This window comes from Rheinheimera tilapiae (genome assembly GCF_042432165.1).
Taxonomy (GTDB): Bacteria; Pseudomonadota; Gammaproteobacteria; order Enterobacterales; family Alteromonadaceae; genus Pararheinheimera; species Pararheinheimera tilapiae.
On the sequence record NZ_JBHLXP010000003.1, the window covers coordinates 477,638 to 535,308 of the forward strand.

The 57,671-nt window shown below is 51.2% G+C and carries 45 protein-coding genes (1 of these 45 cut by a window edge); 15 read left to right on the plus strand and 30 right to left on the minus strand.

What is annotated here, in order from left to right; all coding sequences use genetic code 11:
- On the minus strand, nucleotides 1-975 hold a 975-nt coding region (locus tag ACFFJP_RS13035), incomplete at its 3' end, for an aminoglycoside phosphotransferase family protein (protein WP_377244650.1).
- A gap of 138 nt (nucleotides 976-1,113) precedes the next feature.
- Here ACFFJP_RS13035 and lptD point away from each other — a divergent pair.
- From lptD to ACFFJP_RS13070, 7 genes are all read left to right on the plus strand, one after another.
- Nucleotides 1,114-3,393 carry an LPS assembly protein LptD gene (gene lptD / locus ACFFJP_RS13040; protein ID WP_377244653.1) on the plus strand — a complete coding sequence of 760 codons (2,280 nt, stop codon included), beginning with the start codon at nucleotides 1,114-1,116 and terminating at the stop codon, nucleotides 3,391-3,393.
- A gap of 11 nt (nucleotides 3,394-3,404) precedes the next feature.
- On the plus strand, nucleotides 3,405-4,694 hold the full coding sequence (surA, locus tag ACFFJP_RS13045) for a peptidylprolyl isomerase SurA (RefSeq protein WP_377244656.1): 1,290 nt from the start codon (nucleotides 3,405-3,407) through the stop codon (nucleotides 4,692-4,694).
- Complete coding sequence (gene pdxA / locus ACFFJP_RS13050) at nucleotides 4,694-5,689, plus strand: 4-hydroxythreonine-4-phosphate dehydrogenase PdxA (RefSeq protein ID WP_377244659.1); 996 nt, start codon at nucleotides 4,694-4,696, stop codon at nucleotides 5,687-5,689. The genes surA and pdxA overlap by 1 nt, the downstream gene beginning before the upstream one ends.
- Nucleotides 5,682-6,527: a 16S rRNA (adenine(1518)-N(6)/adenine(1519)-N(6))-dimethyltransferase RsmA gene (gene rsmA / locus ACFFJP_RS13055; protein ID WP_377244662.1), complete on the plus strand. Its 846-nt coding sequence runs from the start codon at nucleotides 5,682-5,684 to the stop codon at nucleotides 6,525-6,527. The genes pdxA and rsmA overlap by 8 nt, the downstream gene beginning before the upstream one ends.
- Nucleotides 6,524-6,895: a Co2+/Mg2+ efflux facilitator ApaG/CorD gene (gene apaG / locus ACFFJP_RS13060; protein ID WP_377244665.1), complete on the plus strand. Its 372-nt coding sequence runs from the start codon at nucleotides 6,524-6,526 to the stop codon at nucleotides 6,893-6,895. Before rsmA ends, apaG begins: the two co-directional genes overlap by 4 nt.
- The gene (locus ACFFJP_RS13065; RefSeq protein ID WP_377244668.1) at nucleotides 6,895-7,707 is read left to right on the plus strand and encodes a symmetrical bis(5'-nucleosyl)-tetraphosphatase; all 813 of its coding nucleotides are present in this window, start codon (nucleotides 6,895-6,897) and stop codon (nucleotides 7,705-7,707) included. Before apaG ends, ACFFJP_RS13065 begins: the two co-directional genes overlap by 1 nt.
- Before the next feature lie 85 nt (nucleotides 7,708-7,792).
- On the plus strand, nucleotides 7,793-9,805 hold the full coding sequence (locus tag ACFFJP_RS13070; RefSeq protein WP_377244671.1) for a methyl-accepting chemotaxis protein: 2,013 nt from the start codon (nucleotides 7,793-7,795) through the stop codon (nucleotides 9,803-9,805).
- Between the two features lie 142 nt (nucleotides 9,806-9,947).
- Here ACFFJP_RS13070 and ACFFJP_RS13075 read toward each other — a convergent pair whose 3' ends face one another.
- The 5 genes from ACFFJP_RS13075 to rplU form a co-directional block, all read right to left on the minus strand.
- Entirely contained in the window at nucleotides 9,948-10,325 is a 378-nt protein-coding gene (locus ACFFJP_RS13075; RefSeq protein ID WP_377244674.1) for a DUF3718 domain-containing protein, read from the minus strand.
- Between the two features lie 77 nt (nucleotides 10,326-10,402).
- On the minus strand, nucleotides 10,403-10,894 hold the full coding sequence (gene folA, locus ACFFJP_RS13080) for a type 3 dihydrofolate reductase (RefSeq protein WP_377244677.1): 492 nt from the start codon (nucleotides 10,892-10,894) through the stop codon (nucleotides 10,403-10,405).
- A 9-nt stretch (nucleotides 10,895-10,903) separates the two neighbouring features.
- A complete protein-coding gene (gene cgtA / locus ACFFJP_RS13085; RefSeq protein WP_377244680.1) occupies nucleotides 10,904-12,061 on the minus strand; it encodes an Obg family GTPase CgtA in 1,158 nt (385 codons plus the stop codon).
- Nucleotides 12,062-12,219: 158 nt separating this feature from the next.
- A complete protein-coding gene (rpmA, locus tag ACFFJP_RS13090) occupies nucleotides 12,220-12,477 on the minus strand; it encodes a 50S ribosomal protein L27 (protein ID WP_031566953.1) in 258 nt (85 codons plus the stop codon).
- 18 nt (nucleotides 12,478-12,495) lie between these two features.
- Nucleotides 12,496-12,804, minus strand: a complete 309-nt coding sequence (rplU, locus tag ACFFJP_RS13095; protein WP_031566951.1) for a 50S ribosomal protein L21 — start codon at nucleotides 12,802-12,804, stop codon at nucleotides 12,496-12,498.
- A gap of 210 nt (nucleotides 12,805-13,014) precedes the next feature.
- Here rplU and ispB point away from each other — a divergent pair, with 210 nt between their 5' ends.
- A complete protein-coding gene (gene ispB, locus ACFFJP_RS13100) occupies nucleotides 13,015-13,986 on the plus strand; it encodes an octaprenyl diphosphate synthase (RefSeq protein ID WP_377244684.1) in 972 nt (323 codons plus the stop codon).
- A 67-nt stretch (nucleotides 13,987-14,053) separates the two neighbouring features.
- On the opposite strand, the gene mdh is transcribed toward ispB, so the two are convergent.
- Nucleotides 14,054-14,992 (minus strand): malate dehydrogenase, encoded by a 939-nt coding sequence (gene mdh, locus ACFFJP_RS13105; protein WP_377244687.1) that lies wholly within the window; start codon nucleotides 14,990-14,992, stop codon nucleotides 14,054-14,056.
- 259 nt (nucleotides 14,993-15,251) lie between these two features.
- Between mdh and argR the strand changes: the two genes are divergently transcribed.
- Nucleotides 15,252-15,719, plus strand: coding sequence for a transcriptional regulator ArgR (gene argR / locus ACFFJP_RS13110; RefSeq protein ID WP_208932069.1), 468 nt, complete (start codon nucleotides 15,252-15,254; stop codon nucleotides 15,717-15,719).
- 29 nt (nucleotides 15,720-15,748) lie between these two features.
- On the opposite strand, the gene ACFFJP_RS13115 is transcribed toward argR, so the two are convergent.
- The 7 genes from ACFFJP_RS13115 to ACFFJP_RS13145 form a co-directional block, all read right to left on the minus strand.
- On the minus strand, nucleotides 15,749-16,675 hold the full coding sequence (locus ACFFJP_RS13115; RefSeq protein ID WP_377244690.1) for a Dyp-type peroxidase: 927 nt from the start codon (nucleotides 16,673-16,675) through the stop codon (nucleotides 15,749-15,751).
- A gap of 1,354 nt (nucleotides 16,676-18,029) precedes the next feature.
- On the minus strand, nucleotides 18,030-19,301 hold the full coding sequence (amtB, locus tag ACFFJP_RS13120) for an ammonium transporter AmtB (protein ID WP_377244693.1): 1,272 nt from the start codon (nucleotides 19,299-19,301) through the stop codon (nucleotides 18,030-18,032).
- A 12-nt stretch (nucleotides 19,302-19,313) separates the two neighbouring features.
- The gene (glnK, locus tag ACFFJP_RS13125) at nucleotides 19,314-19,652 is read right to left on the minus strand and encodes a P-II family nitrogen regulator (RefSeq protein ID WP_031566939.1); all 339 of its coding nucleotides are present in this window, start codon (nucleotides 19,650-19,652) and stop codon (nucleotides 19,314-19,316) included.
- A gap of 195 nt (nucleotides 19,653-19,847) precedes the next feature.
- A complete protein-coding gene (locus ACFFJP_RS13130) occupies nucleotides 19,848-20,216 on the minus strand; it encodes a YacL family protein (RefSeq protein WP_377244696.1) in 369 nt (122 codons plus the stop codon).
- A gap of 88 nt (nucleotides 20,217-20,304) precedes the next feature.
- The gene (acnB, locus tag ACFFJP_RS13135; protein ID WP_377245719.1) at nucleotides 20,305-22,902 is read right to left on the minus strand and encodes a bifunctional aconitate hydratase 2/2-methylisocitrate dehydratase; all 2,598 of its coding nucleotides are present in this window, start codon (nucleotides 22,900-22,902) and stop codon (nucleotides 20,305-20,307) included.
- 286 nt (nucleotides 22,903-23,188) lie between these two features.
- On the minus strand, nucleotides 23,189-25,261 hold the full coding sequence (locus tag ACFFJP_RS13140; protein ID WP_377244699.1) for a M13 family metallopeptidase: 2,073 nt from the start codon (nucleotides 25,259-25,261) through the stop codon (nucleotides 23,189-23,191).
- Between the two features lie 233 nt (nucleotides 25,262-25,494).
- Complete coding sequence (locus ACFFJP_RS13145; protein WP_377244702.1) at nucleotides 25,495-26,157, minus strand: TetR/AcrR family transcriptional regulator; 663 nt, start codon at nucleotides 26,155-26,157, stop codon at nucleotides 25,495-25,497.
- Nucleotides 26,158-26,281: 124 nt separating this feature from the next.
- On the opposite strand from ACFFJP_RS13145, the gene coaD reads away from it, so the two are divergent.
- Nucleotides 26,282-26,764: a pantetheine-phosphate adenylyltransferase gene (coaD, locus tag ACFFJP_RS13150; RefSeq protein ID WP_377244705.1), complete on the plus strand. Its 483-nt coding sequence runs from the start codon at nucleotides 26,282-26,284 to the stop codon at nucleotides 26,762-26,764.
- Nucleotides 26,761-28,176 (plus strand): capsule assembly Wzi family protein, encoded by a 1,416-nt coding sequence (locus tag ACFFJP_RS13155; RefSeq protein WP_377244708.1) that lies wholly within the window; start codon nucleotides 26,761-26,763, stop codon nucleotides 28,174-28,176. The genes coaD and ACFFJP_RS13155 overlap by 4 nt, the downstream gene beginning before the upstream one ends.
- 189 nt (nucleotides 28,177-28,365) lie before the next feature.
- Here the strand turns inward: ACFFJP_RS13155 and ACFFJP_RS13160 are convergent, their stop codons facing one another.
- The 5 genes from ACFFJP_RS13160 to nagK all read right to left on the minus strand — a co-directional run bounded on the left by ACFFJP_RS13160 (nucleotide 28,366) and on the right by nagK (nucleotide 34,111).
- The gene (locus tag ACFFJP_RS13160; RefSeq protein WP_377244711.1) at nucleotides 28,366-29,451 is read right to left on the minus strand and encodes an acyltransferase family protein; all 1,086 of its coding nucleotides are present in this window, start codon (nucleotides 29,449-29,451) and stop codon (nucleotides 28,366-28,368) included.
- Between the two features lie 69 nt (nucleotides 29,452-29,520).
- Complete coding sequence (locus tag ACFFJP_RS13165) at nucleotides 29,521-30,843, minus strand: sugar MFS transporter (protein ID WP_377244714.1); 1,323 nt, start codon at nucleotides 30,841-30,843, stop codon at nucleotides 29,521-29,523.
- A gap of 88 nt (nucleotides 30,844-30,931) precedes the next feature.
- Complete coding sequence (gene nagA / locus ACFFJP_RS13170; RefSeq protein ID WP_377244717.1) at nucleotides 30,932-32,062, minus strand: N-acetylglucosamine-6-phosphate deacetylase; 1,131 nt, start codon at nucleotides 32,060-32,062, stop codon at nucleotides 30,932-30,934.
- A 110-nt stretch (nucleotides 32,063-32,172) separates the two neighbouring features.
- Nucleotides 32,173-33,171, minus strand: coding sequence for a glucosamine-6-phosphate deaminase NagB-II (gene nagB-II, locus ACFFJP_RS13175; RefSeq protein WP_377244720.1), 999 nt, complete (start codon nucleotides 33,169-33,171; stop codon nucleotides 32,173-32,175).
- Between the two features lie 13 nt (nucleotides 33,172-33,184).
- Nucleotides 33,185-34,111, minus strand: a complete 927-nt coding sequence (gene nagK / locus ACFFJP_RS13180; protein WP_377244723.1) for an N-acetylglucosamine kinase — start codon at nucleotides 34,109-34,111, stop codon at nucleotides 33,185-33,187.
- 312 nt (nucleotides 34,112-34,423) lie between these two features.
- Here nagK and ACFFJP_RS13185 point away from each other — a divergent pair, with 312 nt between their 5' ends.
- Nucleotides 34,424-37,030 (plus strand): beta-N-acetylhexosaminidase, encoded by a 2,607-nt coding sequence (locus ACFFJP_RS13185; RefSeq protein ID WP_377244726.1) that lies wholly within the window; start codon nucleotides 34,424-34,426, stop codon nucleotides 37,028-37,030.
- 70 nt (nucleotides 37,031-37,100) lie between these two features.
- On the opposite strand, the gene ACFFJP_RS13190 is transcribed toward ACFFJP_RS13185, so the two are convergent.
- The 5 genes from ACFFJP_RS13190 to ACFFJP_RS13210 all read right to left on the minus strand — a co-directional run bounded on the left by ACFFJP_RS13190 (nucleotide 37,101) and on the right by ACFFJP_RS13210 (nucleotide 45,241).
- Nucleotides 37,101-38,093: a Gfo/Idh/MocA family protein gene (locus ACFFJP_RS13190; RefSeq protein ID WP_377244729.1), complete on the minus strand. Its 993-nt coding sequence runs from the start codon at nucleotides 38,091-38,093 to the stop codon at nucleotides 37,101-37,103.
- A gap of 559 nt (nucleotides 38,094-38,652) precedes the next feature.
- The gene (locus ACFFJP_RS13195; RefSeq protein WP_377244732.1) at nucleotides 38,653-40,164 is read right to left on the minus strand and encodes a tryptophan halogenase family protein; all 1,512 of its coding nucleotides are present in this window, start codon (nucleotides 40,162-40,164) and stop codon (nucleotides 38,653-38,655) included.
- Nucleotides 40,165-40,178: 14 nt separating this feature from the next.
- The gene (locus tag ACFFJP_RS13200) at nucleotides 40,179-41,729 is read right to left on the minus strand and encodes a tryptophan halogenase family protein (protein ID WP_377244735.1); all 1,551 of its coding nucleotides are present in this window, start codon (nucleotides 41,727-41,729) and stop codon (nucleotides 40,179-40,181) included.
- Between the two features lie 11 nt (nucleotides 41,730-41,740).
- Nucleotides 41,741-42,445, minus strand: coding sequence for a SapC family protein (locus ACFFJP_RS13205; RefSeq protein ID WP_377244738.1), 705 nt, complete (start codon nucleotides 42,443-42,445; stop codon nucleotides 41,741-41,743).
- 192 nt (nucleotides 42,446-42,637) lie between these two features.
- A complete protein-coding gene (locus ACFFJP_RS13210; protein WP_377244741.1) occupies nucleotides 42,638-45,241 on the minus strand; it encodes a TonB-dependent receptor in 2,604 nt (867 codons plus the stop codon).
- Nucleotides 45,242-45,697: 456 nt separating this feature from the next.
- Here ACFFJP_RS13210 and ACFFJP_RS13215 point away from each other — a divergent pair, with 456 nt between their 5' ends.
- Nucleotides 45,698-46,726, plus strand: a complete 1,029-nt coding sequence (locus ACFFJP_RS13215; RefSeq protein ID WP_377244744.1) for a LacI family DNA-binding transcriptional regulator — start codon at nucleotides 45,698-45,700, stop codon at nucleotides 46,724-46,726.
- Nucleotides 46,727-46,784: 58 nt separating this feature from the next.
- Here the strand turns inward: ACFFJP_RS13215 and ACFFJP_RS13220 are convergent, their stop codons facing one another.
- Complete coding sequence (locus tag ACFFJP_RS13220; RefSeq protein WP_377244747.1) at nucleotides 46,785-48,035, minus strand: DUF819 family protein; 1,251 nt, start codon at nucleotides 48,033-48,035, stop codon at nucleotides 46,785-46,787.
- A 427-nt stretch (nucleotides 48,036-48,462) separates the two neighbouring features.
- On the opposite strand from ACFFJP_RS13220, the gene ACFFJP_RS13225 reads away from it, so the two are divergent.
- Nucleotides 48,463-49,215 (plus strand): 3-hydroxybutyrate dehydrogenase, encoded by a 753-nt coding sequence (locus ACFFJP_RS13225; protein WP_377244750.1) that lies wholly within the window; start codon nucleotides 48,463-48,465, stop codon nucleotides 49,213-49,215.
- 77 nt (nucleotides 49,216-49,292) lie between these two features.
- Complete coding sequence (locus ACFFJP_RS13230) at nucleotides 49,293-52,823, plus strand: hybrid sensor histidine kinase/response regulator (RefSeq protein WP_377244753.1); 3,531 nt, start codon at nucleotides 49,293-49,295, stop codon at nucleotides 52,821-52,823.
- Nucleotides 52,824-52,842: 19 nt separating this feature from the next.
- Here the strand turns inward: ACFFJP_RS13230 and ACFFJP_RS13235 are convergent, their stop codons facing one another.
- From ACFFJP_RS13235 to ACFFJP_RS13255, 5 genes are all read right to left on the minus strand, one after another.
- Nucleotides 52,843-54,312, minus strand: a complete 1,470-nt coding sequence (locus tag ACFFJP_RS13235; protein ID WP_377244756.1) for a GGDEF domain-containing protein — start codon at nucleotides 54,310-54,312, stop codon at nucleotides 52,843-52,845.
- Nucleotides 54,313-55,539, minus strand: coding sequence for a WD40 repeat domain-containing protein (locus ACFFJP_RS13240; protein WP_377244759.1), 1,227 nt, complete (start codon nucleotides 55,537-55,539; stop codon nucleotides 54,313-54,315).
- Between the two features lie 95 nt (nucleotides 55,540-55,634).
- Nucleotides 55,635-56,213, minus strand: a complete 579-nt coding sequence (locus ACFFJP_RS13245) for a DUF3617 family protein (RefSeq protein ID WP_377244762.1) — start codon at nucleotides 56,211-56,213, stop codon at nucleotides 55,635-55,637.
- Between the two features lie 40 nt (nucleotides 56,214-56,253).
- Entirely contained in the window at nucleotides 56,254-56,901 is a 648-nt protein-coding gene (locus tag ACFFJP_RS13250; RefSeq protein ID WP_377244765.1) for a response regulator, read from the minus strand.
- 152 nt (nucleotides 56,902-57,053) lie between these two features.
- On the minus strand, nucleotides 57,054-57,671 hold part of the coding region annotated (locus ACFFJP_RS13255) for a TonB-dependent receptor (protein ID WP_377244768.1) (this coding region is incomplete at its 5' end). 440 nt of the annotated region lie beyond the right edge of the window; 618 of 1,058 annotated nt are visible.

Here is a 57,671-nt window from a genome sequence, read left to right on the forward strand (position 1 = left end):
TACGACGGCATCAAACCACTGGCTAAATTCGGTTAGTTCCGGATAAATGGCAGCAATATCGCGCACATAACTCACTACTCGTGGTAAGTCTGCCAGATAACCGGCTTTGCCATCACGGTGGTAGAGACGGGCAAAAATACCGCAAACTTTTAGATGGCGTTGCAAGCCGGTCCAGTCAAACGCCCGGCGGAATTGTGCTAGTGAGTAGTCTGCACTCACCCGGTTTTGCTGCTGCAGCAGCAGATAAAACTCATCACGCAGTGACGCCACCAGTGCATCCGGCCAGCGCAGATAACAGTCGCGCAATAACGACACTGCGTCGTAGCTGACGGGCCCGACAACGGCGTCCTGAAAATCAATCACCGCCAGCGATTGGTCGGGCTGGATCATCAGATTACGGCTATGAAAATCACGGTGCATGCCTGCTTGCGGTTGCGCCAGTACTTCATCAGCGATTTGGCTAAAAGTATTGTTCAGCATCTGGCTGGTTGTTGCATCCGGTGAGATTTGTAAATGCACCGGTAAAAACCAGTCGAGGAAAATTTGCAGTTCCCGCAACACAAAGGCGCGGTCAAATTGTGGTAATGGGCCTTGCGAGGTGGCCGTGACTGTCTGCATCAGCGGTAGTAACCGTAGTGCTTGCCGATACCAATCAGCAGCATTTTGCGCATTCAGGCTGAACTGCAATAGTTCGTCGCCCAAATCCTGCAATAACACCAGGCCGGCAGCGGGGTCCGAGGTCAATACCGCCGGCACTTGCAGACCGGCAGCAGCCAATGCATTCGCCACTGCGATGAAACGCTGACTATCTTCCAACGCCGGTGGCGCATCCATTAAAACCCAGCGTGCTGTATCATTTTGTACGCGGAAATAACGGCGGAAACTGGCGTCACCACTGATCGCGTGAAACTGTATGGGGCTGTCAGCCTGATACTGCTGTAAAAAATTCTGAATTTGTGACAACCTTTCCGCCACCTGAGCACTCCAAACCGAGCAAAAGCCGCACTATAACGGATTAGCCGAGCGGCGAAAATTGATTTATCATACAGGCCCTCTTTTTGCACACAGGTCATCAGTGGCCTGATGGAACAGAGCAACTTTTTGGAACGCCGGATGAAATACCAAGCCTTGTACCTGCTGATGTTCGGACTCCCGGGTCTGGCGTTTGCTGCTGAGCCGGTCAGGCAATGTTATCCCACGCTGACGTTGCCCGAGCGGCTGGCGCAGCTCGATAAAAATGATAACAACCTGCGGATCTTTTCCGGCAAAGTCAGATTGAACGATAACCAGAGTGCTGTATTCAGCGACGGTGTCGAGCTGACGCACCGCGATACCTTATTAAGTGCCCCTAGTGCGACTTTCTCTAAAGCTGAGCAACATATGTTCGCTGACGGCGGGATTAGCTATTACAGCCCGCAACTTAAAGTCAGTAGCAGTTCGTTCAGTGCGCGTGTCAACGACAACAATGCCACTATGACCGATGCGGACTACCGCTTTATCAGCCAGGCTGGCCGCGGCTATGCAAAGGAAATGCAGGCGTCCAGCGAACAGGTCAAGTTAAAGGAAGCCAGCTTTACTACCTGCCCTGATGGCGACAATGGCTGGGCACTGGAAGCAGAAGATATCCAGCTCAATGCCGATGATGGTTGGGGCGAAGCCTGGAATTCGGTGGTGAAAATTAAAGGCGTGCCGGTGTTGTATTTGCCATATATGACCTTCCCGGTCAGCAATCAGCGCAAATCTGGCCTGTTAATTCCAAAGTTTGGCAGCTCACAAAAACTCGGCGTGGATTTACAGCTGCCGTATTATCTGAATCTGGCCGACAACTACGACGCCACGATCACGCCACGTTATATGAGCGAACGCGGCACTCAGCTGAAAACCGAGTTTAGGTATCTGACCGCACAGGACAGCGGAAAACTACAGCTGGAATTTCTGCCGGAAGATCAGGATAAACCCGCCGGTTTTGGCAGTCGTTACCTGAGCCACGTCGAACATCGTTCTGATTTTGCTGATAACTGGCGTGCGCAGGTCGATTTTACTGATGTCAGCGATGATGGTTATTTAAGTGAACTTGGCTCCGATTTTAATAATCAGAGCGATACGCAGCTAAATCGTCAAGCAAGCCTGAGTTATTTTGGTGCGGACGTGCGTTCAGATATCCGGTTACAAGGCTTTGAAATTCTGGGTAATTATGCTGACACCTACTCCTATGCGGCGCTGCCGCAATGGGATTTGCAATCAGCACGCCCGCTTCAACTGCCCGCCGGTGTTGAATTCAGCTGGCACAGTCAGTATTCCCATTTTGCCAATGACAATGCGCCGATTAAACAAGCCGACCGGCTGCATCTGGAACCCACATTACGGTTACCTTATGTAACACCAGCTTATGAACTGCAGTTCGAGACTGGCCTGATGTCGACGTTTTATCAACAAAAACGCCGTACCGATCTGACCACTTTACCGCCCGAACTGGCACTGGTGGCTGAAGATACCGAACGGCATCTGCCGAAAGTACAGCTGAACGGTAAGCTGAATTTCGAGCGTGACGCACGCTGGTTTGGTCAGTCGTCGTTACAGACGCTGGAGCCGCAGATCCAGTATTTGTATATTCCATACCGTGATCAGAGCCAAATCTGGCAATACGATACGGCACGGCTGCAGGATGACTACTACGGTTTGTTCCGGCAAAATCGTTTTTCCGGGCTGGATCGGATCAACGATGCGAACCAGCTGACGCTGGGTGCGACAACGCGGATCTATGACGAATTTGATACTGAGCGTTTCCGTTTCAGTTTGGGCCAAATCCTGTTTCTAGCGACGCCGGATGGGAAAAATCTCGACAACAATCAACCGATCGCTGCAACAGAATCCATCTTTGCCGCTGAATCTGTGCTGCATTTTCAGCAACGCTGGTTTTTAAACAACGGCGTACAGTATGATTCGAAAACCAAGCGGGTGATTAAAAGTAATGTGTCGCTGGACTATCGTGCAGATGATAAAAACCTGCTGCAGTTGAACCATCGCTACAGCCGCTATGTCTCAGGCAACGAGATTGAGCAGTTGGGTGCCTTAGGTACCATGCCGCTGAATAATCAATGGCAGCTGGTTGGCAGTTACTATCGCGATTTGCACAATGACCGGATGATTGAAGCCAACGTCGGATTGCAGTATGAATCCTGCTGCTGGGCGGTCCGGCTGATCGCCCGCCGACAAATTGAGACCAATCTGGATTTGCCGATCAACAATATCAACTCCCCGTTCAAACTCGACAGCGGCATTGCGTTGCAGTTTGTGTTAAAAGGGTTTGGTGATAGTGCCGGTTTTAACGTGACGGACATGCTGTCCACTGGGGTCTTTGGTTATCGCCGTCCCTATTTATTAAATAATTAGACTGGAAAATTATGAAGTTAACACAGCTGATTGCCGCGACTCTGACCACTTGTGTCATGTTGAATTGCCAGGCCGCCGAAACCAAAGTCGATGCCGTAGCCGCGATCGTCAACAATAGTGTCGTTCTGGAAACTGAAGTACGCGACATGGTCGCCCGCGTGAAAAAGAACGCAGCCAAACAAGGTCAGACTTTGCCATCTGATTCTGCTTTACAGGTGCAAGCCCTGGAACGCTTAATCATGAACAGCCTGCAGCTGCAGGTGGCAAAACGGATGGGTCTGCAAATCACCGATGCGCAACTTGATCAGACCATCGAAAACATCGCCCGGGAGCAAAAAGTCTCTGTCGAGCAATTCCGTGCCCAGGTCGTGCGGGAAGAAGGCAGCTATGAGCTGTTTCGTGAGCGCTTGCGCGAAGAAATCACTACAGGTGAAGTGCTGCGTGCCAACGTGCAGCGTCGCATTTATGTCAGCCCGCAAGAGATTGATACGCTGACCAAAATGATGGAACAACAAGGCGCCAGTAACGAACAATACAACATCGGCCATATTTTACTGGCGTTGCCAGGTCAGCCAAGCGAAGAGCAGATCAAAGATGCTGAAAGCAAAGCGACCAAAGTGATGGAATTGTTGCGCGGCGGCAGCGACTTCAAAAAAATCGCCATTGCCTCTTCGTCTGCTGAAACCGCACTGGAAGGCGGTGATATGGGCTGGATGAATATCAATGAAATGCCAACCTTGTTCGCGGACCAGGTGCGCGGCAAAAAGAAAAAGGACCTGATCGGACCGCTGCGTTCAGGGGCCGGTTTCCACATTCTGACCATCTTTGACATCAAAGGCGCTAACGTCGTTGAATTCGAAGAAATTTCTTCGCGCCATGTCTTAATCAAGCCATCCATCATTGTCAGTGAAGAGAAAGCCAAAAATATGCTGGCGAAATTTGCAGTTGATTTTAAAGCCGGTAAAGCGGATTTCGCCAAGTTTGCCAAAGAAAATTCAGAAGATCCGGGCTCACGTTTAAAAGGCGGCGAGCTGGGTTGGGCCGATCCGAACGTGTTTGTTCCTGAGTTCCGCGATACTTTAAAATCGTTGAAAAAAGATCAGCTCAGCGAACCATTCCGCACCGAACACGGTTGGCACATCGTGCAGTTGATGGACCGCCGCACTGTAGATGCCACGGCCGAGAAAAAACGTGAACAGGTTACGCGGATGATTTATAACCGCCGCTTCAACGAGGAATCCAGCAACTTCCTGCGTGAGATCCGCGACGAAGCCTTTATCGAAGTATTGGCAGATAAATAATGACGTTACGGATTGGCGTCACACCGGGCGAACCCGCCGGCATTGGTCCGGATCTGATCATTCAGCTGGCACAGCAGGACTGGCCGGCTGAGCTGGTGGTCTGCGCTGATCCGTCGTTGTTGCTGGACAGGGCAAAACTACTCGGCCTGCCACTGCAGCTAATGCCCTATCAGGCTGACTTGCCGCCACAGCCACAACGCGCCGGCACTCTGACCATCGCGCCTTTTACTCTGGCGCAGCCGGTGGAACCCGGCGTGCTGAATGAAAATAACGGTCGCTACGTGGTTGATACACTGACCTTCGCCGGCCAGCAATCGATGCAAAAGCAGTTTGACGCCATTGTTACAGGCCCGGTACACAAAGGCATTATCAATAAATCCGGTATTCCTTTTAGCGGTCATACCGAGTTTTTTGCCCTGCAATCGAATACGCCCTATGTGGTGATGATGTTGGCCACCGAGGGCTTGCGTGTAGCGTTAGTCACAACACACATTCCACTGGCTTATGTCGCGAAAGCCATCACCCGGGAACGTTTGCTGCAAGTTACTCGGATCCTGCACCAGGATTTACAGCAGAAATTTGCCATCGCCAATCCACGCATTTATGTCTGCGGACTTAATCCACACGCTGGCGAAGATGGCCATCTCGGCCGGGAAGAAATCGACGTGATCCGGCCTGCATTGGATGAACTGCGGGCTGAAGGCATGGACTTGATAGGTCCGTTGCCGGCCGACACCTTATTCCAAAGTAAATATCTCGACAACGCCGACGCAGTTCTGGCGATGTATCATGACCAGGGCTTGCCGGTGCTGAAACATAAAGGTTTCGGCCGTTCGGTGAATATCAGCCTTGGGCTACCTCTGATCCGGACCTCGGTCGATCACGGCACTGCATTGGACCTGGCCGGCAAAGGTCTGGCAGATCCTGGCAGTTTTCAGCATGCGCTGGACCAAGCCATTTTTTTAGCGACTCAATCAAAAGCACAACATGACTGATAAAGTACACATGGGGCATCAGGCCCGTAAAAGATTTGGCCAGAACTTCCTGCACGATCCGGCTGTGATTGAACGCATTGTTAAAGCGATAGCGCCAAAACCGGGTGAGCATCTGGTAGAGATCGGTCCTGGTCTTGGTGCATTAACCGAACCAGTGGCTGAACGTTGTGGCCATTTGACCGTTGTCGAACTGGACCGTGATTTGGCACAGCGCCTGCGTGAACATCCGACTCTGGCTGATAAACTGACAATTTATCAAACGGATGCAATGAAGTTTGATTTCAGTCAGCTGATGCCGCAAAGCGGCAAGCTAAAAGTCTTTGGCAACCTGCCATATAACATTTCGACTCCCCTGCTGTTTCACCTGTTTGATTTTGCCGACTGCATCGAGAACATGCATTTCATGCTACAAAAAGAAGTAGTTGAACGGATGACTGCCGGACACGGCAGTAAAACCTACGGCCGGCTCAGTGTGATGACCCAGTTTTTCTGCCAGGCCATTCCGGTGGTGGAAGTAGGTCCAGGCGCTTTTAAACCAGCGCCCAAAGTCGACTCTGCGGTAGTCAGGCTCATTCCAAAACCAGTAGCAGAACGTGCTGACGTGCCGGTCGCAGTGTTAAACCGGGTTTGTCTGGAAGCCTTTAATCAAAGACGCAAAACACTGCGAAACTGTTTCAGCAACTTTGCCACCGCTGCCGACATTGAAGCGCTGGGCATCAATCCGGGTCTGCGGCCAGAACAGTTGTCGGTCGGTGAATTTATCCGTGTCGCCCAGTGGCTGGCGCAACAACCTGATGCAATGGGTGTTGCGGTCAGCACCGATGGAGATGTGCTGTGATTTACCAAATCCCGATCAACGTCGAGACGTTTTACATCGCGGGCCAGTCCGATGCTGCGGCGGAACGATTTGTTTTCGCCTATACCATCACTATCCGCAATGAATCTGGCTCAGCGGTCAAATTACTGCGCCGCTACTGGTCAATTACCGATGCCAATGGCAAACATACTGAAGTCCGTGGCGACGGCGTAGTCGGTGAGCAACCGGAACTGGCACCTGGGTCCAGCTACACCTACACCAGTGGCGCCGTGTTGGAAACGCCAGTCGGCACTATGCAGGGCCATTACGAGATGCAGACGACGGATGGTAACGAATTCGAAGCGCCGATCCCGCTGTTCCGGCTTGCAGTCCCTAACGTGCTGAATTAATGGCTCGTTATGTCATTGGTGATGTGCAAGGCTGCTTTGATCAGCTGCAGCAGCTGCTGAGCTTAATCGACTTTGACCCGACGCACGACCAGCTTTGGTTCTGCGGCGATTTGATTGCCCGCGGCCCGAAATCTCTGGAAACCTTACGCTTCGTGAAAGATCTCGGTGCTGCTGCTATCACAGTACTTGGCAATCACGACCTGAACTTTCTGGCGAGTTTATATGGTTATGGCCGGGTAGGTCCGGCAGACCAACTCGAAGCGTTACTCCAAGCCCCCGATCTGAGCGAACTTGCACACTGGTTACAGCAACAACCGCTTATTCATTATGATGAGACAGATCAATTGTTGCTGGTCCATGCCGGCCTTGCACCTGAGTGGAGCATTGATACGGCGCTCAAAGCCTGTCATGCCGTCGAGCAACAGCTGCGCACTGATCCGGTCAGTCTTTATGCGCAGATGTATGGCAACAGTCCGGATCTATGGTCAGATGCCCATTCAACCTTTGAAAAATACCGGTTTACCATCAATAGTTGCAGCCGGATGCGTTACTGTTTTGCCGATGGCCGGCTCGAACTGCGGCAGAAAGGCGAATTATCAGATAATCCGCTGTTGACCCCTTGGTTTGATTTCTGGTCTGATAGAGAACATCCAATGATCTTTTTTGGTCATTGGGCTGCGTTACAGGGGTACTCCCCTGTTTCGGGAATTCACGCGCTGGACACAGGCTGTGTCTGGGGGCAGGCTCTCACATGCTATTGTATTGAATCTCAACAGCGTTTTAGTGTTGCCGGCTACGAAAAAAGACTATAATAATTGGGTTTTATTCATACCGATCCCGAACAATTGCATGGATGCTGTTGAAGGAGATTGTTGACCAACCCGTTGGGAGTTCCATATGAAGTTAACCGTTGCATTGCGCATCATCGGCGGCTTTGGTGTGATATCAGTGTTGTTACTGATCATCGGCCTTACCTCCTACTCCAGCCTGAACAATATCAGTGATTCCACAAGCCAGGTAAATACCATTTCGATCCCTGCGCTGGAGAACAGTGCCACGCTGCAAAGTGAATTTGTCAAAATGAGCAAAATCACCTTACAAGCGTTTTATACCGATGAAGTGAAGAAGATAACGGCTTTTGAAACAGCATTTGCTGTAGAAAAAGATGCGTATGATTCCGCTGCAAAAAATCTGCAGTCTGTGGTTGGTAATGAACCCGTGCTCGCCGCGAGCTTCAAAGACGTCACAGGCCAATACGATGAATTTATTCCAACCAGCAATAATCTGTTTGCTCAGCTGAAAAAATCTCTGTCACTGCGCGATTCAATTAACAGTAAACTGGGTGACTTAGAAAGCAATGCTGACGATTCTGCTTCGTTAATCCTTGATTTCAGTGACGTACGGGATGTCAGCCGCCGTTTCCCTAAAGCCGCTGAAGCAGCTTCAGTCCTCGAAACCAGCATGAACTCGATGGTCAGTACTGTGGTGGATTTGACCCGGACTAACGCCGCCAACACCTCCGAAACACTCAGCAATGAAATCAAAAACCGGATGACCGATATCGTGGCAAAGATGGAAATCATCAAAGCCGAAGCCGGTGGTGCGGTCGATATGGTGGCTGATTTAGACGAAAAAATCACCGCTATCAATGAATTACTTACGGCAGACGACGGAATTCTGGCTTTAAAATCTAATAAGTTGGCGGCCGAAGCCTCAGCGACAAAGTTATTGGCAACTGCTGAACAACAAACTACAGATGCCAGCGCAGCACTGAGCAAACTGCTGACGAAAGCGCGTGAAGCTGCAGGCGAAATCCAACAAGAAGCAGCATCAAGTGTTAGCAGCGCTGTTGTCACTATCTTCGTCGTCATGGCATTCTCATTCGCAGCAGCAGCAGTGATTGCCCTGTGGACCCGCAGCAGCATTACAACACCGTTGAGTAAAGTGAATGATATTCTCGGCGTGGTCGCTTCAGGTGATTTGACCAAGCAGCTGGACGATTCTGCTCAGGATGAATTCGGTGAGTTAGCCCGCAACTGTAATAAAGTAATTGGTAACCTGCGCCAACTGATCCAGGGCATCATTTCCCGTTCTACCCAGTTAGCAGCAGCATCCGAACAAACATCTGCGATAACAGTGCAATCTACCGCCGCCATCCGTGAGCAGAAATCTCAGGTTACGCAGGCTGCCACTGCAACCACTGAAATGAGCAGCACTTCGCAAGGTGTACTGCAAAGTTCAAACGATGCACTGGCTGAAATCAAACACGCTGATGCAGAAGCGGAACGTGTGAAAGGTATTTCGTCCAACAACAAGCAAACGATCCTGCAGTTGTCGCAGGAAGTTGAACAGGCATCTAAAGTCATCAATAAACTGCATCAGGACAGCGCTTCGATTGGAAGCATCCTGGATGTTATCCGTGGTATCGCCGAACAAACCAACTTACTCGCTCTGAACGCCGCTATCGAAGCAGCCCGCGCCGGTGAACAAGGCCGTGGTTTTGCGGTAGTTGCTGACGAAGTGCGTTCTCTGGCCAGCAAAACTCAAAGCTCGACGCAGGAAATTCAAGCGATGATTCAGGTGCTGCAAAGTGGTGCTCATGCAGCAGTTGAAGCAATGAACAAAGGCAAACGTCAGGCAGAAAACTGTGTAGCGCAGACTGAAGTCGCAGATCAGGCATTAGATTCAATCACCCATGCTGTGCATATGGCACATGACATGAGTGAGCAAATCTCTCATGCTGCGAAAGAACAGAATCAGGTTTCACATGAGATCAGCAAACTGCTGGAATCAATCGTCAATATCGCCGAGGAAACAGCTTCTGGTGCTGAGCAAACCTCAGACTCCAGTCATGAAGTTGCACGTCTGGCTGAAGAACTGCGGTTGTCGGTTGATCAATTTAAGGTCTGATTGAACATCGATATGAAAAAAGGAGCTTCGGCTCCTTTTTTGTTGTACAAAAATCAAGAACAACTGAACTAAAGATATAACTCGAGCAGCTGCAGACGTAAAAAAGCCGTGGGATCCACGGCTTTTTCCTGAATTTTTATGGCTACTCGCCACCGCCTGCCCGAGCTTTCAGCACCGCGATCAACGCTGAGCCAGCATGATTAGATTCTGCCCAAGCGATATCACCTGATGCCGTAATTTGCGCGGCAGGTAACTGTTTGACAATAAACTCACCAGCACCAGCTGCGTTACTTTTTACGGCGAATCGAATCAGTGATAAACCGTCACAAAGCACACCATCATAAATATTGCGTAGCCGTAATCGGTTATCAGACAACAACTTACGAAAGCGATTCTTATCATCTGCTTTGACATAATCACACATCGAAGCAGCCAGCTGCTCCTGAGCCTGAGCGGCTGGTGCAACGACCATTAAACCTGCAGCCAACGACAGACATAACGTGGCGTTTATTAATTTCATAGGCAACCTCTGAGGCAGAATTAGCAAAACAAAATTAATAGTAGCAACATGTTAGGTGATGCGCAACGCTGGAAATTTCAGCGTTCACGTTCAAGTTGTAAGAAGCGGTAATCTACCGAATTCTTATCATCCGCCTGAAACATTTGCTCCGAACTTATCCGCCACCGGCCAAAGGCATGGTAGTCAGGAAAATAAGCATCACCCGCTACTTCAAGCGCAAACTCGGACAAGTAGAGGCGGTCAGCCATCGGTAAAGTTTGGCGGTACAACTCAGCACCGCCGATCACCATCACCTCGGGTTCTGCTGAAAGCAGCGCTAAAGCATCATCAAGACTATTTACCCAATCAGCCGCAAAGCCATCGGGCTTGACCTGACGACTGATCACGACATTGCGCCGGCCGGGCAATAATCGACCGATGGAATCGAATGTCTTACGGCCCATCACCACCGGCTTGCCCAGAGTCACTTGCTTAAAATGCGCTAGATCAGCGGGCATATGCCAAGGCATCTGGTTGTTCAAACCAATCACCCGGTCATTTGCCATCGCAGCAATCAGACTTAACAACATGCATCATCCTTAACGGCGATAAATTACTTCGACTTCGTAGTCATCATCATCAAAATCATCATCGTCATCCAAGTCGTCCGCCAGATTCATCGCGTCCGCATGATAGTCGTCCCATTTAAACTGCACAGGGTCGAGCAACTGCTCTTTTGGCGCTTCTTTTGGCAACTGATCGAGGTAAGCCTGAATATCCTGACACAGAGCTTCTGTATGCGTTCTGGACGCTGCAGATACCTGATATACCGGACCATCCCAGTCTATCGCAGAAATGACTTTTTGTTTTATTTCTTCGAGCTCGTCTTCCAGCACCAGATCAATTTTGTTAAAAACCAGCCAACGTGGTTTATTTGCCAGTTTGTCACTGTATTTGCCCAACTCGTGGATGATAACCTGAGCATTTTCTGCAGGATCTGAACCGTCTGCTGGCAACACATCAATCATATGAAGTAACAGGCCACAGCGCTCAAGATGTTTCAGAAACTGGATGCCTAAACCGGCGCCTTCTGCAGCGCCTTCAATCAGTCCCGGGATATCAGCGATCACGAATGACTTGCTGCTTTCAGTTCTGACCACGCCAAGATTTGGTACTAATGTCGTAAACGGATAATCCGCAACTTTCGGTTTTGCGGAAGAAACTGCCCGAATAAACGTTGATTTACCGGCGTTTGGCAGTCCTAACATGCCGACGTCTGCGAGTAGTAATAATTCCAGACGCAGATTTCGAACTTCACCTGGAGTTCCGTTGGTTTTTTTCCGTGGTGTGCGGTTAGTACTGCTGGCAAAACGAGCGTTGCCCAGACCATGCCAGCCGCCTTTAGCAACCATCAGTTTTAAACCGTTTCTGGTCAAATCACCCAAGACTTCGTTCGTGTCAACATCAACTGCACGCGTGCCAACGGGCACTCGTAATACTGAATCTTCACCGCGCTTACCAGTACAGTTCGTACTCATGCCATTCTGGCCACGCTGCGCGATATGTAGTTTTTCAAATTGGTAATCAACCAACGTATTGAGGTTACTGTCCGCAATCAGATAGACGTCGCCGCCGTCTCCGCCATCACCACCATTTGGTCCACCCTTGGATACAAACTTTTCGCGGCGGAAACTGATGATCCCATTACCACCATCGCCGGCTTCGACCCGGATCAGAGCCTCATCAACAAATTTCATTTCGACCTATCCTGCTAAATACATTGCGAACATTATAAACCTATGATTCTTGAACTGCGAAAACAAAGGCCTGTTGTTTCAAAACTATGCGTTATCTTTTTACTGATAAGCAAAAAAAAACCCCGCTCTGTGCGGGGTTTCTTCGGAGATTTCAGCTGTTATTCGCTAACGATGCTAACGAATTTACGGCTGTGCTCGCCTTTCACTTCAAACTGAACTTTACCGTCAGTTAAAGCAAACAGCGTGTGATCTTTACCGATACCCACGTTGGTGCCAGCATGGAACTTAGTACCACGTTGACGCACGATGATGTTACCAGCCAGAACTGATTCACCGCCAAAACGCTTAACACCTAAGCGTTTCGCTTCTGAATCACGACCGTTGCGTGTACTACCTACACCTTTTTTACTTGCCATGAGTCGTTACTCCTGAAATTAAGCGCTGATGCCAGTAATTTTCACTTCAGTAAACCACTGACGATGGCCAGCTTGTTTACGGTAGTGCTTACGACGGCGGAATTTGACGATTTTAACTTTATCGCCACGGTCATGTGCGACCACTTCCGCAGTAACTTTACTGCCTTCTACGACTGGAGTACCGATTTTTACATCGTCGCCGTTTACGATCATCAGGGCAGCAAACTCAACCTTTGCACCCATCTCTAAGTCCAGTTTTTCTAGACGAAGGGTTTGACCTTCAGTCACACGGTGCTGTTTACCACCACTTTGGAAAACCGCGTACATAGTTAGAACTCCGTACAGATCACGCCAACCGCAGAGGGGGCGTGTTAATTAGATTCACAGGGCGCGAATTGTACGCAATTTCCCCTACCCTCGCAAGCACAAATATTAAAAAGATCATCAACCAACAAAAAGGATCGAGATTTAGTTTTGCCACTTTCGTTGTTGTTGTAGAATCCAGTCATTCTGGTTTCCTGAATTAACTGACCCCGCATGACGCTCGATGAAATCCGCTTACTGAGCCAGCACGACATGACTGCCGTGAACGAACATATTTTTTCTCAGTTGAATTCTGACGTTGCGCTGATCAATCAGCTCGGCATTTATATTGTTAACAGCGGAGGTAAGCGTTTACGCCCGCTACTTGCAGTCCTTGCGGCACGCGCACTCGGTTATCAGGGGGTGCAGCATGTAACGCTAGCGACCATTATAGAGTTTATCCACACAGCTACTTTGCTGCATGATGACGTCGTCGATGAATCGATGCTCCGTCGTGGCAAAGAAACTGCAAACGCAGTTTTTGGTAATCAGGCCAGCGTCCTGGTGGGCGACTTTTTGTACACACGGGCTTTCCAACTGATGGTGTCGCTGGAGCGCATGCGCGTCATGCAGATCCTCGCAGATGCAACCAACGTGATTGCTGAAGGTGAAGTACTGCAATTGATGAACGTAAATGACCCTGACACAACCGAACAGAGTTATATGCAAGTCATTTATTGCAAAACAGCACGTCTGTTTGAGGCCGCAACCGAACTGGCAGCAATACTAGCTGACAAAGACGCTACAACGACTGAAGCAATGCGTCTTTATGGCCTACACCTCGGTACTGCATTTCAATTAATTGATGATGTTCTGGACTACCAGGCAGATGTGCATGAACTCGGCAAAAATATCGGCGACGATCTGGCTGAAGGCAAACCGACCTTACCATTGATCCATGCCCTGAAACACGGTAATCAAACGCAACAGGCATTAATTCGTGAAGCGATTGTTGAAGGGAATGGTTTGCAACACTTCGACGCCATTATGACTGCAATGCACGATACAAACGCTTTTGGTTACACCCGAAATCTTGCTGAACAGGAAGCGGAATTAGCCAAACAGGCTATTGAGTTTTTACCGCCCAGCCCTTACAAAAACGCTCTAATGACACTGGCTGATATTGCCGTAGAACGCTCTCACTAGAGCAGCTTTCTCCAAGCGCTAAAACGTAAAAAGCCAGCTGATGCTGGCTTTTTTCTCAGGCCTGATATTAAGCCTTATTGACGAACTCTTCACCAAGCGTGATATCTGCTTTTAAAGTCGGCAGCATATCGTTCATTGCTTTTTGTTCGTATGCGCTTAAAGCACCAATGTCTAACAGTGCTTCTACGCCGTTTTTACCCAGAGTGATCGGCTGAGCGAAGAAACGTGCATGTTCTCCATTGCCTTCCACATAAGCGTACTCAGTAACTGTCTCGCCTTGCAGGCCTTTGATCAGTGATATACAGAAACGGGCAGCAGCCTGACCCATCGACAATGTCGCAGATCCGCCACCGGCTTTAGCTTCAACCACTTCAGTACCGGCGTTCTGGATACGGTAAGTCAGAGCAGCAACTTCTTCGTCGGTAAAAGTCACATCTTTAACTTGTGACAACAGTGGCAGAATGGTAGTACCACTGTGCCCACCAATCACCGGAACGATTAGCTCAGCAGGGTTTTTACCTTTTAATTCCGCAATGAATGTTTCTGCGCGGATTACGTCCAAAGTCGTTACACCAAATAACCGTTTTGCATCATAGGTTCCGGCTTTTTTGAATACTTCAGCTGCGATAGCAACAGTAGTATTCACTGGGTTAGTGATCACACCAACCAGCGCTTTTGGACATTGAACAACAATGGCTTCGGCCAGAGTTTTAACTACACCGGCGTTGATGTTAAACAAATCAGAACGGTCCATGCCTGGTTTGCGTGGCATACCGGCCGGGATCATGACAACATCTGCACCCGCTAAAGCGGTATGCAAATCGTCTTTCCCATAGCCCGTCACTTTTACCGCGGTTGGGATATGACTCAAGTCTACAGCAACACCCGGCGTCACCGGAGCCAGGTCATATAACGCTAAATCAGTACCAGCAGGCAGATTTAACTTCAGTAATAAAGATAGGGCCTGACCTATACCACCAGCAGCACCTAAAACGGTAACTTTCATGCTTATCTCCAATTGTCGGTTCACCGAAAAAAACGCGCCAACAATACTGAAATACGGCGCAAATTACAAATGACTTATACCAAAGTAGCAGCACATTATTTAACCAGACCAATATAGGACAATATTCAGTAAAACCCATAGTTCATCACATTCTTGCACTGAACAAAGAATTCACTGGATCCAACAGTGGTTTTTGCTATGGTATGCTTTGATGCATGATGCTTGAGTAAGACTTAATTAAGTAAATTAACTGGTAACTATGACCAAACAAACCAAACAGGAAGCGCTGATCCAAGCCTTTAAAGCGCTGCTGAAAGAAGAAAGATTCGGTTCTCAGAGCGACATTGTGGATGCACTGAAAGCAGAAGGATTTGATAACGTCAGTCAGTCCAAAGTCTCCCGGATGCTGAGTAAATTCGGCGCAGTCCGTACCCGAAACGCGCGCCAGGAAATGGTGTACTGCCTCCCACCCGAATTAGGGGTACCAACGACCAAAAGCCCGCTGCGTCAGCTTGTCCTCGATATCGAGCACAATGATGTGATGATTATTATCCGCACTAGTCCAGGCGCAGCACAGTTAATTGCCCGACTGCTGGATTCGGTAGGTAAAGCTGAAGGCGTATTGGGGACTATAGCCGGTGACGACACTATATTTATCGCGCCGACCAGCGTTAAAAATATAAATTTCACACTGAAAAAAGTGACGGAATTATTTGAAAAGGTCTGACTTTTTCGGATACTTCGTTAAAAGCAGCCTCACAAATCTGCCTGATCTTCAAGAAACGAGATAGATGGTGCGAAAAAAGCCGCACCGCTATCTGCTTGAACATAATCCAGTAACAAGTCGTAGTTTTGCCCTCCTGAGTCGCCTAAACGCCGGTTTAGCCATGCCAGATAGGCAGTTGGCTCAGCGGAACAAGCCAGAATAACCAACCCTTGGACCTTCAGTTGACCAAACGGCATGTTTTGAAACACCAGCGGGTAAAACTCGCCAAAATCATCTGTCACACCAGCCTTAACCGCGTGGCTTTGTTCATTTAGCTGCGCCATCGGCAACTGCCGACCATCCAGTTTTCGCTGGCCAATGATAACTTCTTGTTGTTGTTGAGTCAGTTGTTGCCAACGGTTTAAATCAAGCCTATAGCGCTGGTAATACACATAGCTGCCTTGCGCCAACGCTGGTTGTGATGTCTCGGATATCAGTGCTAACTCGCGTTTTTTGCGGCCACGTGGCGAATGTGGCTGATCTATGAAACCGGTCAAATCACGACCATCCATAAAACGAAAACAATGGGTTTGTTCGACCAACTCAAGATGTGGCATAAGCTGCTGATAACATTGCTGAATAGCAAGATGCAATACATCATATCGATCTGCTCGGATCTTCAACAACACATCATAAGGCACAGCAGGCATCGCCAGATCGTCTACGAGTAGAGGTGAAAATGGCTGAAAATCCAAAGGCCGCTGCGCCGGATAAAGCGCATCCCAATAACCCGGACCAATCGCAATGACGGCATTCAGATTCGCTTCGGAAAATTGATCTGTGAGCTTTTGAATCACACCAGGGATAAGACCAAGCACTCGCCGGATATGGTGCTCGTGCCCATCTAAAGCATTCATCAACAACAACAACCCGTGTAGGTTTGGTTCTGCACAGACACCCAATTGTTCTCTTGCCATAGTCCCAGCATTGCAGGTAGTAGATGTCGCCATGCTAACTAAAAAAGTTAGTGGCGCCAAATCTGCGTGAGCTTTGTGAGATATGTCTCACATTTGAGTAGGCTAAAGCGCCTTTTGGTCAGTGAACTTGAGCCAAAAAACCACATAAGCAATTGTATTTATTTAACTTTATTTATCGCGTGTGATTATTGTTCGATTCTGATTGAGCCTAACTTGGCTCACAGCAACAAAACTCTCATAAATTCGGGGCATAATTATCTCACTGGTCAGGACGACATCACAGCAGTTGTTGTGAAAGCTCAATCAAGGATGGTTGATAAGTCAGATTGTCATGGACAGGCTCAGGAAGAGCTGAGATTTCAGGGTGAAGTCTCTATGGATATGGATACCGGGAACGGTAGTGTTGGCAGGAAGCCAGCCAATGGAGTAGTCGCTCTGGAAGAGCAGGTGTTGTTCAGGGATTGAATAACACAAACAAGGACGCTACAGGATGTAGCAGTGGTATCAGGATGGTACCCAAGGGAACAGGACGCTACAGGATGTAGCAGTGGTATCAGGATGGTACCCAATGGAACAGGACGCTACAGGATGTAGCAGTGGTATCAGGATGGTACCCAATGGAACAGGACGCTACAGGATGTAGCAGAGGTATCAGGATGATACTCAAGGGAATAGGACGCTATAGGATGTAGCAGAGGTATCAGGATGATACCTGTAAGGAATGGAAAGCCAGGATTGGCTTGAAGTAGGATACTGCACTGGCAGCGTTTTATGAGCACGGATGTTAAAACCTTCACAGCGCGTGAATCTCCTTCGGGAGCCAGGGAAGACAGCCCTCTGGGTTAGAAATGGAATTTGTTAAAGTATTACGGTGGCCGCATCCCAAAAGGATGCGGCTTTCCTGTTTTTGACGCCCCTGATTCTGCAATAAAAGTCTACTCAGCCAGAAAAATGTTCAGTGGGCAGGGTATGAGCCAATCAGTTTTTATCTGTGTATTCTCTTTCCCGGCCTTGCGTCAGTTTTCTCAGACTGACGAAGTGACGGGGACTCGTATAAGACAGCACCAGCAGATCATGACGATTCGACCTCGATAGGTGAGCACTGACAGATGAAATATTCTAAATCGTTGCTTTGCCTACTTTTCAGACGAAAGCCTTGCTGATAGATTGGTTTTTGTCCGCACATAAATAAAAAACCCCACAGGCAAGTACCGGTGGGGTCGTCTTAGAAGACAAAGGACAAGGATAGACGATTTGGTGGTAAGGGTTCAGTATCCCGCCTCGGCAGTCTCAACAGGCACTGCCGGGCGGGACACTCGCTCCTGAGAAGCCCCACCGGCTCTCCTCAGGCTGCTTACTTTAAGGTCGACACAAACTCAGGGTATGCTTCAATACCACACTCAGAACGGTCTACACCTTCATATTCTTCCTGTTCGCTGACGCGGATGCCCATAGTGGCTTTCAGTACACCCCAGACAATCAGACTGCAAACGAAAATCCAGACGAAGATAGTGGCCGCACCAACGAATTGGCCAAGGAACGACGCGCTGTCTTTGGTCAGTGGCACAATCATCAGGCCAAAGAAACCCACTACGCCGTGCACTGAAATCGCGCCAACCGGGTCATCAATTTTGATTTTGTCAAAACCGATAATCGCAGCGACCACCAGCACACCCGCTACCGCACCAAAAATCGTCGCTTGCAATGGCGTGGGTGTTGAAGGTTCTGCCGTGATAGCGACCAGGCCTGCCAGAGCACCGTTAAGCACCATCGTTAAGTCTGCTTTGCGGAACAGCACCATGGATACAGCCAGAGCAGCCAGAGCACCACCAACAGCAGCAGCATTGGTGTTGACGAACACCATTGCGACGCCATGTGCATTGCCAATATCCGCAAGCTTCAACATAGAGCCGCCGTTGAAGCCGAACCAGCCCATCCACAGGATTAAGGTACCGAGCGTTGCCAATGGCATATTTGAACCAGGGAACGCGTGTGCTTTGCCATCTTTAGTGTATTTACCTTTACGTGCACCCAGCAATAACACACCGGCTAACGCTGCGGCACCGCCTGCCAGGTGGACAATCCCTGAACCAGCGAAGTCAGAGAAACCAAAATCAGCCAAACTATACAGGCCGAATACTGGCTGACCGCCCCAAGTCCATGAACCTTCCATCGGGTACAAGAAACCGCACATGACGACCGCAAAAGCAAAGAATGCCCACAGTTTCATCCGCTCAGCCACTGCGCCTGAGACAATCGACATCGCTGTCGCCACAAACACAACCTGGAAGAAGAAATCGGCTGCTTTTGAATACGCTGCTTTACCAGTGAAGCCATTTTCGCGGCTGGCAATACTGGCTAAAGTTTCATCGACATTCAATGCTTCGATACCAGACAGGAAGAAACCGCCACCGTACATGAACTGGTAACCGCAAATCAGGTACATCAAACAAGCAATGGCATATAACACAAAGTTTTTGGTCAGAATTTCTGTGGTGTTTTTCGCCCGGACCAGGCCGGACTCTAACATGGCGAAACCAGCCGCCATCCACATAACTAGGGCGCCACACACCAGAAAATAGAAGGTGTCCATGGCAAACTGTAAATGATAAATCTGTTCTTGCATGATGGACTCCTACTAGATCGCTTCTGCGTCAGTTTCGCCGGTACGGATCCGTACCACTTGCTCAAGGTCATAAACGAAAATTTTACCGTCACCGATCCGGCCGGTGTGGGCAGCCTGTTGGATCGCCTGTAACAAGCGGTCCACATTCTCATCCAAAGTTGCAATTTCCAGTTTGACCTTCGGCAGGAAGTCCACCTGATATTCCGCGCCACGATACAATTCTGTGTGGCCTTTTTGCCGCCCGAACCCTTTGACTTCCGTCACGGTCAGGCCTTCTATCCCAATGTCCGCAATCGCTTCACGGACATCGTCAAGCTTGAATGGCTTGATGATGGCTGTTACGAGTTTCATAGTTTTTATCCTCATTGATTCCCGGACCGGCGCAAATCGGCCCGGGCAACTTGTTGCTGTTGCTATTTGTATAAGAAAGTCGTGTGCCAAGTTTTTTATTTATTTAGATACAATGAGTTAGGACAATCGCTGGGTTTTCGTGCAAAAAAAACGCACCATGTTGGTGCGTATCTTCCCGATGCAGGTGCAGGATTTTCAGGCAGGCAGAAATTGTTGCCAGGCTTGCAGTAGCTGAATTAAATCTTCAAGGCCACACTCGGATTGCAGGTTAGCGTCATCTGTGCTGAGTTCAGCTTCGAGAAACTGGTCATCTGCGTGTTGTTGATCACAGCTTTGATGAAATACCCTGACTTCCATCCGTTCCACCTGCAAGGAATACTCACGGCCATCAAACTGATATTCGCTATAAAGACCGAGCTGTTGCAACGCATCCAGCAACGGCTGGTAGCTAGCGGCCCGCAAGGTAAACTCTTCCAGCAAAAAACACTGCAAGGCATGTTGTTCCGGCGCCAGTTTCAGCAGATAACGTCGACTATCCGGCAGATAAATAAAATCATGTTCCATACCGACTCCAAAACAGGTCTTAGGCTGACAGACGGTCCCTGAAAAGACAAAAGCCCGCAGCTGCGGGCTTTGCTAGCGAACGAATAAATTAAACAGCTTGCTGAATAATTACGTTCGATGCTTTGCTGGTGTATTGGCTCATCTGATGGAAGTTCAGGTAGCGGTACGTATCCGCAGCCGTCGTTTCGATCTGTTTCGCATACTCCAGATATTCCGCAACTGTTGGCAAGCGACCGATGATCGATGCTACGCCAGCCAGTTCAGCCGAGGCCAGATACACGTTAGCGCCCTGACCTAAACGGTTCGGGAAGTTACGGGTTGAAGTTGACACCACTGTGGTGTTGTCGCCAACACGAGCCTGGTTACCCATACAGAGTGAACAACCCGGGATCTCGATCCGCGCACCGACACGGCCGTAGATGCCGTAGTAACCTTCTTCAGTTAACTGGTCTTTATCCATTTTGGTCGGTGGAGCGATCCACAGACGGGTCGGGATTTGACCTTTGAACTTATCCAGCAATTTACCAGCTGCACGGAAGTGACCGATGTTAGTCATACATGAACCGATAAAGACTTCATCAATCTTCTCACCGGCAACTGATGACAACAGACGGGCATCGTCCGGATCATTTGGTGCACACAGGATTGGCTCTTTGATATCGGCCAGATCAATGTCGATCACTGCTGCGTATTCAGCATCAGCGTCTGCCCGCTCCAGTTTTGGATTAGCCAGCCAAGCTTCCATCGCGTTGATGCGGCGCTCAATGGTACGGAGATCGCCGTAACCTTCACTGATCATCCACTTCAACATCACGATGTTCGATTGCAGGTACTCACTCACTGAATCTTCAGACAGCGTGATAGTACAACCTGCTGCTGAACGCTCCGCAGAGGCGTCTGACAGCTCGAATGCCTGCTCAGCAGTTAAATGCTCCAGACCTTCGATTTCCAGTACGCGACCAGAGAAGATATTGACCTTACCTTTCTTCTCAACGGTCAGCAGACCTTGCTGAATGGCGTAGTAAGGGATGGCGTGGACCAGGTCACGTAAGGTGATGCCTGGCTGCATTTCGCCTTTAAACCGCACCAGTACTGACTCAGGCATATCCAGCGGCATCACGCCTGTGGCGGCTGCGAAAGCAACCAAACCTGAACCGGCCGGGAATGAAATACCCAGTGGGAAACGGGTGTGCGAATCACCACCAGTACCAACTGTATCTGGCAGCAACATGCGGTTTAACCAGCTGTGGATCACGCCGTCGCCCGGACGCAGTGAAATACCGCCGCGATTCATGATGAAATCTGGCAGCGTGTGGTGGGTATTGACGTCAACCGGCTTCGGATAAGCCGCCGTGTGACAGAATGACTGCATCACTAAGTCAGCAGAGAAGCCTAAACAAGCCAGATCTTTTAACTCGTCACGCGTCATCGGACCGGTAGTGTCCTGTGAGCCGACTGTCGTCATTTTTGGTTCACAGTATTGGCCAGGGCGAATACCTTTGACACCACAGGCTTTGCCAACCAGTTTTTGTGCCAGCGTGAAGCCTTTGTTGGTGACTTCAGTCACTGCAGGACGCTCAAATACGGTTGAATGAGCCAGGCCCAGCGCTTCACGGGCTTTGTCAGTCAGACCACGACCGATAATCAGCGGAATACGGCCACCGGCGCGCACTTCGTCTAACAGCACGTTAGAACGCAGTTCAAACGTCGAGATCACTTCTTCAGTGCCGTGACGTTTCACCACGCCCTGATGTGGGAAAATGTCGATCACATCGCCCATCGCCATGCTGTTTACATCCAGCTCGATTGGTAATGAACCAGAATCTTCCATCGTGTTGAAGAAGATTGGTGCGATTTTGCCACCTAAACAAACACCGCCAGTGCGCTTGTTTGGCACGAATGGCATATCATCGCCCATGAACCACAACACTGAGTTAGTGGCAGATTTACGGCTTGAACCCGTACCGACCACGTCACCCACGTATGCTAAAGGGAAACCCTTTGCCAGCAGCGCTTCGATTTGTTTGACCGGGCCTTTTGAACCTGCGGCATCCGGCACAATACCATCGCGCTCGTTTTTCAGCATGGCTAAAGCGTGCAGCGGGATATCCGGGCGTGACCAGGCATCTGGTGCCGGTGACAGGTCGTCAGTATTGGTTTCACCAGTGACTTTAAACACCGTCACAGTGATTTTTTCAGGAATAGCCGGCTTGCTTAAGAACCACTCGGCATCAGCCCAGCTTTGCAGTACGTTTTTCGCGTGCTGATTGCCTTTGTCGGCTTTTTCTTTCACATCATGGAAAGAATCAAACATCAGCAGCGTGTGTGACAGGCCCTTTGCGGCGATAGCACCTAACTTGTCGCTGTCCAACAAATCGATCATTGGCTGGATGTTGTAACCGCCGAACATAGTGCCTAAAAGTTCTGTGGCGCGTTCAGCAGTCACTAACGGGCTTGGTACTTCGCCTTTGGCAACCGCAGTTAAAAAGCCGGCTTTTACATAAGCGGCTTCATCAACGCCTGGTGGAATACGATTTTCGAGCAAGTCGACGAGGAATGCTTCTTCGCCGGCAGGAGGATTCTTTAATAATTCGACTAAATCAGCCACTTGTTGCGCAGTCAGCGGCTTCGGAGGAATGCCTTGGGCAGCACGTTCGGCGACGTGTTCACGGTATTGTTGCAGCACGGTAATGTCCTCTGGTTGGTCCACCCAAGCCTGTGCTCAAGCGGGTTTGCAGCAAATCAAACGACTGGATTATAAGAAAAATCAGCCGTAAATGACACCGAAGTATATGCCGCACTGCTTATAGTGGCTATAAGTTTGGTGAATGGCTGGCGTTTAAAACAATGATACGGAAAATTGTTGGGCGGGAAATCAGCGAAGCGCCGATAGCTGAATGGAAACTGCGACTTCAAATAACACAAAGGCCGCTTAGCGCGGCCTCTGATTTATTTACAAGCTGGCAGACGAATTACCAGATTTTGACGCGGTTTTCCGGTGCAATGTACATCTTGTCACCTGGTTTGACGTTAAACGCGTCATAGAACTCTGGAATGTTCGACACGATACCAATCACACGGTACTCGCTTGGTGAATGCGGATCTGTGGTCAGCATGTTACGCAAGTACTCTTCCCGGCCTTTACGGCGCCAGACTTGTGACCAGCTCAGGAAGAAGCGTTGTTCACCAGTGAAGCCATCCATCACTGGCGCTTCTTTGCCTGCCAACGACAGTTTATAAGCTTTCAAAGCCACGGTCAGGCCACCGAGGTCACCAATGTTCTCACCCAGAGTCAGCTCGCCGTTAACGTGCATACCTTCCAGTGGTGAGTATTGATTGTACTGCGCGACTAACTGCTTACCGCGTTTTTCGAACTCGGCTTTGTCGGCGTCAGTCCACCAGTTGCGCAGGTTGCCGTCACCGTCAAACTTGGCGCCCTGGTCGTCAAAACCATGACCCAGTTCGTGACCGATCACCGCACCGATGCCGCCGTAGTTCACCGCGTCATCCGCATCCAGGTTAAAGAACGGAGGTTGCAGGATAGCTGCCGGGAACACGATTTCATTGTTGACCGGGTTGTAATAAGCATTGACCGTTTGTGGGGTCATAAACCACTCTGAGCGATCAACCGGTTTACCCAGTTTGGCCGTCATCTGGCCGTAGGCAAACTGTGCTGCTGCTTTGTAGTTACCAACCAGATCATCACCTTTGATGCTCAGGTTGCTGTAGTCTTTCCATTTATCCGGGTAACCGATTTTTGGCGTGAACTTGTTCAGCTTTTCATGCGCGGCTTTTTTCGTTTCCGGCGTCATCCATTCCAGCGTGTCGATGCTCTGGTGATAAGCTTTGATCAGGTTGTCGACCAGCACCGTCATGCGTTCTTTCGCTTCTGGTTTGAAATGTTGCTCAACGTACAGTTTGCCAACGATTTCACCGAGCACTTCATCAGAAGCATTCACAGCTTTTTTCCAGCGTGGTTGCTGCTCTTTGGTGCCTGACAACACAGTGCCGTAGAAGGCGAACTGACGGTCAACAAAAGCTTTGCTCAGTTTGCCTGAATATTCAGACACAAAGCGGATGCTCAGGTAGTCTTTCCAGGTTTGCAGATCCGTGTCTTTATAGATGCCGGCAAATGCTTCGAAGTAGCTTGGCTGCTCAACAATGATGTCTGACACACCATCCAGCTTGACGACTTTGGCATACTCTTCCCACGGGAAAGCACCCAGTTTGGCGGTTAAATCGGCTTTGCTGAATTTGTTGTAGGTTTTGTCCGCATCGCGGTTTTCTACACGGCTCCAGTGTTTCTCTGCAATCTTCAGCTCCAGCGCATAAATACGCTCTGCAGCTTTCGCAGGTTCGGCCACGCCGGCTAAAGTCAGCATGTCGACCAGATATTTCTGATATTCAGTGCGGATAGTGTCGAACTTGGCGTCTTTGTTGAAGTAGTAGTCTTTGTCCGGTAACCCCAGGCCGCTCTGGCCCAGATATAAGGCGTTTTGCGTCGACGCTTTGGCATCGTTATTGACGTACCAGCCAAATGGCAGGCTAGTGCCGGCCAGCTGGAATTCAGCCATCACGCGAGCCAGTTCAGTGTGGTCTTTGATCGCAGCGATTTTGTCTAAATCGGCTTTGATTGGTGTCACGCCTTTGGCTTCGATGCCGGCTTCGTCCATATAACTGGTGTAGAAATCACCAAGCTTCTGTTCGTCAGTACCTGCAACTTTGTCTTTTTTCGCGGCGGCAGATTCGATGATCGTGCGCATCGCCACTTGTGAGTCGTCATACAGTTTGGTGAAAGAACCATAGTTTGACTTGTCAGCCGGGATCTCGGTTTTTTGTAACCAAGTACCGTTTACGCTGTAGAAGAAGTTTTCAGTATGTTTGACGGCGGGGTCAAAGTTTTCCTGCTCAACACCTGACACCAGAGTTTTGGCCGGAGCTGCTGCAACAACCGGCGTTTCAGCCGGCGCCTGTGCGGCTTTTTCACAGCCGGTCAAACCAAGCGCCAGTGCGACACTCAGCGCCAGTACAGAGATATTTTTCATCGGGATAATTCCTGGTTGTTTTTTATAAGACCCTGAGTTTTGGGCGTGTTGATCTTGATCTCGATCGGGCTACAGCCTGCTGCAGATGCGCCGGAACTCTGTTTGCATGGTAACGCGACGCACGTCAGTCGACAACGATACCAACAGGCAAGTTGTAACGAAATGCAACAAAACACATCATTAGGTGCATCAATTCTTTACCGCTTTCGCATCAACCAGCGAATACTCGGCGATTAATTCAGCAATGGCTGACCAGCCAGCTGCTGATAATGCCGTTGCAGATTCTCAATGCGTGGCAAAGCATGAGCTGACGAATAAGGTTTAAATAACAGCAACACCTTTAAAACACCCTGGTAAGCCTGCGTCTGGTCGATCGCCGCCTGAGGAGCCTGAGTTTTCAGGTAACTAATCCAGAACGTCACGACCAGTTTAATGGTGTGGGCAAAGTTGGCGATATCAGCATCATCAATTTCAATGACATCCGCAGCTTTTAACGCCTTTAGCACTGAGACTACTTTAAGTTGAACACCTTTTTGCACTTGCAGATAATCTTGCTGCAACAAGGGGTCACGGCTGAGAATGTCCGGCAAGTTGGCGTAAAAAAAGTGAAAACGCCACATCAGCTCAAACACTATATCCAGATATTGCGCCAATGCATCCAGCGCCTCTGAATGCCGGCTTGGCGGCTGTAGGCGGTTGTCCAGCAACTTGGCGTATTCTTTAAAGATTTGCCGGACAATGTCTTCTTTATTCCGGAAGTGGTAATACAGATTACCCGGACTGATGCCAAGATGGGCCGCAATATGGTTAGTGGTGATTTGTCGCTCGCCTTGCTGGTTAAACAACTCGATGCTGGCTTGTAATATTTTATCTTTAGTGCGCAACTTCTTGTCCATGACCGGCACGGGCTTATAGTGAAAGGAATTATTTTGGTATAGTAACGTCAAATCGAAAAAAATTACCAGTCCTGACTGCAGCGCATGCTTTTGCGCCAAAGCAGAGGCAACCACAGGTTCCTGCATGAAAACCAAAGCGATTTATCCCGGTACTTTTGACCCGCTGACCAATGGCCATACTGATTTAGTGATCCGCGCAGCACGTTTGTTTGACGAAGTAATTGTGGCAGTCGCTGCAAATCCGAGTAAACAGCCGATGTTTAGTCTCGAGGAACGGGTCGCACTGGCACAGCAGGTATTTGCCGAACTGCCAAACGTGCAGGTGGTTGGTTTTACCGGCCTGTTGGCTGAATTTGGCCGTATCCATCAGGCACAAGTGTTGATCCGCGGGGTGCGCGCCGTCGCTGACTTTGAATATGAATTCCAGCTTGCCAGCATGAATCGTCAACTGAACCCGGATCTCGACAGCTTGTTTATGACGCCATCAGAAAAAAACATGTTTATCTCATCCACGCTGGTGAAAGAAGTGGCGCGGCATGGCGGCGACGTGTCGCCATTTGTCGCAACTCAGGTGCTGGATGCTCTTAACCGGAAATTAGGCCGATGAAACTGAAGCTGTACTCGCTGTCATTCTCTTTGGCGCTTGCTGTCGCACCAGCTGTTGCCACCCCCTGGCTCGATACGCAGGACAACTATCTGCGTCAGTCGTTACAAAGCCTGGCCCAAGCTGGCTTGTTGAGCGGCCCGGTGAACACTTATCCCATCATGTGGAAGAATATTGCCATCGATTTAAATCGGATCGACAGCGCTGCTTTAAGCCCGGCGCTGCAATTCGCAGTGGCGCATTTACGCAGTGCGTTAACGGTCAACCGGCAAAGTCAGCAGACTGGTCTGAAACTTAAAGCCAACAGCGCAACGGCCAATCACCAGTATTTTGGTGAAACCTATTATGAAGACGCCGCGGCCAGTCTATTCCACGAAGTGCAATCCGATGCGGTGGCCGGGCGGCTGCAAGTGAACCAACGCCAGCTGGATGACAACAACACCGAACAAGCCAGTACGTTGGACGGCAGTTATCTGGCGTTAATTCGCGGTAACTGGGTATTACAGGTCGACCAGGCAGCTGTCTGGTGGGGGCCGGGACAACAAAGCAGCTTATTGCTCAGTAATAATGCGCGGCCGATGCCCAGCGTCCGGCTAACCCGGCATGGCTGGCAAGCGGATGAACGCAGCTGGTTGCGCTGGCTGGGTCCTTGGTCGGCCACCACTTTCCTTGGCTATGGCCAGCATGACAGTGTGGTGCCACAAACCCGTTATTGGGGGGGGCGACTGACGCTCAGGCCAGTACCGGCTATCGAACTGGGCGCCAGCCGTGTGATCCAATGGGGCGGCCAAGGCCGCAGTAACGGGTTCAGTACCCTGTGGGATTTGGTCAGCTATGACAAACGTGATGAAATTCCAGCCGACCAGCGTGCTGCGGTCGATGCAGCCTGGCACCTGCAATTGGCAGGTTTTCCGCTGACGCTCTATACCGAACTGGCAGATGATGACAATCAGAGCGGCGCTCCAGATGAGCTATTACAACTCTGGGGTGTGCGTAGCTATTTTGGCGAAGCATCAGGCATTCATACTGTTAACCTCGAGTATTCAGATACATACCTCAAATGTGCCGACCAGTTAGACGCCGGAGAATGCGCGTATCAGGGCGGACTTTATCCGGATGGCTATCGTCGTTATGGGCGCATTATCGGCAGTGGATATGGCGCTGATGCTGAGGTGCTTAGTAGCGCCTATCATTATCAGACCACCGCGGGCATCAGCTGGTCAGCGCAATTGACGCTGGCACGCTATCATCAGGTCGCAGTCTCGGATACCAGCTGGCAGCTGAAGCTGGAGCACCGCCGAGGTTTATTTGATGGCTTGCTCAGTCTGCAGCTACGCTACCTGCAGCAGTCGCCATTAAGGCCTGAGCTGGATCGCCAGGTCAGTGCAGCTGGCAGCTGGGAATACCGGTTCTAAGCGATTTCTCACCGCACCGCGTGAGATCACCGAGCGTGGTTCTGAGTGAATAGCGGGCGATCGTTCAGGGGCATCCGTGCCGGCAGCATGATACAGCAGATTGAGCTGGAGTTGTGGGATCCGGGCCTGAGCCCGGATACAAACTTTACAGACCGGCACTATTGGTTTGTACCGGCCGATTTCACTGGTTCAGAGTTTGATAAAAATCTGCCGGCGGTACAGCCAGACTGATAAGGACCAGAACAGCACGACATGTAACAGCGCGAACACCAAAGATGCCAGCTGCAGTGGCATTGCCAATGATAATGCGTCATACAATAGCCCGGCGACTGACTGCGTGCCCTCACCTACCGACCAGCTCAGCCAACGCCCGGTAGCCACGGCGAACATCCAGCTCAACATGTAGATAAACAACGGGTTGGTGCCGTAAATCCGCAACGGTTCAGTCAGCCGAGTCGCTTTGCAGATATCCACCAGATAGACCAAGACCGCCAGCAGCCACAATAACAAACCACAACTCAGCGCCACATAAGTACCAGACCACAACGCTTTGTTCACCGGCCAAAACCAATGACCAGCCAATGCAAGAATGACCAACACAGCGCCAAAAGCGGCAAGATCACGCACCGCTTGCTGCGGTGCTTTGCCTTTAAGGCCGGTCGCGACCAGATAGCCTAGCAATACGTTGACGGTGGCCGGCAAGCTACTTAACAAACCTTCCGGGTCAAAGGGCATGCCGAAGCCTTTGTAGACATGCTCAGCGCCGAAAATAGCTAAATCCACAACACGGACGATATTGTGCTCTAACGAAAATGGGGATGTAGACAACTGCAACAGCGCAAAATAGCCGCCAAGCAGCGCCGCTATCGCAGCCCAAAGCCCGCGTTTGGGCAGGCTCAGGATCAGCACTGCGGCAATGACATAACAAATGGCAATACGCTGCAACACGCCTGGAATGCGTAAAGTCGACAGGTCCGGATGCGTTAAGAAATTCAGTAACAAGCCACAGCCAAACATCAACAGGCCACGCTTGAGAATTTTCAGTAGCATGGCGCCATTCAACTGCGCATCTTTTAACGAAAATGCCATCGCTGCGCCGACGACAAACAAAAAGCCTGGGAAGACGATATCGGCAAAAGTAAATCCATCCCAGCTGGCATGCAGCAGTGGGCTATACACATGTGACCAGCTGCCTGGCGTATTGACCAGGATCATCAGCGCAATTGCGAGTCCGCGCAGCACATCCAGCGCGTAAAACCGTCCGGTATTTTGCATTGTTATTGTTCTCCGAAATACAACAGGGCTGACAAAGCCAGCCCTGTTGTTCCAATCACTAAACGTCTATTACCACTGACGTTTTTTATAGCCGCTAAAGGCGTAGTACAGGATAAAAGCGTAACAGGGGATCATCATCCAGTAAGCGCCCTGGGCATCGCCGGACGCGGTGGACAGATAACCATAAACTTTTGGCAGTATCGCGCCACCGGCGATGCCCATGATCAATAACGCTGAAGCTGTTGCGGTGAATTTACCCAGCCCTTCCAGTGCCAGTGGCCAAACTGCCGGCCACACCAGCGCGTTGGCAAAACCCAGCATCGCAAGGAACAACACAGTGTCCGGTACCGTTGGAATACCGGCCCAGCCAAACATCAATGCCGACAGCTGATGGCTTTCAGCCGAACCAAACATCACGCCCAGGGTAAAAAGGATGCCAAACACCGCCGAGCCCTGTAGCGCGCGCGGTTGTGACAGGTATTTTGGAATACAGCTGACACCAACCAGATAACCTAACACCATGAATACCATCGTATAAGATGTCAGTGCGCCCCAATGCGACACGTTGAGGTGCTGACCGTATAAACCAATAGTATCGCCAGCGATGACTTCGACACCAACGTAGAAAAACAACGCTGCCACACCCAGCATCAGCTGCGGAAATTGCAGAACTGAGGTGCGATGTTCCGGCGCAACACCTTGCTCAACCGGCTGTTCCAGCTCAGGTTCAGGTAATGGCGAGAACTTCACAAAAGCCATTAACGCCAGCAATGCAACAGTCATATAGATGTAAGGCGTAACCAGACGATTAGATAACTCCGCGATACGGCTGGCTTTTTCTTCTTCGCTAAGCGCAGCCAGTACTTCTGGTGTGAACTGGTCCATACCGGTCAGGATCCAGGCGGTGAAAATCAGCGGAACTAACACGCCCGCGCCTTTATTCACCAGCCCCATGACGCTGATCCGCATCGCAGCTGTTTCGCGTGGACCAATACAGACGATATAAGGATTCGAAGCGGTTTGCAGAATGGTTAAACCGGTGCCAAGTGTAAATAAGGCAACCAGAAACAAGCTGTACAACGTGGTTTGTGCCGCCGGAATAAATAACAGCGCACCGGCCGCCATAATACCAAGACCAGCCACCATACCGTTTTTATAACCAACTTTATTCAGTACCCACGACATCGGTAAAGCCATCACCACATAAGCGATGTAAAACGCAAATGTCACCCACATCGCTTGCGATTCGGTCAGATGACAAACCAACTTCAAAAACGGGATCAAAGATCCGTTCAGCCAGGTAACAAAACCAAACACAAAAAACAAAGTCCCGATGATCACCATCGGCAGCACTGTATTTTTTTGCTGCGGTCGTTCCAATACCGTATCCATATTCACCTCTAATCGGTTGTTATTATTTGAGCTGACATAGACGCCAGCCTTGTTGCCCTGTGATCTTGCTGCTTGTTGTCACTTCAAACTATTTCAACGACTGACCGGCAATAAAGCACTGTTGTACCACACCTTTTTGATCAAGCAGAACCAAATCGGCGCGGTAACCGGCCGCGATCCGGCCTGCACGGTCAGCGATACCTAAGAACTCGGCCGGATATAGGGAGGCCATCCGCAGCGCTTCGCCTTGCTCAGTACCGAGTTCGGTCACGGCATACTGTACTGCAGCGGCCATATCCAATACTGAACCGGCCAGTGAGCCGGCATCATTGGTCAGTTTATTGCCAACGCGGGTGACTTTGCCGGCAAAAAACGGGAATTCAGTGTCATTGGTGCCGACCGGCGACATGGCGTCTGTCACTATCAGCATTTTGCCGCGGGGTTTAGCGGCCAGCGCCAATTTTGCTGCAACCGGATGGACATGATGTCCATCAAAAATGATACCGCACCAGCTGTTGCGGTCTGCCAGCGCGACCCCCACCATGCCGGGTTCACGTGAGGTCAACGGCGACATCGCGTTATATAAATGGGTAAAACCGGTTGCACCGGCGGCCAGCGCGGCTTCAACGGTCGCGCCGTCGGCGTTGGAATGGCCGAGACAAACAATCACGTTCAATTCAACTAACTGACGGATTTGTTCCGGCGTAACATTTTCCGGCGCGACGGTCACCAGCTTGATGCCTAAATCGGTGCGGCCATATAAGGCAAGTTCGTCGGCAGATAAACCGCGGATATGCTCTGTTGGATGCACACCACGTTTTGGAACTGATAAATGCGGGCCTTCAAAATGCACGCCGAAAATACCGGGCTCACAGGCGGCAACCGCCGCTGCAATGGCATCGGCGCATTGTTGCATCGTCGCAACAGAGTCAGTGATGACGGTCGGTAACATCGCGGTCGTGCCAAAACCGGCGTGGGCTTTGAGCATGGTCCGCAGGCTGTCGATGGTCGGCGCAGTGTTAAATAAAGCCCCACCGCCACCATTAACTTGTACATCAATAAAACCGGGGGCCAGCGTCATGTCAGTACATTCAGCCGCAGAACAGGCCGCGATTCCTGTGATCAAGCCAGCCTCGGCCGTCACTCTGACGTTGGTGTGCCACTGTTCGCCATCAAATAATCGCGCCACTGACCACTGCTGTTGCGTGGGTTGTTGCATCAATTCCGCTCCTTTAATCCTGACTTTTCCAGACGACCAAGAGCCATACTACGTCAGGCACAAGAAAAACGAAACCATTCGTACGCACTAAATGGTTTCGTTTGATTTCGTTAAACTGTTTTCGTCACTTTATTTAAGCCTGGCGGTGCATCCGGGTTGACACCACGACTGCGCGCGACCGCTTCCACATCAAGATAAAACCGTTGTAACAACAACAACGGCAGCACACGTGGGTGACTGGCAAGCTGAGCATGATGCAGGTGGACCAGGCTGGCGCCACGGCTTTGCACTTCAGCGATCTGCGCTTTGTGCGCCTGATAGGCTTCGTCCTGGATCGACACGTCAATAATCGCGAACTGATCTTTCACCAGCGTGACCGGGCCGTGCAGAAACTCTGCGCTGGAGAAAGCTTCGGCATGAATGCCGCAGACTTCTTTTAACTTCAGCGCAATTTCACGAGAAATAGCATAACCAGGACCACGGCCGAGCACCACACAGTGCTGCACGTTAGCCACAGCTTCAGCGGTCAGTTGCGCCGGTAATTGCTGTGCTTCGAGCAGCAATTCCGGTAAGCGATCGACTGCCGCCTGCAATTCTGCATCACAGGACCAGACCGCAACCAGCTGTAATAATGCGCTTAAAGTGGCCAAATAACTCTTAGTCGCTGCCACAGCTTTTTCCGGTCCGACGAATAACGGTACGACAAAATCGGCCTGCTCTGCCAGCGGCGACGTGGTGTCATTCACCAAAGCAACCACCAGTGCACCGGTGTTTTTTGCCATCGCGACCTGCGCCAGAATGTCCGGGCTGCGGCCGCTTTGCGAAATACAAATCACCAGTGCATCAGTCAATTGCAGCTGTTTGTTGTAAACACTGGCAATTGATGGCGCTGCTGCGACAACTGGCAGGCCAATCACGCTTTCAATCAGATACTTACCGAACACGCCGGCATGATCTGATGAACCTCGGCCTACCATGTAGACATATTTCGGCTGACGCTGACGGATCTGCGCAACCACAGCGGCAATAGTTGCCGCATTGGTCTGGAGCTGCTCACGGATACGGATTGGGGCTTCTGCGGCTTCTTGCGCCATGATGGTGCTGGTCATGCGAATACTCACTTCATTGATTGGAGACAGATAAAAATTCGTGTTGACTGCGGGCCCGGCGCTGACGCGCGAACCAGACAGCGCCAAATTCAGGGGCCGCCTGCGCTGGTACAATTAACGCTTGTACCTGTGCGGATAAATATGGCTGCACTTTATAAGCAAGGCCGCCAATCAGTGCGAGGCGCGGCGGATCCAGACTAAACAGCCGTAAAGCAATATTCTCGATATGACGGGCACCGGCCTGAATAATCTCAGCAGCGACCTGATCTCCTTGCTCTGCTGCAGTAAAAACCAGAGGCGCATAGCGAGCAAAGACGGTGGGGGTGGCATGCATAAAATGACTGACGATTTCCAAGGCTCCACTGACCCCAAGCGCTGATGTCAGCAGCTCAGTCATCAAGGTTGCAGCACCAATCTGGTCTTTGTGCAGCAGTACATGGTGTACCAGCTGATTTCCAAACCAAGCGCCACTGCCATTATCGCCATAAGGGAAACCATGACCACCGATATCCAGACACTGACCTTTGACATCAGCCAAGCCGCAGGAGCCTGTACCGATAATAATTACAGCACCATCTTCGCCTTTGTGCGCACCAATGCAGGCAGTATGTAAATCTGAGGTCAGATGGAATTCGGCAAACGGATGTTGCCATTCACTGAATAATTGGAAATATTGCGGCATATTAACGCCGGCAAGGCCGGCACCGGCGATAAGACGTGACATGTCATTAAATGTCATGCCGGCAGCCTGCAAAGCCTGCTGTGTAGCGGTGAGAATAGAATCAGTCGCGACTTTCATGCCACGCAATGGATTGGCGGGACCACCCAGCCCCTCACCTAACAGCTGATCCGCTGCATCAACGATCACGACACGACATTTGCTGCCGCCGCCATCAATGCCTAAATACAATGGGCTGTGCTGCCCTGCTTCGCTACTCATCAAGCACCCTCGTTGCACGCCATGCGACTGTCTTTGCCGGGTCAGGAAGCCTGCAGAGGCCCCTGTAGAAATATTCGGCACTTTTAATTATGACAGCGTTGTCATTTTTTCAGTTCAGCATATAATAATTTTGACAAATAACAAGACCCCTGATTAAAAATCAGACTTAATTTAGCTGTATTGTCAGTGCGCATATTAAAAACAAAATAAAAATCAGCGAGTTAACTCAGTCACTATATCGTAATCTCTGAGGAAAACCGCTTAAAACGGATAAGCAGTGTGTCCATACTGCTTTTTGCAACAGGAAATACGATGAAGAGATCTCAGCTTGTTTTTGCCACAGCCGCCGCAGCGTTGCTGTTTGCTCCCACGCTGTTTGCCCGCCAGTTTACCCAGCAGACAGATTTAGAGACATTCGCCAGTCAAGCCCAGTTTGAGATGGCCGTGATCAGTAATTTTCAGGAAAAGCCCGGCACTTTTAAAGGCCAATACCGTCTGCACAACAAATCAACCCAGGCCTTAGCCGCCGGCACCGGTAACTGGCAGATTTATTTTCATGCTGTGCGCCTGCTCACTGCAGAAGTGCAATCCGGTCTGAAGCTCGAGCATATTCAGGGTGACTTACATCGACTGACACCAACCAAAGCATTTAAAGGTCTGGCGCCAGGTGCTGCCATCGCCATTGAAGTCAGCGGTGCGCCTTCACTGGTCAGTTATAGCGATTTTATGCCTCGTGCCTTTATTGTCGCAGGGTCGTTACAACCGGAGATCTTCCGCAACACCGACACGGAAGATTTGACGAAGTTTGTCGCACCATTTCGTACGAAAGAACAGCTTTATCGCTACCAGAAGCCACAACCTGACTTATATAAAGTGGCCGACAGTCAGAGCCGTTATCAGGACAACATAGCAGTGAATGCGCCGCTAAAAACTGATCTGAAAGTCGCGGACCAAATCATTCCAACGCCAAGACAACAACGCCTGACCGGCGGCACCTTGCTGCTGGATAAGCAATGGAGCATCCGTTTTCCTGGCCGGCTCACGGCAGAAGCGGCTTATTTGCAGGAACGTTTTGGTCAGGCCGGACTGGCACTGAATAAAACACCAGGCGTCGCCGATACGGCGGAAAAACAGATTGTGCTGCGCGTCGACCCCAGCTTAAAAACGGCGGAAAGTTATCGCCTAGAGCTTACCGACAGCCAGATCAGCATCAGCGGCGCGGACAATGCCGGTGTGTTTTATGGCCTGCAGTCGCTGTTAAGCCTGACTCCGGCGCAATTTGACAGTGTCAGCCTGGCACAACAGGAAGTCAGCGACAGCCCGCGTTATCGCTGGCGTGGTATGCATTACGACATGGGTCGGAATTTCCATGGTAAAGCGGTCACACTGCGGCTGATCGAGCAGATGGCACGTTATAAAATGAATAAACTGCATCTGCATTTAACTGAAGATGAAGGCTGGCGTCTGGAGATCCCGGGCCTGCCGGAACTGACCGACATCGGCGCAACACGTTGTTTTGATCTCAGTGAGCAACAGTGCCTGCTGACCCAGCTGGGAACAGGCCCGCACAAAGATGGCTCCGGCAATGGTTTTTACAGCCGCGACGATTTTATTGAGATCCTGAAATTCGCGAGTAGCCGCCATATCGAAGTGATCCCGGAAATTGATATGCCGGGCCATGCCCGTGCTGCGATCAAATCGATGCAGGCGCGTTACCAGCGACTGCTGAAACAAGGTAAAAAAGCGGAAGCCGAACAATATCTGCTGAGCGATCCGCTGGATACTTCGAAATACCTGACGGTACAGAATTACAACGATAACTCGGTCAACGTCTGTATGGACTCCAGTTATGCCTTTATCGACAAGGTGATTTATGAATTGCAGCAGATGTACCGCGCCGCCGGACTGAAGCTGAATACCTATCATATGGGCGGTGATGAAGTAGGCGCCGGTAGCTGGACTGCCTCACCACAATGTCAGGCATTGTTCGCTAAAGCGCTGCCAGGCGTGGCCGGTGTGGCGGATTTAAAACCGTACTTTGTCAGTAAAGTCGCGGATCTATTACACAAACGCCAGCTGGCGCTCGGCGGCTGGGAGGACGGCCTGATGTATGATCCGGTCAACCCGTTTAACCGCGATCAGTTTGCCAGCAAACAGGTGTATGCCAACGTCTGGGACAATATCTGGGAATGGGGTGTAGCGGACCGAGCGTACCGGCTGGCCAATGCCGGTTATCAGGTGGTGTTATCACACGGTACACACTTGTATTTGGATCACCCGAATGAAGCCCATCCGGAAGAGCGTGGCTATTACTGGGCTGCGCGTTATACCGACCCCAAACGGATCTTTGGCTATATGCCAGATCACGTGTATGCCAACGCCGATAAAACCCGCAGTGGCGCTGTGATCACCGATTTGGAACAGTTAGTCGGCCGCGCGCTGCCAACTCTGGAAAAACCGGAGAATATTCTCGGCGTGCAAGGCCAGGTCTGGACTGAAACGATCCGTACCGCTGAGCAATTGGAGCAGATGTTATTTCCACGTCTGGTGCCGATCGCTGAACGTGCCTGGCATCATGCCGCCTGGGAAGGTGATAAGGCCGACACTGCTGCGCGTGATAAATCCTGGCAGATGTTTGCCCGTGTGCTGGCAGAAAAAGAGCTGCCAAAAATGAGCTTAGCCGGTGTGCATTATTATCTGCCGGTGGTCGGGGCCACTATTAAAAATGGTGTGCTGCAGGCCAATGTATCGCTGCCGGGCATCGCTATCGAATACAGCCTGGATCAGGGCAAAAGCTGGTTACGGTATCAAGAAGGTGTGCAAGTGAACGCCAGTGCCGAAGTTTGGTTACGTAGCCGTAGTGTCGATGGCCGTAGCAGCCGGATCAGCAAATTGCCGGATAATACGCCGCAGAACTGATAAAACAGAAAATGAACAAAGCCGGTATAAACCGGCTTTGTTATCTCTGGCGCATCAAACAGTTTAACCCTTACATCCGCCCTGCCAGGATCTGTTCCATCACTGCAGTTGCGCGTATCGCGCTATCGCCTGACGACGGATGTGGCACGTCACCCCGGAGCTGTGCAGCGATATTCGCCACATGGTACTGCTGAATATGTGGCGGATTCTCGATAAAGATCTCCTCCGTCACTCCATTTACGGTCAGTTGTAACGACTCGTCCTGAAACACGGAAAAACGGATATGGCCCTTGCTGCCGATAATTTCGACCGCATCGCGCCGACCGTCGGTGCCAAAATGCCAGAAGCCACTGCCAGTCGCGACATGCCCAGCGGCATCCGGTGCAAACCGCCACTGAGCCGTGACCGCATCTTCGGCGGCATACAAACCTTGTTGGTTCAGCGCCTGTCCTTGCACTTGCGTGATGTCGCCAAGCAAATACATTAATAAGTCGAGGCCATGACTGGCGAGGTCAACAAAATAACCGCCGCCAGCCTGCGCCGGATCAGTGCGCCAGTTGGCGGCGCCGGTTAAATCCAGCGGATTGGCACTGCGGCTAAAGTTCCACTGCACGTGGCGCACTATGCCAATGCGCCCGGTATCCAGCCACTGTTTGATTTGCAAAAACCGCGGCAAACTGCGCCGGTAATAAGCGACAAATAACGGCACTCCGGCGGCAGCAAATGCCGCATTCATCTCTGCACACTGCTGTGTATTCAGCGCCATCGGCTTTTCGACACAACAAATTTTGCCGGCCGCAGCGACTTTCAGAGCATACAGCAGATGGCTGTCTGGTGGGGTGGCGATGTATACCGCGTCGATTTGCGGATCATTGATTAAGGCATCGGCATCGCTATACCAAACCGGCACCTGATGGCGGGCCGCATAATCAGCCGCTTTCGCGGCGTCACGACGCATCACCGCCTGCACCACAAAACCCGGTGTTTGCTGATAAGCCGGGCCACTTTTCACCTCTGTGACATTGCCACAGCCTAAAATCCCCCAGCGCAACCTGTTGTTCATGATCTGACTAACCTCCGGTGAAAAAAGCAGACTAACGCAGATGCTGGGCTGACAAAATGCCCTGAGTGCTCAGATAAGAAATAATTGCGGTCACAGGATGAATGCCAGAGGCTGCATGCATAAAAAAAGCAGGACACTGAACTCAGTATCCTGCAAATACCCTTGGATAAGGATTGGCAAATAAACACAACATCCGTGTGGCTGGTCAGCCTGAAACACCAACTACCAATGCGTCAGTCTGCGACAAGGGAGACAGTACCGGACACCAGTCAATCCGATACTGTGCACCAGGATCAGGTCGCGCTGCGTCAACTGATTCTGGCTGGCATAAACAGAAGTACAACTGACTTTGTGTTCATGTTAAAAGCATCCTATCAGCATATGACAACGCTGTCATTACCTATTTGTCGAATTTTCCGACATTTTTCTGGTTGCCATCTGGCCGCAGGAGTTGAAGGACCAGTCAGACACAGGCAGGATACAAAAGTCTGCCTAAGCAACTGCGTCCATCTGAAAGAGCGGCTTTAGATAGCGTTGTCAGCCGCTTTTAACACAGAGTTCAGATGCTGGATTTCATGCCATGCATCTGACGGATCCAGGCTGGCAATGGCAAAGTACTCAATACTGCATGCTTGCCCTGCTGCCCGACTTTACTGAACAGCTCATCAAATTGCCGATTGTCTGATCTTGCCTGTAATTGCGGATAGTGGCCCATACCATACAGAATGAAACGGTAGTTTTCATCAGTGAAGGTGGTGGAAAAAGTCCCGGCCAAATCCATGTATTCACAGACTTTGTAACGCCAGGCCGCCAGTTGTGGCACTAACCCCGGACAATACTCAGCTTTGGCAGCCGCTTCGCGCCAAAATGCCGTATCGTCACGATCGGTCAGACAATAATGCAACACGATAAACTGCTTTAAATCCGTGTAAAAACCGTTCATCAGCCGGTTATAGGAATCCCGCACCGGCTGGGTCAGCTCGCTGCCGGCCAGATGTGTCGAGAGCAGCCGGACTCCCAGGTTAATCAAATGCAACCCGGTCGATTCTAATGGCTCGATGAAACCACCCGCCAGGCCGATCGCGATACAGTTCCCCACCCAAAATTCTTTACGGCAACCCACTTTCATATCCAGATGCGTACATTTCAGCACCGCCGCTTCCGGCCCCAGATAGTCGCGGAGTTCTTGCTCGGCCTGTTCCCGGCTGAGTCGTGCACCATCATAGACATACCCGGTCCCCTGCCGGTCGACCAAATCAATTTCCCACACCCAGCCATTGGTTAACGCCGTTGCAGTAGTGTAAGGCTTCGGTTCGGCAGGCAATTCCCGCTGGATAGCCACCGCTTTGTTACAGGGCAAGGCATCGGTAAAAGACTGCCAGTTGTCAGTTTTTAGCGCATCAATCAATAAGCCACGAAAGCCGGTACAGTCGATAAAAATATCCGCGCTAAATTCGCCCTGATCTGTTTGCACCGACTGAATGTTGCCGTTCGCGACAACCACATCACTGACCGTCGCAACGCTATGGAGCACGCCGGCTTCGATGGCTTTTTTGCGCAGGAACCGCGCCATTTTTACCGCGTCGAGATGGTAGCCATAAGGCACCACGCCCTGATATGGCGCCGATTGCGGCGTTTTGGGGCTGTGGCCATTGGCGATCAGGAAAGACGACAAACTGACGCCCTGGTCAAACCGCTCCAATTCAAACCGGCGGTCCAGTAACCAGCTGGTTGAAATATCCAGATCCATCGGTGGTTTCAACTGATCAAACGGATGGAAATACTGATGCATCTGGCCATCGACCGGTTTCATCCAGTTTCTGAACATAATGCCGGTTTTAAAGGTGGCGTTGGTGGCTTCCAGCAATTCGGTCTCGTCGAGGCCCATCGCCGCAAAAAAATAGCGGATGCTGTGCACTGTCGCTTCGCCGACACCAATAATGCCGATGTCTTCGCTTTCAACGACTCGGACCTGTACCTGCGCTTGGTACTGATTGAAATAACGGTTCAGATAAATCGCTGTCATCCAGCCGGAAGAACCGCCGCCCACTATACATATCGATTTCATCATTGTTGTGGACCTCTTCAGACTTTATGCAGACCAAACTGCCGGATGCGTTTGAGTAACTCTCGATGCGGCAATAGCTGGGTTTGCAATTGCTGCGCTTTATGCCGGTAGAAAGCAAACATCTGGGCCGCGAGCTCTGGCTGCGTCAACCGATACTTTTGGGCGCTCAGATCAGTGCCAAACCGCATGCCGTATAGGACATACAGGTAGTTTTCCAGATTAAAGATTTCCAGCTTACTGTGGAAATCATAAGGTGTTGGCACCTGATGCGCCCACAAGGCCAGATTATCCAGCAAAGATTGCGGGCAACTGGCCGGGTCGCGATTATCACGCCAGAATGCGCTGTCATCCCGCTGCGACAGGAAATAATGCAGTTTGATAAAGTCGATGACTTTGTCCCAGGCCGTGCGCACGCGTTGATTAAACCGCTCTGCCAGCAACGGCATCACGCCAGTATGCGCCGGAAATGAATCAGCCAGCATACGGGCCGTTGCGTCATAGACCAGCAGGCCCGTCGCTTCAAGCGGTTCAACAAAGCCTTGCGACAAGCCCAGCGCAATACAGTTACGGTGCCAAAACTTTTCCCGGTAACCAACCTGCATCTCAATCCGCCGTGGTGTCAGGTGGTCGGCATCCCCCTGCAGATATTGACGCAAGACCGCCAGTGCTTCGTCATCAGACGTATAGCGGCTGGAATAGACATAGCCGGTGCCGCGCCGCTCGGTCAGACCAATGTCCCAGATCCAGCCGGCGGGCTGTGCCGTCGCGATGGTGTAACAAGGGATCGGCGCTTCAGGGTCACGATAAGGCACTTGGACCGCTAACGCCCGGTCGACAAACATCACGTCGTTTTTCGGGATAAAAGGCACCTGACAGGCATCCCCAATCAACAAAGCGCGAAAACCGGTGCAATCGATAAAAATGTCGGCAGTCAGTTCACCATGTGCATCGGTCTGGATCGCGGCGATATCGCCGTTGTCAGCAAAGCGCACGGCGCCAACATTCCCCAGCAGATGACGCACACCCAACTTCTGCGTGGCATGGCGCGTCAGTAATGTGGCAAATTTAGCGGCATCGAGGTGATAGGCATAGTTGGTCAGTCCCTGAAACTCAGGCTGCAGCATGGTTTTGGGGCCAAAGCCGGCATCGCAGATCCGCCCTTGCACAGCAACTGCATCGGCGTAAGAACATTCGCCAGCCTGCCCCTGCAGCCAATAGGGCGTCAGATCCAGTGTCGCCAGGTCCGGGTAATCGAATAAATGGTGGTAAAAATTCGGACTGATCTGGCCGGGGGCTTTCACCCAGTCGACAAACTGAATGCTTTGCTTAAATGTGACGTCACATTCGCGGATAAATTCGGTTTCGCTGATGCCCAGATATTGCAGACTTTGCCGGATCGCCGGGACAGTGCCCTCTCCCACGCCTATGGTTGGGATCTCAGCCGACTCGATCAGACAAATATCAACACCGGACCCGTCTGGCCGGTACAGCTTCTTCGCCAGATGGCAAGCGGCTAACCAGCCTGCAGTGCCACCACCGACGATCAGGACTTTACGGATCTGCTGCATCTGCGCCTCCGTCAAACCAACTGACTGATTTTCAGTGCCGCCAACCGGTTCAGCTGATGCAACGATGTCAGCTGTGCATAAATGGCCGGCAAAAACCCGCGCTGGCGCAAATCAGCAAAGACTTCCGCAGACAGCTGATTCAGTTTGGCTTCGCTGATGATATAAATCCCGTTCAGCTGATGCTGCTGACCTTTTAAGTCGAACTGGAAGCCTTGCGGCTGTAGCAGTTCATGTTGTTGCAGCAGTTCGACAAAAGCAGCAGTGATCTGTAATTGCTCAAAACTCTGCAGCAATTGTTGCTTACGTTTGGTCAGATAAGGCGTCTCCTGCCCTTCACTGAATAATGCTTCCCCAGCCGTGACCTGCACCTGCGAGGCTGCGGTATTCAGGCCAATACTAAATTGGTCCGGCTGCTGCGGATTGGCCATTAACACCAATGGATAGTTAGTGACAGCTTGTGGCAGGTAATTCGGACTGACGGGTGCAGTGGCATACAAATTCTCACCCGGAACCAGCCCGGTTAACATCACAGCACGAAACTGGCCACTTTCGCTGTCTTTAACAAACACTAGCGGAAACTCTGAACTGGCCCGGACAAACTCGTGGACAGACACCGGAAACAAATGTTGTTTGGCAAACGGAGCAAAGCTACGGGATTCAGTTAAACGCACCTGGCGATGAACATCAGGATGCAGGGCGACCACAGGTTGGCTCATACTTCGGCTCCTCGGTAAATGAAAAAAACATCAGCATTACAGGGATTGTGCACTTTGCGAAGCGCTTGGCTTCCTGTCCTGCAGAAGTGTGGGTCAAAACACTGTGAACTGCTTAGCACAACATTTTGTGCCCAGACTCACACAGAAAGAAAAAGGGAAGTTTCCTTCCCTTTTTTTCAACCAATCAACAACTTAGAACTTGAAGCTGGCGCCTAAAGAAATACGGCGGGCCATTTCATATTCATACAGCGGGAAGCCTTTGGCGAAACCCGAGAAGTTGGTTTGTTTGTTGTTATTACCAAACTGTTTAGAACTTTCTTCCAGCAGGTTGTTCACGTCCAGTTTCACGTCCAGGTAGTCTGTTGCATGGTACACAGCACTCAGGTCCAGAGAACCGAAGTCGTCATGCAGACGGTTACCGTAAGAACCTGATTCACGGATCATGTATTCACTACGCCAGTTGTAGGCAACACGAACCTGGAACAGATCATTTTCATAGTAACCAGTCAGGTTGTATGAATGACGAGAGCTGTCGCTCAGGATTGGGTTCATGTCAGTGAAAGTATCTTTGTCAGTTTCAGTATCTGTGTAGGTATAGTTGACGATGGTACCGAAACCATTGCCGTAGTATGCCTGATGCTGTAACTCGATACCGCTGATAGAGGCATCTTTACCATTGCCTTTTTGTTCCGTGATCCAGCCGTTCGCAGCTTCATCCGGACGAGTCAGCGGGAACGGGATTTCTGCAGCAGTTGCAGTGCCCTGAGCGATGTTGACAAAGTTCTTCACGTCTTTCAGGAACAGTGCAGCAGATACCATAGAGTTGGCATCGTAGTACCACTCAACACCCAGGTCGAACTGATCAGAAATGAATGGTTTCAGACCGATGTTACCCACAATCCAGCGCTGGTTGTTTGGTGTGTCATCGTTCGTGCCCATGACGTTCGGGTTCACGTACATATCAACATACTGTGGACGTGCCAGAGCACGGGCCGCAGAAGCACGCAGGATCTTGTCATCCGCCAGATCTACCACCATGTTGAAGCTTGGCAGGAACTCAGAATAATCTGCGTCAGATTCAGTCTTTTTCTTGTTCACATAGTACGTTGACGTCGCGTCAGTGGTGACATAACGAACACCGAAGTTACCACGGACTTTGTCTGTGCTGTATACAGCCATGCCGTAAAGAGCAGCGTTTTTCTCAGTGATTTCTGAATATGCACCTAAATCTTCGGTTTCGCCGGTGATGCTGGATTTAGCCCAGGCTTTCAGCTTATTCACGTCAAATTTCTTGATGCTGTAGTTACCAGCGCCAACATCGATAGAACCAGCTTGCAGGTCTTTGGTTGAAATCACCGGATTGAAGCCTGCTTTCTGAATAAATTCAAAACGACGGCTGGTGGTGTTGTGATCGGCATAACGGAAACCGGTTTTAAATTCAGTGATCGGACCCAGATTTGATGGGAAAGTCAGATCAGACTGGATGTAGCTTTCGCCATCTGTTTTTGGCGTTTTGTTGAAGTTCGGGCCTGTTCCCATGGCCAGTGAGCCCGGGTCATATGCCGCGATATTCAGGTTACCTGGCGCCCAGCTCTGACCACCACCGGTGAAGTCATACTTACCACCTACGATTGGTGTACCGCCAGTACCATCGTCAACGACCATTTCAAAGTCTGTACCACCGGTTGAAGACGTATCACCAACCTGAGTAGCCCACTTATAGCCGTCACCTTCATATTCGAACTTCAGATCGTAAACTTCTGAGTTCATTGTTGCTTCGCGTGGACGAGCTTGATAATAAGCCACGTTTAACGGGCCTTTTGCCTGCGCACCCTGTGCACCGGCTGTTTTACCGTCGCCGCCGATCCAGGCTTCAGTTTTGCCGCCACCCCAAGTGGTGTCAGCCTGCGTCAGCCACAGTGCGTAATTGGTGTTATCCGCGTCCATTTGCATATCTAAAGCGTTGAACACGATGTTCAGGTTATCGCGTGGTGCGAACTGTAAAGTAGCGGTGTAAGCAGAACGTTTACGATCCTGTTCGAAACCAACAGGGCCTGCACCCCATTCCCAGAACGCTTCGTTACCCTGACGTTGCAGGCTGCGCTCTTGCGCAACCAGCGACACTAAAGTACCAAAAGTTTCAGCGTCGTTTTTCCAGCTGTACATGCCTGACAGTTGTGGATCATTGCTGCCTGAGTCGCTTTGATGAGTACTTTCAATAGAGGCATAAGCTGTGTTGGCATCCAGATCCAGTGGCTTGCGGGTATGCACCACAACAGTACCACCGATACCACCTTCGCTCAGGTCAGCCTGAGAAGCTTTGTACACTTCGAGATTACCAACCAGTTCAGAAGGTAATAATTCATAGTTGAAGCTGCGGCGGGCAGGTTCCAGCACGAACCAACCGGTAGACGCGACGTTCTGACCATTCAAAGTAGTCAGTGTTAAGTCCTGGCCTGAACCACGGATAGATACACCGGCACCTTCACCAAACTGACGCTGAATCGTCACGCCTGGTACACGTTGCAGAGATTCAGCAACGTTTTTATCCGGGAACTTACCGATATCTTCTGCGGTGACGACGTCAACGATAGTATCGCTGAAACGTTTCGCATTTAAGTTGGCTTCCTGAGAAGCACGGATACCACGAACCTGAATCACTTCGACTTGCTGATCTTTCTTCGCGCCATCAGCCTGTGCCTGCTGAGCGAATACCGGCGCAGTAAACGCCACAGTACCAACCATCAGACCCAGTTTGACCGCTACGGCACATTTATTCATTTTATTGTGCGACATAAGCTTCTCCCATTCCTGTTTTTTTCTTCGTGTGCGATGAATTTTTTCTGCTCTGCAATGACAACGCTGTCATTAAATCTCAACATACACAAATTATTTTTACTTTGCAAACCCCATCCGCTGATTTTTTAGACTGATTTTTCCGATCAGGACAACCAGCTGATCGCGACTGATTTTAGAACAGGACAGCGAAATTTTCCTTACCTTGCTACCCAAACCACTCATAACCAGCTGTATTTGCTGTATTATTTTAACTAAGAAATATTTCAGCCACTCCATTGCTCATTTTTTGATAAATAAACAATTGCTGTTTTGGCCAAAACGTTGTATCCCTTAGTTCAATAATTCTTACAAAATGACTACCGCTGTCATTGCTGGTGCAAAACATCAGCGTTTCGGGTTGTTACAGGCATTGTGACCACTCGACTGACAGCCTTTAATTTGCCTGGAAGCGCTATGAAAGTAACGATTAATGACGTCGCTGAACTGGCCGGAGTGTCAATCAAGACGGTGTCGCGGGTGATGAATAACGAGCCGTCGGTGAAAAAAACCACGCTGGATAAAGTCACAGCCGCCATTACCCAGCTGAACTATCAGCCGAATGCGGCCGCGCGAAATCTGGCCAGCACCCGCTCTTACAGCATCGGTTATATCTACGATAACCCAAACGCCTACTACATCATCGACATGCAAAAAGGTTTGCTCGATGCGTGCCGCAAGCATGGGTATGAACTGTTGATCCACCCGACCAACGCCAAGTCCGCCAATATTGTGCAGGAAGTGATTGATGTCGTGCAGCATTCGCGCCTGGCTGGTTTGGTGCTGACACCGCCATTTTCCGAAATGCCGGAAATAGCCGAAGCGCTGGAACGGATTGAAGTGGATTTTGTCCGGATCATTTCCGGCTCAACGCCATCGCCGAAACTGACTAACTGCGTGTTAGTCGACGACTTCACTGCCGCCTTTAAAATCACCAACCATTTGCTGGAACTGGGTCATACCGATATCGCATTTTTATGCGGTGATGAAGAACACAGCTCAAGTGGCGAACGTCTGGCCGGTTTTCAGGCGGCACTGACTAAACGCGGTATTCAGGCCAATCCGAAATTTGTTTTACCCGGTAGCTATTCGTTTGAATCCGGCATCAAAGGCGCCAAGCACTTGTTAGGCCTGACGCATAAACCAACGGCGATCTTTGCCTGTAACGACGAAATCGCCGCCGGTGCGTTGTTTAGCGCTCGTCTGGCCAATGTCGCAATTCCAGAGCAGTTGTCGATTGTTGGTTTTGAAAACAGCCCGTTCTCGCGCCAGACCTGGCCACCGCTGACCACCGCCAACCAGCCCAACAGCACCATCGCCTCGCAAGCGGCCGAATTGTTGTTTCGTCACACCAGACCCGGTAATACCCGCAGCGCCGTTGAACAGCAGCCGGTATTTATTCCGGAATTGCTGGTGCGCGAATCCACCGCCATCTGCCCGCGCTAAGCGGCATGAAACAAAAAAGGAGCCAACCGGCTCCTTTTTTATTACTGCGATTTCGGTATTAAGGCGCTACAGCCTGCATCATCAGAGCAGACAAGTAACCACCATAAGTACCCAGTGCATAGCCCAGCACAGCCAGCAATACCCCAACCGGAGCTAATGCCGGATGGAAAGCCGCAGCAACAATAGGCGCTGAAGCTGCACCACCGATGTTAGATTGACTGCCCACCGCCATATAAAACGCCGGTGCTTTTAACAACCGCAGCATGCCAAACATCAATAAACCATGGAAGGTGATCCAGACTACGCCAGCCAAGAACATCACCGGATAGTCCGCCACAGCAGTAATGTCCATATGCATACCGATACAGGCCACCAGCACATAGACCAACACAGAACCAACTTTGGACGCGCCCACAGATTCCAGCTCACGCGCTTTGGTGAATGACAATAACAAACCAAATGTCGTCGCTAACACGACTATCCAGAAAAAGCTGCTAGTCAGACTATACATCGCCAGTTCCGGCGCGTTGGTTTTGAGATAAGGCACAATATAGTCAGACATCCAGTGCGCCAGACCCGCCAAACCAAAACCAACCGCCAGCAGTTTAATCAAATCTGAAGTCGATGGGTTACGTGAATTCTCTGCCTGATATTTTTCGATTTTGCTTTGCAGCGCTTCAATAGCACTGGTGTCCGCACCATTAGCTTTATCAATCCGCGACGCATTAGCAGCCATCCAAAGTAAAATGGCCATCCAGCAGTTTGCGACGACCACATCGACGGTAATCATCACAGAGAAAATGTCCCCGCTCGGCTGAAACACTTCTTTCATCGCGGCCTGGTTCGCACTACCGCCGATCCAGCTGCCGGCAATCGTCGCCATGCCGCGCCAGACCGCGTCAGCGCCTTCACCACCCATTTGTTCCGGAAAGAAGGTGCCGACTGTAGCCAGTGCAATCGGGCCCCCGAGAATAACGCCAACAGTTCCGGTCAGAAACAACGCCAATGCTTTAGGCCCAAGCCCGACAATAGCTTTGAAATCAATACTCAGCGTAAACAACACCAAGCAGACTGGTAGCAAATAACGGGATGCCATCTCATAGAGTTTCGACGTATCGCCATCAATAATGCCGAAGGTATTAAACAAAGACGGAATGAAATAACACAGCAATACCGAAGGAACGTATTTGTAAAATTTTTGCCAAAACGGATGGCTGCTACTGCTGGTATGAAATACAAATCCCAGGATCAGCGCCAGCAAGCCGAGCACGACGGCATCGTTGGTGATCAAAGCGGTTGAAGTCTGCATGCAGATTTCCTTACGTGACAGGTCTACAGAATGACGTGCGACAGAGCAGGACTTTTTCCGACTTAACGCGAAACAACGGTACAACACATTGTTATCAGCTGTTTTTTACGGTCAAAACTGCAATCGAAGCACGAGATAATTTTATTGTTATGCCCAGAAACATAGCATAGATACGGGCTCTGGCAAAGACTTGTGCGGTTTTCTGACTGCTCGGCGCTATGAATGCCCTTGTGTGGAGTTCTCTGCACTCTACTGAGTTCGTCGGCACAGTGTCGGCCGCAGTTAATTGTGTTGGTGTTGTTATTTTCACCAACTGTTTTTCGTCTCTGCAGGCTATAGCACTAAAGTACCGTTTACCTGCGCGGCACAACCTTCTAGCCTGAGCTTCAGATCTTTATACCTAAAATATTTGAGCAATGAGGCAGTTATGCGGGTTTTCATCACAGGTGGCAGCGGTGGTATCGGGTTTGCGGTGGCTTCAGCTTATGCCGCAGACGGACATGAAGTGATCCTGGCGGACATTAATCTGACGCTGGCACAGGAAAAAGCCGCAGAGCTGGTTGCAGCCGGTGGTAACGCATCCGCCATGTTATTAGATTTAACACAACAACAAAGTATCGAACAAGCTGCGGCCGCCGCCGGTGCTGTGGATATTCTGGTCAATAATGCCGGCATTCAGCATGTCGCCCGGCTTGATGAGTTTCCGGAACACAAATGGCAGCAGCTGTTACAAGTCATGCTGACCGGCCCGGCGATGCTGAGCAAAGCCCTGCTGCCCGGCATGCGCAGTCGTGGCTTTGGCCGCATTATCAATGTTGGTTCTATCCATGCGCTGATCGCCTCGCCGTTTAAATCCGCTTATGTCGCAGCGAAACATGGCTTATTAGGTTTTAGCAAAGTCGTTGCGTTAGAGAATGCTGATTTTGATTTCACTATTAACACCATTTGCCCGGCTTATGTGCGCACGCCACTGGTCGACGCGCAAATTGCCGCGCAGTGCAAAGAGCATCAGCTCAGCGAAACCGAAGTGATTGAGAAAATCATGCTGGCGCCGATGCCGCAAAAAGCTTTTATCGGTGTCGATGAAATTGCCGCCACAGCAATGTTTTTAACAGCGCCGGCGGCCCGGCATATCACCGCCCAAACGCTGGTACTGGACGGCGGCTGGACGGCGCGTTAAGCCTGATCGTTACAGGGTAAACGGCCGGCGGATGCTTTGCGCCAGCCGGAACTTCAGGCACAATCAAAGGCTTCGCGGTGGAACCGGTAACATCTGAGATGATTCTGAGTCAGGGCAGTATTGGAATTGGCAGCATTGCCGCGCTGTCGCTGCTCTATTTATTGGTGTTATACAGCGTCGGTCGTCTGGGCCGGCGTTTTACCGGCAAACATCCGCTGGCGCCCTGGGTCTTTAGTTTTGCGCTAGCCATATACTGCACCAGCTGGGCTTTTTATGGCGTGACCGCGCAGGCCGCCGTCAACGGCTGGTGGATCCCTCCTACATATATCGGATCGTTGTTGCTGTTCTGGTTTGGCTTTGGCCTGATCAGCCGCATTGCCATGGTCTGCCGCCGGCTACGCATTACCTCAGTCGCAGACTTTATTGCCACGCGGTATGGCCATTCCCGTCTGCTTGCGGTGATCACCACGCTGATTGTATTAATGGCGGTGATCCCTTATATCGCGCTGCAGTTACAGGCGGTATCGACCAGTATCAATGCGTTAGTCGGCACTGATACATTGATTGGCACTGGCAAAGCGACACTTTGGTATCAGGACACCGGCTTGTATGTCAGCCTGTGGTTAGCTGTTTTTGCTATGTTATTTGTTGGTCGCAGTGCCAAGGCCCACCAACCCAATCCAGGTTTGATGACCGCGATTGCCTTTGAATCCCTGGTCAAACTACTGGCACTATTGGCGGTTGGCTGTTTTGTGGTGTTTGGCCTGTTTGATGGCTTTACCGATATTTTTGCCAAAGCGGCGCTGTCCAACGATGTGGCCACGCTACAGAGTCAGGGTGCACCGGTCTCGGTGTACTGGATCCATGTTTTACTCGGTTTCGCCGCTACTTTATGCCTGCCGCGCCAGTTCCATGTCAGTTTTGTCGAAATCCAGCACCTGCGGCATCTGAAACATGCGCGTTGGATCTTCCCCGGTTATTTGCTGCTGATGAGCCTGTTTACACTGCCGGTTGCACTCGCCGGCACCTTATTGCTGGGCCACCATGCCAGTATCGATTTAGTCGTGCTGCAGCTGCCGTTATCTGCCAACCGCACCGACATGGCGCTGTTGGCGTATCTTGGTGGTTTTTCCGCGGCCACCAGTATGGTCATCGTCGCGACGGTGGTGCTGGGCATCATGATCACCAACGACTTGCTGACGCCGCTGATTTACCGGCAGCAACAAAAACCGGCTGACGGCAAACCCTGGATCCGGATGGTGACGCTGCGCCGGCTGTCGATGCTCAGTGTGTTAATGCTGGGCTATCTGTATTACTTGTTGATCGGTACCGAAACCGGCCTGGCTCAGCTTGGGTTGATGGCATTTGCGCTGATCGCCCAACTGGCGCCGGCACTGATTCTGGGTCTCAGCAGCCGGCGGGTGAACCGCCAGGGCGCATTGGCTGGCTTGCTCAGCGGCGCCATGTTGTGGGCTTATATTCTGCTGCTGCCCGAACTTAGCCGTGCCGGTTTGCTGAATTGGGACTGGCTGAACCACGGGCCTTTTGGCCTGTCAGCGCTGGCGCCGAATGCCTTATTGGGCGGTCAATTTGACCTGATCAGTCTCGGTGTCGTGGTTAGCCTCAGTATCAATACGCTGATGCTGTTAGTGGTTAGTCAGCTCAGCCAGACCCGGCTGACCGAATATCTGGAAAGTGCCCGTTTTTTCCGCCAAAGCAAACCGCAGCCTGCACACCCATCGCCGCCGCTGACGGTACAGGATTGTTATTTGCTGGTGCGCCGATTTGCCGGCGAACGCGAAGCACGCTTGTTACTACAACGCCATTTTAAGAACAGCACACCACAGCTGGACGCACGCGCGCCACAGGGTTTGCAACAAAGCGCCGAACGCACGCTGGCCGCAGTAGTAGGCGGCGCGTCGATGCGGCTGCTGCTGAATGCTGCCGGCAAAAACAGTCAATTGCCGCTGGAATCAGTTGCCCGTTTTGTCGACGAAGCCAGTCAGGTGTATTTGTTTAACCAGGCACTACTGCGCGCCACTATCGATAACATCAGCATGGGCATCAGCGTGGTGGATGCCGATCTGCGGCTGATTGCCTGGAACCAGCGGTATTTGCAGATGTTTGCTTATCCCGTAGGTTTGATTGAAGTCGGTCGGCCAGTGGCAGATTTGATCCGCTATAACGCCGAACGCGGCTGGTTTCACGATACTGCCGTGCCGGATGCGGCACAAATCAGCGCCGAGATCGAAAAACGGCTGAATTTCCTGCGTCAGGGCAGCAGTTATCGTTTTCAGCGCCGCCAGCGCGATGGCCGGGTATTTGAGATGCAGGGCCACCCGTTACCAGGCGGTGGTTTTGTCACGACTTACAGCGACGTCAGCTCATTTATTGCCGTGCAGCAGCAACTGGAAGCCAGCAACAGCACGCTGGAACAACGCGTGATGAGCCGCACCTCAGAACTGGAATTACTAAACCAGCAGCTGGCCGCAGCCAAACAACAGCTGGAGGAACATACCGCCAGCAAAAACCGCTTTTTTGCCGCCGCCAGCCACGATTTATTACAACCGTTTAATGCTGCCGCTTTGTTTTGTGGCCTGATCCGCGAAAAAAGCACCGATGTTCAGGTACAGCAACTGGCACGCGACCTCGCGGCGTCGCTGAATTCCGCCGAAGAACTGCTGGCCAGTATTCTGGAACTGACCAAACTCGATGCCGGCGTGATTAAAGCGCAAAAGGCACCGGTCAGTGTTGGCAGCCTGCTCGACCAAATCGGCCGTGAAGCTGGTTTATTATCTGCCGGCAAACCGATCCAGTTTCGCTACCGACCAAGCCGGCTTTGGGTCGATACCGACATCCGCTTATTGCGCCGCGTCGTGCAGAATCTGGTTGCCAACGCCCTACGTTACACCCACCAGGGTAAAATCTTGCTGGGCTGCCGGCGAACGCAGCTGCATGGCGCACCGGCGCTGCGGATTGAAGTCTGGGATACCGGCATCGGCATCAGCCCGGATGAACAGCAACGGATCTTTTTGGAATTTCAGCAAGGTAAACAAGCGGACAATCAGGGGCTTGGTATTGGCCTCGCCATCAGCCAGCGCATTAGTGATTTACTGCAGCACCCGCTGACGCTACGCTCAGAACCTGGCAAAGGCAGCTGTTTTGCCGTTACTTTGCCGCTGTGCACGGCTGCAGCGACTGCGGCTCCGGTGCTGGCGCCACGGGAGCAACAAGTCAGTTTCAGCGGCAAAACGATTTTGTTGCTCGATAACGATCCGCAATTATCCGGCGCGGTGGCGGCACTGCTCAGAAGCTGGGATTGTCAGGTGTTAGTGGCGCAACAGCCGGCACAAGCGCTGCATTGGCTCAGTGCCGGCCATCAGGTCGACTTATTGTTGTTTGATTATCATCTGGATCAGGGCGCGACCGGTGTCGAAGTGGCGATGCAGTTACAGCAGCATTATGCACTGCAGGTGCCGGTGCTGATCCATTCGGCCGATCAGCAGCAACAAACCCGTGATCACGCGCTAAATAACGGCTTCCACTTTATGCTGAAACCGTTAAAACCGGCCAGTCTGAGACGGTTGTTGCAACGTCTGCTGCGCTAACCAAAAACAAGTCGGCAGCTTAATCTGCGGCCAGGCAAGCGCGGTTACGGCCGGCCAGTTTGGCCTGATACAGGGCGCGATCGGCCCGGCGGAACAATTGTTCGTAATCTTCGTCATTATTCAGTTCAGCCACACCAAAACTGGCGGTCAGCTGATGCACGTCAGCGATATACACCTGTTGTAACTGCTCAATGATCCGCTCGGCGATATGCAGTGCCGCGGCGATTTCAGTCTGGGGCAATAACACGACAAACTCATCGCCACCAAAGCGGCCGAGCAAATCGGCAGGCCGTAGTGATTGCTGTGCCAGCCGTGCCAGTTGCTGCAGTGCCTGATCGCCGACATGGTGACCAAACTCATCGTTGATCCGCTTAAAATAATCGATATCAAACACCATCAACGACAGTGGTTTGTGGTCTTGTTGGCTACGGATAATCTCCAGTGCTGCGCGCTGTTCCAGCCGATCGCGCGACGCGACTTGGGTCAGACTGTCGGTGAAGGCGACTTTGCGTAGCTGCAGGTTATCCGCCAGCAATGTCGGGATGGCGAGGCCAAATAGCGTGTTGGCCGCGATGACGTTAATGGCGAATTGATAAACCATCACATAGTCCATCAAACCAAACAGATGCACCCAGAATGCAATCAGGAAACTTGATAAGGCAACACTGCTGACATTCAGCAACGCCGATTCAGAACAGGCGATCCACATATGCGGGATCACCAGGAAGAAAATGGCAAAAGCGCTGTTGGGCGAGTCGGTGACCTTGGCCAACAGCATACAAAAGGTTAGTAACAGCGCATTCAGCAACAGTTTCATCAGATACTTCGAGCTGAACTGCTGTTGCTTTAAACCGGCCAAATCGGTCAGCCGGAACAAAGCACTTGGCATGACGCGGCTTAACAGGCCAACAAAAAACGGTGCCAGCACCATCACGCCCGCCATATCCCCGATCCAAAACGGCAGCCAGGTGGCCGTTATTTCTGCCTGAGACATCATGTCAGTCGCCACCAGCGTTGGGATCACCAGCCAGGTCGCACAAAACGAACTGACGGCGGCGATCACTAAAAACTGTACGATGATCCGGCTGATATCGCGCGCGCCTTGTTTGGCCAGTGTGCGCAGCACAATTGCACCGATGCCGTAGGGCAGAATATGCGCCAGACCAAACAACAGCCCGGCTTTGAGCAGCTGCAATTCATCCAGCGTGATCTGATAATGCTGAGCTGTGTAAAAGGTGACCAAGACGCAGCCGGTCAACAAGGCCGGCAAGATGGAAAAGCCGAGTAATAACAAAGACGCGAATGTCAGACCCGCGACCGGATACCAAACACTGGCATGATGGGTATATTCCACCAGCCAGCCGATCTCAAACACCAGCAGCCAAAGGCATAACAATGCCACGTTGCGCAGCAACCAAGATTGCTGCAACCTCTCCTGCCAGAGCCGGCGATCAAACAACGTTGCGCGGTGCAGACTTTCGGATTTCACTTACGACAACTTCCAGTAATAAATACTGCCATCATCACTGCCACCGACCGCGGTACTACCGTCGGGCGTCAGCGTCATGGGCCAGTTCATCAGCTTGGTGCCATATTGCCACAGCTGCTGACCAGAGCAAGCATCGAACAGATAAAAGTTGCCCGGCGATTCCTTTTGATTACTACCGCCATTGGTCTCATCTGGCTTACCGTCAGTCGCACTGACTAGCGTCGCGGCCAGATCCAGCGTTACGCCGGGATTGACCGCATATTGCACCGGCTGACTCCAGCGCAGCACGGGGCCCCAGACTGGAAAATTGGCGATCTCTGATGCAGTTTGCTCTGCATCGACCCGATACAACACGCCGCCTTCGCCTTGATTGGCGCCAACCACTATCACCAGCTGTTGGGTCGGTGTCTGAGTGATTGCAATGGCATACGCGATATTCAGTCCGGTCAGATCGGGTTTATAGACAAAAGCCGTGCTGGGTTGCACTGCCTGGAAAAAGGCACAGCTGCCGTCATGCAAAGACGCTGCGGCATAAGCACCGTCTGTGGTCGTAACCACCCGCATCACGCCCTGTGCCTGCTGATAGCCGGTCACTGCACCGAATTTGCCGTTATCCAGCACAATCTGTTGCACCAGACCGGTATACACCGGTTTGACGTTGTAATTAATCGCACCGACCCAGATTCGGCTGCCATTTGGCGCCAGCACCGCGCTATAGCTGGAAAAGTCAGCTGAAAGCGCCAAGCTGTCACTCAGCGACCATACGGGCGCCACAGTACTGCCGGTGGCATAGTGGTACAAACGTAATTCGTGCTGAAAATCCGCCAGCAATAAACTGCCATCGCTACTGAAAGACAGCTGATTGACCCGCGCTGGCAAGTTGTTGTCTTGAAACAGAATAGTGCCAGTACTGGCATCGAGGATACAAAGGAAACCACAGGTTTTACTGGTTTCACCGCCACAGGCAGCAAAGCGTTTATCGTCGCTGACGGCGACCCAGAAAATGCCTTGCGTCACATTGGTGGCAGTGACCGGCACTGACCAGAGCTGGCTGCCTGTAGCGTCATAGCCATAAAAGTTAAACTGGCCACTACCAAATTCACTGGAGGTGCCGCCGACGGTCAGTTGTCCATCCGGACTGACCGCGACTGAATTCACCTGTAGACCGGCTTGTGGTGTCTGTTGCCAGCTGGGCTGGCCGCTGACGGAGTTGGAGATTGTCATCATGTCATCCTGTTGAGCAGAAATACGGCGCCCAGCATGCAACAAAGGTCAGCGGACAGCAACATTCTGCTAACAAGAAATCAGCGTGCAGCGCCGGATTAACGCATCCCGGCCGGACAGCTGGCGCTTTGCCAGCGCGATTCGCTGCTCAGTTTAAATTGCACATCACCGTTTTGCGCCTGGCCCGGCAGCGGCATCTTGTAGCGGCCAGTGCCCTGCATATTCATCTGCATCCATTGCGGCGTTTTTAACGTGACTGTGCCTTGTAGCGAACCGGTGTAACCACCCTGATCCTGACACTGGCCTTTCACCGACACCGAATTGGTGGTGCTGCCGGTCAGCTGCAACTGACAACGGGGTAGCTGCTGTTTGGCTCTGGTGAGCCACTGCTCCGGTGTTTTTAATAAGGCGACTTCAGCTGCGGTCAGACATTCCTGCGCAGTACTTAAGTCTTTTTTTGGCATCATACCGGCGACCAAAGCCCGTTGTTCGGCCGGCACCGCCGCCAGCACCTGTGACTGTAACGCCTGCATTTGCTTAAGAATATCCTCACCATTGACCAGCACCTGATGCTGGCTGCGCCAGTGTCCGGTTTGCGGCTGAAGCTGAGTAGCGTGGCTGTGAAAAGAACTGAAAAGAGTCGAACAAGAAAAAACAAATACAGTGAAACGGCGCATGCGGCGCTCTCCCGGGGTGCTGAAGACTGGCAGTTAGAGGCTACAGGGTATCCGGAAGTTTCAGTTTTTCAAATAAGATCCCGGCCAGGGTGCGGTTATTGACATTGAGTTTGCGCAAAATCGCTGACACATGCTGTTTGACCGTGGTCTCCTGCACATTCATTTCATAAGCGATTTGTTTGTTTAACAGGCCGTCGGCAATCATTTTCAGCACACGGAATTGCTGCGGCGTCAGCTGCTCCAGCCGGCCAGCGAATTCGGCGTCAATCAAATCCTGCGCCTGCGCCACACTTTGTTGTAAATCCGCCGGTAACCAGGTATCGCCGGCCATCACTGCATCGACCGCTTCGGTCAGCACTTCCAGCGGCGCCGATTTTGGTAAATAAGCCGCAGCGCCCAGTTTCAGCGCCTGTTTAATCACGGCTGGATCTTCAATCGCCGACACCATCAGCACCGAAATATCCGGGTATTCAGTACGCAGTGCGGTCAGACCGGCAAAGCCTTCGGCATCCGGTAGTTTTAAATCGAGCAAAATCAGTTGAGTATCCGGATGTGCACGCAGCAAAGGCCACAACTGCGCCATGCTATGCGCCTGATACAGGCTGGCATCCAGGCCCAGAATCGTCTGCAGCGCCTGCGACAAGGCAACGCGGAATAACGGGTGATCATCAGCAATAATGGCAATCATAAGTCACAGGTCCAGATAGCAGAACGACCATGATGCGGGAGCAGACAAGCCGGTGCAAGCATTACACCCACACCGGCTTTGATGGCGTCGCGCGGTTGGCAGATGCAGAAGCTGTTCAGCCCTGCACCACCCACCGTTTTCTTCAACAACTATCAGAACCGGTAGCCCAGCGACAGGCTGACTGTTCTTGGGTCACCGTAGTAGGCGGTGATAGTTTGCTCGGCTGCCAGCAGCGGGAAGTTGTAACCGGCGATGCGGGTGATCTTATCGCCTAAGTTACGGCCCTGCAGTGACACATCCCAGTGACCATCAGCGGAATACCAGGTCGCACCGGCGTTAAACAGCGTGTAACCGCCGTAGTCCAGCATCGATGGCAGTTCAAAGATCTGCGTTTCGCTGCGGTGTGACAGGTTAGCGTTCAGCACCAGTTCGCCGCCGTACATTGCCACTGTGTATTTGCCGCCTAAGGTGGCAGTCAGTTCCGGCGTGTTGGCAAAAGACCACAAACCAGATACGTCTGACGTGGTTTTCGTCACGGCATCATAAAACAGCACTTCGTTAAACTTGGCGTCGGTATAACCGACAATCAGATTAAATTGCAGTGCATCGGAGGCAACTGCAGTCGCTTCCAGTTCAATGCCGTTAATATCGGCACTGGCCGCGTTCAGTACTTGGGACGCTACCGTGTTATTGACGGCACGTTGTACTGTCACCTGCATATCATCATAAGCCGAGGTAAATACTGCGGCATTTAAGCGCAGGCGACGGTC

Coding starts and splice junctions, on each gene's coding strand:
- rpmA (WP_031566953.1), bottom strand. CDS start 12,477: ATGGCAAGTAAAAAAGGTGTAGGTAGTACACGCAACGGTCGTGATTCA.
- ACFFJP_RS13070 (WP_377244671.1), top strand. CDS start 7,793: ATGAAGTTAACCGTTGCATTGCGCATCATCGGCGGCTTTGGTGTGATA.
- ACFFJP_RS13075 (WP_377244674.1), bottom strand. CDS start 10,325: ATGAAATTAATAAACGCCACGTTATGTCTGTCGTTGGCTGCAGGTTTA.
- pdxA (WP_377244659.1), top strand. CDS start 4,694: ATGACGTTACGGATTGGCGTCACACCGGGCGAACCCGCCGGCATTGGT.
- coaD (WP_377244705.1), top strand. CDS start 26,282: ATGAAAACCAAAGCGATTTATCCCGGTACTTTTGACCCGCTGACCAAT.
- rplU (WP_031566951.1), bottom strand. CDS start 12,804: ATGTACGCGGTTTTCCAAAGTGGTGGTAAACAGCACCGTGTGACTGAA.
- ACFFJP_RS13220 (WP_377244747.1), bottom strand. CDS start 48,035: ATGCAGACTTCAACCGCTTTGATCACCAACGATGCCGTCGTGCTCGGC.
- ACFFJP_RS13240 (WP_377244759.1), bottom strand. CDS start 55,539: ATGATGACAATCTCCAACTCCGTCAGCGGCCAGCCCAGCTGGCAACAG.
- nagA (WP_377244717.1), bottom strand. CDS start 32,062: ATGCAACAACCCACGCAACAGCAGTGGTCAGTGGCGCGATTATTTGAT.
- ACFFJP_RS13215 (WP_377244744.1), top strand. CDS start 45,698: ATGAAAGTAACGATTAATGACGTCGCTGAACTGGCCGGAGTGTCAATC.
- ACFFJP_RS13225 (WP_377244750.1), top strand. CDS start 48,463: ATGCGGGTTTTCATCACAGGTGGCAGCGGTGGTATCGGGTTTGCGGTG.
- surA (WP_377244656.1), top strand. CDS start 3,405: ATGAAGTTAACACAGCTGATTGCCGCGACTCTGACCACTTGTGTCATG.
- ACFFJP_RS13210 (WP_377244741.1), bottom strand. CDS start 45,241: ATGTCGCACAATAAAATGAATAAATGTGCCGTAGCGGTCAAACTGGGT.
- ispB (WP_377244684.1), top strand. CDS start 13,015: ATGACGCTCGATGAAATCCGCTTACTGAGCCAGCACGACATGACTGCC.
- ACFFJP_RS13165 (WP_377244714.1), bottom strand. CDS start 30,843: ATGGATACGGTATTGGAACGACCGCAGCAAAAAAATACAGTGCTGCCG.
- glnK (WP_031566939.1), bottom strand. CDS start 19,652: ATGAAACTCGTAACAGCCATCATCAAGCCATTCAAGCTTGACGATGTC.
- ACFFJP_RS13185 (WP_377244726.1), top strand. CDS start 34,424: ATGAAGAGATCTCAGCTTGTTTTTGCCACAGCCGCCGCAGCGTTGCTG.
- nagB-II (WP_377244720.1), bottom strand. CDS start 33,171: ATGACCAGCACCATCATGGCGCAAGAAGCCGCAGAAGCCCCAATCCGT.
- ACFFJP_RS13140 (WP_377244699.1), bottom strand. CDS start 25,261: ATGAAAAATATCTCTGTACTGGCGCTGAGTGTCGCACTGGCGCTTGGT.
- ACFFJP_RS13115 (WP_377244690.1), bottom strand. CDS start 16,675: ATGGCAAGAGAACAATTGGGTGTCTGTGCAGAACCAAACCTACACGGG.
- ACFFJP_RS13130 (WP_377244696.1), bottom strand. CDS start 20,216: ATGGAACATGATTTTATTTATCTGCCGGATAGTCGACGTTATCTGCTG.
- folA (WP_377244677.1), bottom strand. CDS start 10,894: ATGTTGTTAAGTCTGATTGCTGCGATGGCAAATGACCGGGTGATTGGT.
- argR (WP_208932069.1), top strand. CDS start 15,252: ATGACCAAACAAACCAAACAGGAAGCGCTGATCCAAGCCTTTAAAGCG.
- lptD (WP_377244653.1), top strand. CDS start 1,114: ATGAAATACCAAGCCTTGTACCTGCTGATGTTCGGACTCCCGGGTCTG.
- ACFFJP_RS13245 (WP_377244762.1), bottom strand. CDS start 56,213: ATGCGCCGTTTCACTGTATTTGTTTTTTCTTGTTCGACTCTTTTCAGT.
- mdh (WP_377244687.1), bottom strand. CDS start 14,992: ATGAAAGTTACCGTTTTAGGTGCTGCTGGTGGTATAGGTCAGGCCCTA.
- ACFFJP_RS13155 (WP_377244708.1), top strand. CDS start 26,761: ATGAAACTGAAGCTGTACTCGCTGTCATTCTCTTTGGCGCTTGCTGTC.
- amtB (WP_377244693.1), bottom strand. CDS start 19,301: ATGCAAGAACAGATTTATCATTTACAGTTTGCCATGGACACCTTCTAT.
- nagK (WP_377244723.1), bottom strand. CDS start 34,111: ATGAGTAGCGAAGCAGGGCAGCACAGCCCATTGTATTTAGGCATTGAT.
- ACFFJP_RS13195 (WP_377244732.1), bottom strand. CDS start 40,164: ATGATGAAATCGATATGTATAGTGGGCGGCGGTTCTTCCGGCTGGATG.
- ACFFJP_RS13200 (WP_377244735.1), bottom strand. CDS start 41,729: ATGCAGCAGATCCGTAAAGTCCTGATCGTCGGTGGTGGCACTGCAGGC.
- cgtA (WP_377244680.1), bottom strand. CDS start 12,061: ATGAAATTTGTTGATGAGGCTCTGATCCGGGTCGAAGCCGGCGATGGT.
- ACFFJP_RS13160 (WP_377244711.1), bottom strand. CDS start 29,451: ATGCAAAATACCGGACGGTTTTACGCGCTGGATGTGCTGCGCGGACTC.
- rsmA (WP_377244662.1), top strand. CDS start 5,682: ATGACTGATAAAGTACACATGGGGCATCAGGCCCGTAAAAGATTTGGC.
- ACFFJP_RS13065 (WP_377244668.1), top strand. CDS start 6,895: ATGGCTCGTTATGTCATTGGTGATGTGCAAGGCTGCTTTGATCAGCTG.
- ACFFJP_RS13205 (WP_377244738.1), bottom strand. CDS start 42,445: ATGAGCCAACCTGTGGTCGCCCTGCATCCTGATGTTCATCGCCAGGTG.
- ACFFJP_RS13190 (WP_377244729.1), bottom strand. CDS start 38,093: ATGAACAACAGGTTGCGCTGGGGGATTTTAGGCTGTGGCAATGTCACA.
- ACFFJP_RS13145 (WP_377244702.1), bottom strand. CDS start 26,157: ATGGACAAGAAGTTGCGCACTAAAGATAAAATATTACAAGCCAGCATC.
- ACFFJP_RS13250 (WP_377244765.1), bottom strand. CDS start 56,901: ATGATTGCCATTATTGCTGATGATCACCCGTTATTCCGCGTTGCCTTG.